Origin of the sequence: Glutamicibacter sp. MCAF14, from assembly GCF_052114325.1 — a bacterium.
GTDB classification, from domain to species: Bacteria; Actinomycetota; Actinomycetes; order Actinomycetales; family Micrococcaceae; genus Glutamicibacter; species Glutamicibacter arilaitensis.
Genome location: NZ_JBFREO010000004.1, coordinates 855,930 through 913,233 on the forward strand (window position 1 = coordinate 855,930; position 57,304 = coordinate 913,233).

The 57,304-nt window shown below is 61.6% G+C and carries 50 protein-coding genes and 1 tRNA gene (2 of these 51 only partly in view); 15 read left to right on the forward strand and 36 right to left on the reverse strand.

All coding sequences use genetic code 11. The annotated features are described in order from the left end of the window. From AB4Y71_RS11605 to AB4Y71_RS11635, 7 genes are all read right to left on the reverse strand, one after another. Positions 1 to 611: the 5' portion of a gluconeogenesis factor YvcK family protein gene (locus AB4Y71_RS11605; RefSeq protein ID WP_102597517.1), read on the reverse strand. 415 nt of this gene lie to the left of the window's left edge; 611 of the gene's 1,026 nt are visible here — the first part of the coding sequence; the start codon lies at positions 609 to 611; the stop codon falls past the left edge of the window. Positions 612 to 616: 5 nt separating this feature from the next. Then, positions 617 to 1,510, reverse strand: coding sequence for an RNase adapter RapZ (gene rapZ, locus AB4Y71_RS11610; RefSeq protein ID WP_013349251.1), 894 nt, complete (start codon positions 1,508 to 1,510; stop codon positions 617 to 619). A 9-nt stretch (positions 1,511 to 1,519) separates the two neighbouring features. Next, complete coding sequence (gene uvrC, locus AB4Y71_RS11615) at positions 1,520 to 3,463, reverse strand: excinuclease ABC subunit UvrC (RefSeq protein ID WP_441720502.1); 1,944 nt, start codon at positions 3,461 to 3,463, stop codon at positions 1,520 to 1,522. Between the two features lie 3 nt (positions 3,464 to 3,466). Then, positions 3,467 to 4,138 (reverse strand): lysophospholipid acyltransferase family protein, encoded by a 672-nt coding sequence (locus AB4Y71_RS11620; protein WP_013349253.1) that lies wholly within the window; start codon positions 4,136 to 4,138, stop codon positions 3,467 to 3,469. Further along, positions 4,139 to 4,843 (reverse strand): HAD hydrolase-like protein, encoded by a 705-nt coding sequence (locus AB4Y71_RS11625; protein WP_223261485.1) that lies wholly within the window; start codon positions 4,841 to 4,843, stop codon positions 4,139 to 4,141. 86 nt (positions 4,844 to 4,929) lie between these two features. Next, entirely contained in the window at positions 4,930 to 7,800 is a 2,871-nt protein-coding gene (gene uvrA / locus AB4Y71_RS11630; protein ID WP_134779987.1) for an excinuclease ABC subunit UvrA, read from the reverse strand. Positions 7,801 to 7,938: 138 nt separating this feature from the next. Continuing rightward, positions 7,939 to 8,316, reverse strand: coding sequence for a GntR family transcriptional regulator (locus AB4Y71_RS11635; RefSeq protein WP_441720504.1), 378 nt, complete (start codon positions 8,314 to 8,316; stop codon positions 7,939 to 7,941). Positions 8,317 to 8,398: 82 nt separating this feature from the next. Here AB4Y71_RS11635 and AB4Y71_RS11640 point away from each other — a divergent pair, with 82 nt between their 5' ends. Further along, complete coding sequence (locus AB4Y71_RS11640) at positions 8,399 to 9,052, forward strand: MBL fold metallo-hydrolase (RefSeq protein WP_441720505.1); 654 nt, start codon at positions 8,399 to 8,401, stop codon at positions 9,050 to 9,052. Positions 9,053 to 9,126: 74 nt separating this feature from the next. Here the strand turns inward: AB4Y71_RS11640 and AB4Y71_RS11645 are convergent, their stop codons facing one another. Beyond that, on the reverse strand, positions 9,127 to 9,918 hold the full coding sequence (locus tag AB4Y71_RS11645) for a methyltransferase domain-containing protein (RefSeq protein ID WP_441720507.1): 792 nt from the start codon (positions 9,916 to 9,918) through the stop codon (positions 9,127 to 9,129). 77 nt (positions 9,919 to 9,995) lie between these two features. Here AB4Y71_RS11645 and AB4Y71_RS11650 point away from each other — a divergent pair, with 77 nt between their 5' ends. The 3 genes from AB4Y71_RS11650 (at position 9,996) to AB4Y71_RS11660 (ending at position 13,249) form a co-directional block, all read left to right on the forward strand. Further along, positions 9,996 to 12,527: a DEAD/DEAH box helicase gene (locus AB4Y71_RS11650; RefSeq protein ID WP_441720508.1), complete on the forward strand. Its 2,532-nt coding sequence runs from the start codon at positions 9,996 to 9,998 to the stop codon at positions 12,525 to 12,527. A gap of 2 nt (positions 12,528 to 12,529) precedes the next feature. Beyond that, on the forward strand, positions 12,530 to 12,985 hold the full coding sequence (locus AB4Y71_RS11655) for an NUDIX domain-containing protein (RefSeq protein ID WP_441720510.1): 456 nt from the start codon (positions 12,530 to 12,532) through the stop codon (positions 12,983 to 12,985). A 72-nt stretch (positions 12,986 to 13,057) separates the two neighbouring features. Next, the gene (locus AB4Y71_RS11660) at positions 13,058 to 13,249 is read left to right on the forward strand and encodes a hypothetical protein (RefSeq protein WP_013349261.1); all 192 of its coding nucleotides are present in this window, start codon (positions 13,058 to 13,060) and stop codon (positions 13,247 to 13,249) included. Between the two features lie 15 nt (positions 13,250 to 13,264). Here the strand turns inward: AB4Y71_RS11660 and AB4Y71_RS11665 are convergent, their stop codons facing one another. Both AB4Y71_RS11665 and AB4Y71_RS11670 read right to left on the reverse strand, forming a co-directional pair. Then, positions 13,265 to 14,215, reverse strand: a complete 951-nt coding sequence (locus tag AB4Y71_RS11665; RefSeq protein ID WP_441720511.1) for a phosphotransferase — start codon at positions 14,213 to 14,215, stop codon at positions 13,265 to 13,267. 51 nt (positions 14,216 to 14,266) lie between these two features. Beyond that, positions 14,267 to 15,019, reverse strand: a complete 753-nt coding sequence (locus AB4Y71_RS11670) for a metal-dependent hydrolase (protein ID WP_134779982.1) — start codon at positions 15,017 to 15,019, stop codon at positions 14,267 to 14,269. Positions 15,020 to 15,081: 62 nt separating this feature from the next. Between AB4Y71_RS11670 and AB4Y71_RS11675 the strand changes: the two genes are divergently transcribed. Together AB4Y71_RS11675 and AB4Y71_RS11680 are read left to right on the forward strand one after the other, a co-directional pair. Beyond that, positions 15,082 to 15,570: a GNAT family N-acetyltransferase gene (locus AB4Y71_RS11675; RefSeq protein ID WP_441720513.1), complete on the forward strand. Its 489-nt coding sequence runs from the start codon at positions 15,082 to 15,084 to the stop codon at positions 15,568 to 15,570. Next, complete coding sequence (locus AB4Y71_RS11680; RefSeq protein ID WP_013349267.1) at positions 15,570 to 16,853, forward strand: alpha/beta fold hydrolase; 1,284 nt, start codon at positions 15,570 to 15,572, stop codon at positions 16,851 to 16,853. Before AB4Y71_RS11675 ends, AB4Y71_RS11680 begins: the two co-directional genes overlap by 1 nt. A gap of 83 nt (positions 16,854 to 16,936) precedes the next feature. Here AB4Y71_RS11680 and AB4Y71_RS11685 read toward each other — a convergent pair whose 3' ends face one another. The 5 genes from AB4Y71_RS11685 to coaE form a co-directional block, all read right to left on the reverse strand. After that, on the reverse strand, positions 16,937 to 17,389 hold the full coding sequence (locus AB4Y71_RS11685; RefSeq protein ID WP_134779979.1) for a MarR family winged helix-turn-helix transcriptional regulator: 453 nt from the start codon (positions 17,387 to 17,389) through the stop codon (positions 16,937 to 16,939). 103 nt (positions 17,390 to 17,492) lie between these two features. Next, positions 17,493 to 18,650 (reverse strand): TerC family protein, encoded by a 1,158-nt coding sequence (locus AB4Y71_RS11690; RefSeq protein ID WP_441720598.1) that lies wholly within the window; start codon positions 18,648 to 18,650, stop codon positions 17,493 to 17,495. 125 nt (positions 18,651 to 18,775) lie between these two features. Beyond that, complete coding sequence (gene uvrB, locus AB4Y71_RS11695) at positions 18,776 to 20,863, reverse strand: excinuclease ABC subunit UvrB (protein WP_013349270.1); 2,088 nt, start codon at positions 20,861 to 20,863, stop codon at positions 18,776 to 18,778. Between the two features lie 73 nt (positions 20,864 to 20,936). Continuing rightward, positions 20,937 to 21,185, reverse strand: coding sequence for a hypothetical protein (locus AB4Y71_RS11700; RefSeq protein ID WP_441720515.1), 249 nt, complete (start codon positions 21,183 to 21,185; stop codon positions 20,937 to 20,939). Positions 21,186 to 21,187: 2 nt separating this feature from the next. Beyond that, a complete protein-coding gene (coaE, locus tag AB4Y71_RS11705; protein ID WP_441720516.1) occupies positions 21,188 to 21,784 on the reverse strand; it encodes a dephospho-CoA kinase in 597 nt (198 codons plus the stop codon). A 25-nt stretch (positions 21,785 to 21,809) separates the two neighbouring features. Between coaE and AB4Y71_RS11710 the strand changes: the two genes are divergently transcribed. From AB4Y71_RS11710 to AB4Y71_RS11720, 3 genes are all read left to right on the forward strand, one after another. Next, positions 21,810 to 22,484 carry a YigZ family protein gene (locus AB4Y71_RS11710; protein ID WP_134779976.1) on the forward strand — a complete coding sequence of 225 codons (675 nt, stop codon included), beginning with the start codon at positions 21,810 to 21,812 and terminating at the stop codon, positions 22,482 to 22,484. Then, the gene (locus AB4Y71_RS11715) at positions 22,481 to 23,692 is read left to right on the forward strand and encodes a class I SAM-dependent methyltransferase (RefSeq protein ID WP_013349274.1); all 1,212 of its coding nucleotides are present in this window, start codon (positions 22,481 to 22,483) and stop codon (positions 23,690 to 23,692) included. The genes AB4Y71_RS11710 and AB4Y71_RS11715 overlap by 4 nt, the downstream gene beginning before the upstream one ends. Before the next feature lie 61 nt (positions 23,693 to 23,753). Next, positions 23,754 to 25,400, forward strand: coding sequence for an HNH endonuclease signature motif containing protein (locus tag AB4Y71_RS11720; protein ID WP_441720517.1), 1,647 nt, complete (start codon positions 23,754 to 23,756; stop codon positions 25,398 to 25,400). Between the two features lie 25 nt (positions 25,401 to 25,425). On the opposite strand, the gene AB4Y71_RS11725 is transcribed toward AB4Y71_RS11720, so the two are convergent. The 5 genes from AB4Y71_RS11725 to polA all read right to left on the reverse strand — a co-directional run bounded on the left by AB4Y71_RS11725 (position 25,426) and on the right by polA (position 33,680). Then, entirely contained in the window at positions 25,426 to 26,670 is a 1,245-nt protein-coding gene (locus AB4Y71_RS11725; RefSeq protein ID WP_441720519.1) for a hypothetical protein, read from the reverse strand. A 312-nt stretch (positions 26,671 to 26,982) separates the two neighbouring features. Beyond that, positions 26,983 to 28,458, reverse strand: a complete 1,476-nt coding sequence (rpsA, locus tag AB4Y71_RS11730) for a 30S ribosomal protein S1 (protein WP_013349277.1) — start codon at positions 28,456 to 28,458, stop codon at positions 26,983 to 26,985. Positions 28,459 to 28,674: 216 nt separating this feature from the next. After that, positions 28,675 to 29,988 (reverse strand): GNAT family N-acetyltransferase, encoded by a 1,314-nt coding sequence (locus tag AB4Y71_RS11735; protein WP_441720521.1) that lies wholly within the window; start codon positions 29,986 to 29,988, stop codon positions 28,675 to 28,677. 68 nt (positions 29,989 to 30,056) lie between these two features. Further along, entirely contained in the window at positions 30,057 to 30,974 is a 918-nt protein-coding gene (locus AB4Y71_RS11740; RefSeq protein WP_441720523.1) for a polysaccharide deacetylase family protein, read from the reverse strand. A gap of 93 nt (positions 30,975 to 31,067) precedes the next feature. Continuing rightward, on the reverse strand, positions 31,068 to 33,680 hold the full coding sequence (gene polA / locus AB4Y71_RS11745; protein WP_441720600.1) for a DNA polymerase I: 2,613 nt from the start codon (positions 33,678 to 33,680) through the stop codon (positions 31,068 to 31,070). A gap of 85 nt (positions 33,681 to 33,765) precedes the next feature. Between polA and AB4Y71_RS11750 the strand changes: the two genes are divergently transcribed. After that, positions 33,766 to 34,251 carry a hotdog fold thioesterase gene (locus AB4Y71_RS11750; RefSeq protein ID WP_441720524.1) on the forward strand — a complete coding sequence of 162 codons (486 nt, stop codon included), beginning with the start codon at positions 33,766 to 33,768 and terminating at the stop codon, positions 34,249 to 34,251. A gap of 93 nt (positions 34,252 to 34,344) precedes the next feature. Here the strand turns inward: AB4Y71_RS11750 and AB4Y71_RS11755 are convergent, their stop codons facing one another. From AB4Y71_RS11755 to AB4Y71_RS11770, 4 genes are all read right to left on the reverse strand, one after another. Then, entirely contained in the window at positions 34,345 to 34,890 is a 546-nt protein-coding gene (locus tag AB4Y71_RS11755) for a dihydrofolate reductase family protein (RefSeq protein ID WP_013349282.1), read from the reverse strand. A gap of 93 nt (positions 34,891 to 34,983) precedes the next feature. After that, entirely contained in the window at positions 34,984 to 35,232 is a 249-nt protein-coding gene (locus tag AB4Y71_RS11760) for a hypothetical protein (protein WP_013349283.1), read from the reverse strand. After that, positions 35,229 to 36,461, reverse strand: coding sequence for an inorganic phosphate transporter (locus tag AB4Y71_RS11765; protein WP_013349284.1), 1,233 nt, complete (start codon positions 36,459 to 36,461; stop codon positions 35,229 to 35,231). Before AB4Y71_RS11765 ends, AB4Y71_RS11760 begins: the two co-directional genes overlap by 4 nt. Positions 36,462 to 36,760: 299 nt before the next feature. Beyond that, positions 36,761 to 37,378: an ANTAR domain-containing response regulator gene (locus AB4Y71_RS11770; RefSeq protein ID WP_134779968.1), complete on the reverse strand. Its 618-nt coding sequence runs from the start codon at positions 37,376 to 37,378 to the stop codon at positions 36,761 to 36,763. A 189-nt stretch (positions 37,379 to 37,567) separates the two neighbouring features. Here AB4Y71_RS11770 and AB4Y71_RS11775 point away from each other — a divergent pair. Further along, positions 37,568 to 37,649, forward strand: a tRNA-Leu gene (locus AB4Y71_RS11775). A gap of 176 nt (positions 37,650 to 37,825) precedes the next feature. Here the strand turns inward: AB4Y71_RS11775 and pyk are convergent. The 11 genes from pyk to hisI all read right to left on the reverse strand — a co-directional run bounded on the left by pyk (position 37,826) and on the right by hisI (position 53,214). Next, positions 37,826 to 39,337: a pyruvate kinase gene (pyk, locus tag AB4Y71_RS11780; protein WP_441720525.1), complete on the reverse strand. Its 1,512-nt coding sequence runs from the start codon at positions 39,335 to 39,337 to the stop codon at positions 37,826 to 37,828. A gap of 86 nt (positions 39,338 to 39,423) precedes the next feature. Continuing rightward, entirely contained in the window at positions 39,424 to 40,893 is a 1,470-nt protein-coding gene (locus AB4Y71_RS11785; RefSeq protein WP_441720527.1) for a glutamate synthase subunit beta, read from the reverse strand. Beyond that, a complete protein-coding gene (gene gltB, locus AB4Y71_RS11790) occupies positions 40,886 to 45,505 on the reverse strand; it encodes a glutamate synthase large subunit (protein WP_441720529.1) in 4,620 nt (1,539 codons plus the stop codon). The genes AB4Y71_RS11785 and gltB overlap by 8 nt, the downstream gene beginning before the upstream one ends. Before the next feature lie 573 nt (positions 45,506 to 46,078). Continuing rightward, positions 46,079 to 47,119 carry a prolipoprotein diacylglyceryl transferase gene (lgt, locus tag AB4Y71_RS11795; protein ID WP_441720531.1) on the reverse strand — a complete coding sequence of 347 codons (1,041 nt, stop codon included), beginning with the start codon at positions 47,117 to 47,119 and terminating at the stop codon, positions 46,079 to 46,081. Beyond that, the gene (gene trpA / locus AB4Y71_RS11800; protein WP_441720533.1) at positions 47,119 to 47,901 is read right to left on the reverse strand and encodes a tryptophan synthase subunit alpha; all 783 of its coding nucleotides are present in this window, start codon (positions 47,899 to 47,901) and stop codon (positions 47,119 to 47,121) included. The genes lgt and trpA overlap by 1 nt, the downstream gene beginning before the upstream one ends. Beyond that, positions 47,902 to 49,233 carry a tryptophan synthase subunit beta gene (gene trpB / locus AB4Y71_RS11805; protein ID WP_013349291.1) on the reverse strand — a complete coding sequence of 444 codons (1,332 nt, stop codon included), beginning with the start codon at positions 49,231 to 49,233 and terminating at the stop codon, positions 47,902 to 47,904. It lies immediately after the preceding gene. A 108-nt stretch (positions 49,234 to 49,341) separates the two neighbouring features. Next, the gene (gene trpC, locus AB4Y71_RS11810) at positions 49,342 to 50,166 is read right to left on the reverse strand and encodes an indole-3-glycerol phosphate synthase TrpC (RefSeq protein WP_441720535.1); all 825 of its coding nucleotides are present in this window, start codon (positions 50,164 to 50,166) and stop codon (positions 49,342 to 49,344) included. Between the two features lies 1 nt (position 50,167). Further along, a complete protein-coding gene (locus tag AB4Y71_RS11815) occupies positions 50,168 to 50,416 on the reverse strand; it encodes an HGxxPAAW family protein (RefSeq protein ID WP_013349293.1) in 249 nt (82 codons plus the stop codon). 157 nt (positions 50,417 to 50,573) lie between these two features. Continuing rightward, positions 50,574 to 51,164, reverse strand: a complete 591-nt coding sequence (locus AB4Y71_RS11820; RefSeq protein ID WP_441720537.1) for a Trp biosynthesis-associated membrane protein — start codon at positions 51,162 to 51,164, stop codon at positions 50,574 to 50,576. Further along, positions 51,161 to 52,732: an anthranilate synthase component I gene (locus AB4Y71_RS11825; RefSeq protein WP_441720539.1), complete on the reverse strand. Its 1,572-nt coding sequence runs from the start codon at positions 52,730 to 52,732 to the stop codon at positions 51,161 to 51,163. The genes AB4Y71_RS11820 and AB4Y71_RS11825 overlap by 4 nt, the downstream gene beginning before the upstream one ends. An 80-nt stretch (positions 52,733 to 52,812) precedes the next feature. Further along, a complete protein-coding gene (gene hisI / locus AB4Y71_RS11830; protein ID WP_441720541.1) occupies positions 52,813 to 53,214 on the reverse strand; it encodes a phosphoribosyl-AMP cyclohydrolase in 402 nt (133 codons plus the stop codon). A gap of 134 nt (positions 53,215 to 53,348) precedes the next feature. On the opposite strand from hisI, the gene AB4Y71_RS11835 reads away from it, so the two are divergent. From AB4Y71_RS11835 to AB4Y71_RS11850, 4 genes are all read left to right on the forward strand, one after another. Beyond that, positions 53,349 to 53,990, forward strand: a complete 642-nt coding sequence (locus AB4Y71_RS11835) for a TIGR03085 family metal-binding protein (protein WP_041648827.1) — start codon at positions 53,349 to 53,351, stop codon at positions 53,988 to 53,990. Between the two features lie 102 nt (positions 53,991 to 54,092). Beyond that, positions 54,093 to 54,722 carry a hypothetical protein gene (locus AB4Y71_RS11840; RefSeq protein WP_441720543.1) on the forward strand — a complete coding sequence of 210 codons (630 nt, stop codon included), beginning with the start codon at positions 54,093 to 54,095 and terminating at the stop codon, positions 54,720 to 54,722. A 285-nt stretch (positions 54,723 to 55,007) separates the two neighbouring features. Next, the gene (locus AB4Y71_RS11845; protein ID WP_441720545.1) at positions 55,008 to 55,652 is read left to right on the forward strand and encodes a DUF6318 family protein; all 645 of its coding nucleotides are present in this window, start codon (positions 55,008 to 55,010) and stop codon (positions 55,650 to 55,652) included. Then, positions 55,649 to 56,560: a hypothetical protein gene (locus AB4Y71_RS11850; protein WP_441720547.1), complete on the forward strand. Its 912-nt coding sequence runs from the start codon at positions 55,649 to 55,651 to the stop codon at positions 56,558 to 56,560. Before AB4Y71_RS11845 ends, AB4Y71_RS11850 begins: the two co-directional genes overlap by 4 nt. A 52-nt stretch (positions 56,561 to 56,612) precedes the next feature. Here AB4Y71_RS11850 and hisF read toward each other — a convergent pair whose 3' ends face one another. After that, positions 56,613 to 57,304 carry the 3' portion of an imidazole glycerol phosphate synthase subunit HisF gene (gene hisF / locus AB4Y71_RS11855; RefSeq protein ID WP_134779958.1) on the reverse strand. 79 nt of this gene lie beyond the right edge of the window, so the window shows 692 of its 771 coding nt (coding positions 80–771); the start codon falls outside the window, past its right edge — the gene reads right to left on this strand; it ends in the stop codon at positions 56,613 to 56,615.

Below are 57,304 nucleotides of genomic sequence, written 5' to 3' on the forward strand. Positions count from 1 at the left end.
CAAGCCGGCGCATCGGCTGGTTCCAGGTAGACCTGGGTGACCAGACCGCCAGAACCGGCACGAGCCAGCTTCGCCTGCCCATCGATCCGGCGGCGGATCAACGTATCGTTCACCGGGTCGGTTTCAAGCACTTCGCCGTGGATAGACAGTGGAGTCGTGCTCATCGGCAACACCTGCCCGCGGGCGCCAAGCAGCGCTCCGGCCCAGCGCAGTCCGGCTACCGGATTATCCAGCAGCTCCCACAGCGCCAGAATCAGAAGGTTGCCGACGGCATGTCCATTGAGCGGTTCTTCAACGTTCTCGGTCGATTCGAAGCGGTATTGCATGACATCGCGCCAGGTACGGCCCCAGTCATTGTCGTCGCATAGCGCCGCCAAGGCCATGCGCAAGTCACCCGGTGGCAGGACATCGAAAGATCCGCGCAGGCGCCCAGAGCTGCCGCCGTCATCAGCCACCGTCACGATAGCTGTCAGGTCGGTGGTCAGCCGTCGCAGCGCAGAGAGCGAAGAGGACAGCCCGTGTCCCCCGCCGAGCGCAACAACTGAGGGGTTGCGATAATCGTCACTTCGAGTCAGCCCCTGAATTGGGATCGGACCTGTAGCAAAGGCCATGGTTCTTATTCACGCCCCAGATCTCGGTGGCTGATGTTGACCCTGACGTTCGGGAACTGTGCCAGTCGTCGTCCCAACTCAATGGTGGTCGCTACCGATCGGTGCTTGCCGCCGGTGCAGCCCACGGCAATGGTTGCGTAGTGCTTATTTTCGCGACGGTAGCCTTCAAAGACCGGCTCCAGTGCCTTGAGGTAGTTCTCGATGAACTCGCTGGTGCCTTCTTGGCTGAGCACATAGTCCGAAACTTCCTTGTCCTTACCGGTCTGCGGGCGCAGTTCCGGGACCCAGTGCGGGTTGGGAATGAAGCGGACATCTGCCACGTAATTGGCATCTGCGGGCAGTCCGTACTTGAATCCGAAGCTCATCACGTTTATGCGCAGGATGATCGGACCTGATTCGCTGAACAGCTCATTGACCGAACGGGCCAGGTCATGGACCGACATGCTGGTGGAGTCCAAGATGATTTCGGCAGCTTCACGCAATTGATCGGTAATTCCGCGTTCGCGCTTGATGCCGTCGACGATTCGGCCATCGCCCTGCAGCGGATGAGGACGGCGCCCCTGCTCGAAACGGCGGATCAGCACCTCGTCGCTGGCATCAAGGTACACCAAGCGGAACTTCACGCCGCTGGCAGTCAGATTTGCCAGCGCATCACGAATCTCCGGGAACATCTCCTTGGAGCGCACGTCCATCACGACGGCCATCTTCGGGATGGAACCCTGCGAACGGCTCATCATCTCCGTCAACGGTCCAAGCATGGCCGGTGGAAGGTTCTCCACTACGTACCAGCCCTGGTCTTCCAGAGCATGCGCGACTGTGGTGCGACCGGCACCTGACATGCCAGTTACGATCACCAGTTCGGACTCAGGGGGCTTTACTGCTTCATACTCAGCGGTCATATCACAAGGCTAGTCGACAATTTCGCCAGTAGTCATATTCACACCCGAAAGTGAAGAATCTTCTAGGGAGTCTTTGATGGAAGTCGCAAGTTTCTCACCGACTCCAGGCACATCCATCAGTTCTTCCACGCTCGCGGCCCGGATCTTCTTCATCGATCCAAAATGCTTGCGCAACGCAGCCTGCTTGGATTTGCCCAGCCCCGGGATTGCGTCCAGGTCCGAGGAAATCATCGACTTGGCACGCTTGGCACGGTGGAACGTGATCGCGAAACGGTGCGCTTCATCGCGCAGACGCTGGACCAAATACAGAGCAGCCGAGGCACGCGGCAAAATCACCGGGAACGGATCATCTGGCAGCCACAGCTCTTCCAGGCGCTTGGCCAGGCCGACCACGGGAATGTCATCGATACCCAAATCGTCCATGGCCTTTTGCGCGGCGGCAACCTGCGGCGGTCCACCGTCAACGATGACCAAGGATGGCGGGTAGGAGAACTTCTTCTTTTCTTGCTCCCCCGACTCCCCGTCCACTTCCCCGGTCGCGAAGCTCGCAGGATCGACCTTTTCCTTCAGGTAGCGGCTGAATCGGCGATAAATCACGTCGTACATGCTGGCGGTATCATCGCGTGCAGCATCTCCGGTGATGGAGAACTTGCGGTACTCGCTCTTCTTGGGCAGCCCGTCTTCAAAGACGACCATGGAAGCAACCACATTGGTCCCCTGGGTATGGGAAGCGTCGTAGCATTCGATGCGCAGCAGCGCTTGTTCAGCACCCAAGGCGTCTTGCAGTTCCTGCATGGCCAGCGAGCGGGTGGTGATGTCTCCTGCACGCTTGGACTTGTGCAGGCGCAGCGCCTGCTCAGCATTCTCTTCCACCGTGGAAGCCAAGGCGGCTTTGTCACCACGTTGTGCTACCCGCAAGGAGACCTTGGAACCACGCAGCTCGGTGAGCCAGGTGGTGACATCTTCGATCTCCTCAGGCAACGCAGGAACCAGGATTTCCTTGGGAATGCGATCGGCATGATCGGCATACACCTGGGTGAGGAGCTGCTCGACAAATTCAGCTTCGGTGGTGTCGGCGACTTTTTCCACGACCCAGCCGCGCTGGGAGCGGATCCGGCCATCGCGCACATGGAAGACCTGAACGGCCGCTTCCAGCTCATCATCGTGGATGCCGAAGATATCCGCTTCGGTCCGGTCATCAAGCACCACGGCGTTGCGTTCAAAGACCTTCTTCAGCGCCGCAATGTCATCGCGATACCGGGCGGCCTTCTCGTATTCGAGCTCTGCCACGGCCTCTTGCATCTTGACGGTGAGCGCCTTGGTGAATTTGGTAGCTTCACCGCTCATGAAGGTGCACAGGTCATCGGCGAGCTGGCGATGGTCTTCTTCGCTGATCCGCCCCACGCAGGGAGCAGAGCATTTGTCGATGTAGCCCAGCAGGCACGGGCGGCCCGAGGCTTCGGCACGCTTGAAGACTCCGGGGGCGCAGCTGCGCACCGGGAACACGCGCAACAGGGTGTCCAGGGTTTCGCGGATGGCCTTGGCTGGATAGAACGGGCCGAAGTACTTCACGCCCTTGCGCTTGTCTCCGCGCATCACCAGTGCCCGCGGGTACTTCTCGTTGAGCGTGATAGCCAGGTACGGGTAGGTCTTGTCGTCGCGGAAGACGATGTTGAAGCGCGGGTTGTATTCCTTGATCCAGGAGTACTCCAGCTGCAGGGCTTCAAGCTCCGAGCCGACCACGGTCCACTCCACGCTGCCGGCGGTGAATACCATCGCCCGGGTTTTGGGCGTGAGCCGGTCAGGGTTGGCGAAGTAGGAGGTCAGGCGGTTACGCAGGACCTTCGCTTTGCCGACATAGATAACCCGGCCGTGCTCGTCGCGGAAACGGTACACGCCCGGTTTCGTGGGGATGTCCGAAGTTTTCGGACGGTAGCTCGCCGGATCAGCCATGGTCTATTTCGCGTCCGGCGGCAACTGGTTATAGGAGTCGACGCGTTCCTGGCCCGACAGCTCGGCGATCGCATCAACGATGCGGTCGGTGGCCTGGCGGCGCTGCGGCAGCGGGTGCTTGCGTCCGAGCTGGTCGAAATACAGCGGCTCTCCGTAGTGGATATGGAATTTGGCCGGGCGGAAGCCCTTGGAACCGGCAGGCTGCAGCTTCTCGGTACCGATCAGGCCCACCGGGACCACTGGGACGCCGGTGGTCAGCGCGAGCCAGCCCACTCCGGTGCGTCCGCGGTACAGCTTGCCGTCGCGCGAACGGGTGCCCTCGGGGTAAATGCCGATGCCGCTGCCGTTTTCAACGATTTCCACCAGCGAGTCAAGGGCTGCCACCGAGGCGGCCTGCTCACCGCGCTGCACCGGAATGGAGCCCACGGATTCGAAGAAGGTCTTCATCATCTTGCCCTTGAGGCCAGGAGTGGTGAAGTACTCGGCTTTGGCAAAGAACGCGACATCGCGCGGGGTCAGCGCCTGGATGATCAGCGAGTCGAAGAAGGACAGGTGGTTGGAGGCGACGATGAAGCCGCCCTCCTTGGGCACGTTCTCCAGCCCGGTGACTTCCGCACGGCACACGCCGTGGATGATGCCCCGAATCGACGAACGGGTCATGGTGTAGATGCTCATCTACTTTGCACCTTCCTGCATGAGGTTCTCGTCGAGGCCTAGTTTGGCCGCCACCTGCGTTCCGAGCAGGAGTACGGCTAGTTCTTTGGTGGTCGCTGCGATTGCGTCGGCTTGCTGCAGCTCTCCGTCTTGGGCGAAGCCCCAGGCAACGCCGATGGATGCCACCGAGTTCGCCCGTGCGGCATCCCAGTCATAGTGGCGGTCCCCCACCACGACGCTGGTTGCCGGATCCAGCTTGCCGTGCTGCAGCGCTTCGGCCACAATGTGCGTTTTGCTAGAGCCCATGGAGCCATGCTCGTCAGCGTTGCCGTGGATCGCATCCAAATGCGCATCCAGGCCCTTCCGGGCAATGAGCTGGCGAGCAATGTTGATCGGCTTGGCAGTGGTCACCGCGACATGGATCCCGGCTTCGCGCAGTGCGTCCAAAAGCGCCACGATGCCCGGATAGATCACCGACTGGCCCATGCCGACTTCGGCGTACCGTGCACGGTAGCCGGCGATAATCGAGTCGATATTCTCGTCGGTAACGCCGTCAAGCGTGCGCAGCCCAATTTGCAGGGGCGGACCCACCAGAGCTTCGACTCGTGCCTCGCCAGGATCGGCCAAACCGTGGGAGGTGACCGCGTGGCGGATACCCGAAGTTATGGCACCGGCAGGGTCCACGAGGGTCCCATCCAGATCGAAAAGCACACTTGTTACCGACATATTCACCTAGCCATCTTCCCATGAAGCGGACGCGGGTTAGCAATCCATAACTGAAATTGCATATGTCGAACATTCTCCGCGAGGCATTACAGGATCTCGGCGAGGAACTTTCCGGTGTGCGAATCGGCCACCTTGGCCACCTTCTCCGGGGTGCCGGTGGCCAAAATCGTGCCACCGCCCGAACCGCCTTCCGGACCCAGGTCGATCACCCAGTCCGCGGACTTGATCACATCGAGGTTGTGCTCAATGGTCAACACGGTGTTGCCCTTGTCCACCAGGCCCTGGAGTACCTTGAGCAGCTTGCGGATGTCCTCGAAGTGCAGGCCGGTGGTCGGCTCATCGAGCACGTAAATGGACCGGCCGTTGGAACGCTTCTGCAGTTCTGCGGCCAGCTTCACACGCTGGGCTTCGCCGCCAGACAGCGTCGTAGCAGGCTGTCCCAGGCGCACATAGCCCAAGCCGACATCCACCAGCGTGCGCAGGTGGCGGGCGATCGGGGTGAAGGCGCTGAAGAATTCGGCACCTTCGGCGATTGGCATGTTCAGCACGTCGGCGATGTTCTTGCCTTTGTAGAGCACCTGCAGGGTTTCGCGGTTGTAGCGTTCCCCATGGCAGACCTCGCACGGCACGTACACGTCGGGCAGGAAGTTCATCTCGATCTTCAGCGTGCCATCGCCCGAGCAGGACTCGCAGCGTCCGCCCTTGACGTTGAAGGAGAAGCGCCCCGGCTGGTAGCCGCGCAGCTTCGCTTCGTTGGTCTCCGCGAAGAGCTTGCGGATGTGGTCGAAAACACCGGTGTAGGTGGCCGGGTTGGAGCGCGGGGTACGGCCAATCGGCGACTGGTCCACGTGCACGACCTTGTCCAGGTGCTCCAGGCCCTGCACGCGGGTGTGGCGTCCGGGCACCTGCTTGGCCCCATTGAGCTTATTGGCCAGCACCTTGTACAGGATGTCGTTGACCAGGGTGGACTTGCCCGATCCGGACACGCCGGTCACCGCGGTCAGTACGCCCAGCGGGAAGTCCACGGAGATGTTCTGCAGGTTGTTCTCGTTCGCGCCGACCACCTTGAGCTTGCGGTCCTTGTCGACCTTGCGGCGCTTGTCCGGAATGTCGATCTGCTTGCGCCCCGAGAGGTAGTCGCCGGTCAGCGACTTGGTGTTCGCTTTCAAGCCTTCCAGCGAGCCGGAGTGCACGACTTCGCCGCCGTGTTCGCCGGCGCCCGGGCCGATGTCCACGATCCAGTCGGCTTCGGCAATGGTGTCTTCGTCGTGCTCCACCACGATCAGGGTGTTGCCCAGCGATCGCAGGTGCAGCAGGGTGTCGATCAGCCGGCGGTTATCGCGCTGGTGCAGGCCGATGGATGGCTCGTCGAGCACGTAGAGCACGCCGACCAGGCCGGAGCCGATCTGGGTGGCCAGGCGGATGCGCTGCGCTTCGCCGCCGGAAAGGGTGCCGGCAGCGCGTTCCAGGGTCAGGTATTCCAGGCCCACGTCGAGCAGGAACTTCATGCGCGCGTCGATTTCCTTGAGCACCTGCGCGGCGATCTTCGCTTCGCGCTCGGTGAGCTGGATGCTGGAAAGGAACTGCGCGGCACTGCGCAAATCCATGGCCGAGACTTCCGCGATGGAGCGTCCGCCGACGAGCACCGACAGCGATGCAGGGTTCAATCGGGCGCCGCCGCAGGTGGGGCATGGGATCTGGCGCATGTACTGCTCGTAGCGGTCGCGGGCATGGTCCGATTCGGTCTCTTCGTGCTTGCGGTGCACGTAGGAGATGACGCCTTCGAAGCCGGTGGAGTACTTGCGTTCGCGGCCGAAACGGTTCTTGTACTGCACGACGACCTTGTGGTCCTTGCCGTTCAGAATGGCTTCACGCGCCGGCGCTGGCAGATCCTGCCAGCGGGTGTCCATGGTGAACCCCAGGTCGTTGCCCAGGCCTTCGATCAGGCGGTTCCAGTATTCCGTGGTGGCCTTGCCCAGCGACCATGGGGCGATCGCGCCCTCGGCCAGGGTGACCTCGGGATCCGGGACGATCAGGTGCTCATCGACTTCCAGCTTGGTGCCGATGCCGGAGCAGGCCGAGCAGGCGCCGAAGGGGTTGTTGAAGGAGAAGGTGCGTGGTTCGATCTCGTCGATGGCCAGCGGGTGCTCATTGGGGCAGGCCAGGTTCTCGGAGAATGCGCGCACCCGCTTCGGGTCATCCTCGTCCAGGTCCACGAAGTCCGCCAGTACGCGGCCTTCGGCGATGCCCAGTGCGGTTTCGATGGAGTCGGTCAGGCGCTGGCGGGCATCCTCCTTGATCGCCAAACGGTCCACGACCACCTCGATGGTGTGCTTGACCTGCTTGGCCAGCTTCGGCGGATCGTTCAGCTGGATGGTGGCGCCATCGACGCGGGCGCGGGCGAAGCCCTTGGAGGAGAGCTCTGCGAACAGGTCCACGAACTCGCCCTTGCGTGAACGCACCACCGGGGCAAGGATCTGGAAGCGGGTCTTTTCGGGCAGCTCCATGAGCTGATCGACGATCTGCTGGGGAGTCTGCTTGGAGATCGGCTCGTTGCAGATGGGGCAATGCGGACGACCAACGCGTGCCCACAGCAGACGCATGTAGTCGTACACTTCGGTGATCGTGCCGACGGTCGAACGCGGGTTGCGGCTGGTCGACTTCTGGTCGATGGACACCGCAGGCGAGAGGCCTTCGATGAAGTCCACGTCGGGCTTGTCCACCTGGCCTAGGAACATGCGGGCGTAGGCAGAGAGCGACTCGACGTAGCGGCGCTGGCCTTCGGCGAAGATCGTGTCGAAGGCAAGCGAAGACTTGCCCGAACCGGACAGGCCGGTAAAAACGATCATTGCGTCACGTGGAAGATCAATGTCCACGTTCTTCAGGTTGTGCTCGCGGGCACCTTTGACGACCAAGCGAGTCAGATCAGTTGTTTTGCTCTCTGATGAAATAGCCACGAAGCCATACTAATCGAAAACTACTTCGAATACGTGTGCGAATGGATGCAACTCACAGATAATTTTCCTTTCGGCTGCCCGCCGCATGCGCGAAGGCCTTTCTTAGCGTGTGCGCCGCCGTTCCATCCGGCGGGATCCCTAGCGCGGCAGCGAGCTGAAAGCCGCGCGCAGGTACTTGACCGCGGTGGCTTCATCTACCGACCAGGTCTGGGCAATGCGGGCCAGATCCGCAGCGGCATCGCTGACTTCCTGCTCGGCACGGTTCTCGGCCGCCTGCACGGTGGTGCCATGCCGTCCGCGGGTCACGACCGCACCTTGCAGCTCAAGTTCCTTATAGACCTTGGCCACGGTGTTGACAGCGAGGTTGAGGTTACCGGCGAGCGCACGGACCGAGGGCAGCTTAGTTCCAGGAGCCAGCTTGCCCTTGGCGATCGCCGCGAGGATCTGCTCGCGGACCTGCTGGTAGGGGGCGATGCCCGAAGTCGGTTCGATCTTGATGAATGCCAGTTCAGTCATCCTGCTGTCCAATCGGTAGATTGCATTCGGTCCTGAACCGAGCCTATCGCGTCAGCAGGGTGCTTCGTCGTACGCTGGGTGCATGAACGAACTATTACTAGATGATGTGGCCATCCGCCGGGTTTCGGTCTCCGACATGGCCAACAACGTGTATTTGGTGACCAATCGGAAGTCCGGAGAGCAGTTGCTGATCGATGCCGCCGATGACATGCCGGCCATTGAGCAGCTCATCGGCTCAGCGCTGGGCGATGCGGTCAATCCCCGTCTCATCGGCATCGCCACCACGCACCAGCATTGGGACCATGTGCGTGCCCTGGCCCAGGCTGTGGCCAAGTACCCGGTTCCCACTTATGCCGGTACGGATGACGTCGCGGGCATCGCCGAGGAATGCTCGGTGCGGATCAGCACTCCGCTGGCCCATGGCGATCAACTGCAGCTCAGGGATGTCGTGATCACCGCGATCCACCTGCGCGGGCACACCCCGGGTTCCATGGCCTACGCGCTGACTGATTCCTCCGGCCAGGAAGTCATCTTCAGCGGCGACAGCCTCTTCCCCGGAGGCGTTGGCAACACATGGAAGGATCCTGAGCGCTTCACTTCGCTGCTGGATGATGTCACCGAACGCATCTTCGAACAGTTCTCCGATGGGGCCAAGGTCCTCCCGGGCCATGGCGATTCCACCACGGTCGGCACCGAGCGTCCGCACCTTGGCGAATGGCGCGAACGCGGCTGGTAGGACCATCTGCCACGGCACTGCCCCTGGCTGGGAGTAATCCTCGGCCAGGGGCAGTGCTGTATGCGGTTCATTGATCAGCCGAGCTTGTGGCCGATCATGAAGATCCGGCGGAAGGGGAAGTTCGTCAGTACGGTGCCATCCTGTGCGGTGAAGGATGGGTAGTGTTCTGCCACCGCCACACGGTAGTCGTTCTCGAACTGCGCGTAGTCCGGGGCGCTGAGTGCAGCGCGGATCGGCAGCAAAGCGGTGCCGCGCACCCAGTTCAGGATCGGGTCTTCACCCACGAGCAGCTGCTGGTAGGTCGACTCCCACACGTTGGCCTGCACCCCGGCCTCCAGGAAGATCCGCTGGTATTCATCGGGCTCCCCCACCACATCGACATGGCGCAGCACTCCAGACAGCTGATCGGCCCACTTGGGACTGTCCGCTACTTGGCGCATCACCGCGTGCGAGGGCGAACCGAAGTTCCCCGGGATCTGGATCGCCACACTCGCACCGACCTTCAGTTCCTTGAGCCAACCGGCGAGCAACTGCCGGTGCCCGGGCACCCACTGCAGCATCGCATTGGAGAAGAGCAAGTCGGTGTCGGCATCCGGATGCCAAGTGGTCGCATCGGCGAGCGCAAAGTTCAGATTCGGCTCCTGAACGCTGGATTGCGCCTTGGCAATCATCTCGGCCGAGGAATCCAGGCCTTCCACCTGCGCATCAGGCCAGCGTTGTGCCAGCAAGCGGGTCATGTTTCCCGGCCCGCAGCCCAGATCAATGATCTTCGACGCATCGATCTGCCCTAGCTGCCCCAGCAAATCCGTGTATGGCCTGCCGCGGTAATCGGAGAATTCAGTGTATTTACTCGGATCCCATTTCATATTCCCGAGCCTAAACCCGAGGCGCAGGCAACAACCAGCTCCCAGTCATAGTTCTCAACCGATAGGCTAGGAACATCATGTTGCTCACCGATTATCTGCCAGCAGACAGCAAGAACGTATCCGACGACGAAATCTATGAGGCTTTCGGCCAGTGGGTCACCACCCGCGGCATCAACCTCTACCCCGCACAGGACGAGGCGTCGATGGCGCTGGCCGGCGGAAACAACGTCATCTTGGCCACCCCTACCGGTTCGGGCAAGTCGTTGGTCGCCATTGCCGCGCACTTCTATGCCATGGCCCGCGACCAGATCAGCTTCTACACCGCGCCCATCAAGGCGCTGGTCTCCGAGAAGTTCTTCGACTTGTGCAAGATCTTCGGCGCGGAGAACGTCGGCATGGTCACCGGCGACTCCTCGGTGAACGCCGATGCACCGATCATCTGCTGCACCGCCGAGATCCTGGCGAACATCGCCCTGCGCGAAGGCTCCAAGGCCGACGTGGGCTGCGTGATCATGGACGAATTCCACTTCTACGCCGACCCGCAGCGCGGCTGGGCCTGGCAGGTGCCGCTGATCGAGCTGCCGCAGGCGCAGTTCCTGCTGATGAGCGCCACCCTGGGCGATGTCACCCGCTTCGAGAAGGAACTTGAAGAGCGCACCGGCACCCCGACCGTCACCGTCGCGCACACCGAGCGCCCCATCCCGCTGCACTTCTACTACTCCATGGAGCCGGTGCAGGAAGCGGTGGAGGAACTGATCAAGACCAAGCAGGTGCCGATCTACATCGTGCATTTCTCCCAACTGGACGCGATCGACCGCGCCACCGGGCTGATGAGCGTGAACGTGGCCACCCGCGAGGAGAAGGAAAAGATCTCCGAAATGATCGGCGGCTTCCGCTTCGCCGCCGGTTTCGGCAAGACGCTGAACCGCCTGGTCCGCCACGGCATCGGCATCCACCACGCCGGCATGCTGCCCAAGTACCGGCGCCTGGTCGAGCAGCTGGCCCAGGCCGGTCTGCTCAAGGTCATCTGCGGCACCGACACCCTGGGCGTGGGCATCAACGTGCCGATCCGCACCGTGGTGATCACCGCGCTGTCCAAGTTCGACGGCACCCGCACCCGCATCGTCAACGCCCGCGAATTCCACCAGATCGCCGGCCGTGCCGGACGTGCCGGCTTTGATACTGCAGGTACCGTGCTGGTCCAGGCACCAGAACATGCCATCGAGAACCACAAGGCCATGGAAAAGGCTTTGAAGAAGCACGGCGAGGGCTCCTCCAAGCTCAAGCAGATCCCGAAGAAGAAGCCGCCGCAGAACTTCGTGACCTGGGGCGAGAAGACCTTCGAGAAGATTGTCGCCGCCGCCCCCGAGACGCTGAAGTCCTCCTTCCAGGTCTCGCACTCGATGCTGCTGAACCTGCTGGAGCGCGAAGACAACGCCTTCGAAGCCGCGATGCGCCTGCTCACCGAGAACCATGAGACTCCAGCCTCCCAGCGCAAGCTGAAGCGGCGTGCCCTGGGCATCCTGCGCGAATTGATCGCCACCGAGGTCGTGGTGCGCCGGGAGAGCCCGGATGAGTACGGCAACTACTATGAGCTGACCGTGCACCTGCAGCAGAACTTCGCATTGAACCAGCCGCTCTCCCCCTTCGCGCTGGCCGCCCTGGATCTGCTGGACCCGGATTCAGCCAGCTACGCGCTGGATGTCGTCTCGGTCATCGAAGCGACCTTGGAAAAGCCACGCCAGGTGCTTTCCGGCCAGGAGAAGAAGGCCCGCGGCGAGGCCATTGCCGCGATGAAGGCCGAAGGCATGGACTACAACGACCGGATGAACGCACTGGATGAAGTCACCTATGCGATGCCGCTGGCCGAGAAGCTGGAAAGCGCGTTCGAACAGTACCGTTCCGGTGCCCCGTGGCTTTCGGACTTCGAGCTGGCCCCGAAGTCCATCGTGCGCGACATGTACGAACGCGCCATGGGCTTCTCGGACTTCGTCCAGTACTACCAGCTGGCCCGCTCCGAAGGCGTGCTGCTGCGCTACCTCACCGACGCCTACAAGGCGCTGCGCCAGACCGTCCCGCAGGACGCATTGCGCGAGGATCTGGAAGACCTGATCGAGTGGCTGGGCGAAATGATCCGCCAAATCGACTCCTCGCTGCTCGATGAGTGGGAAGAGCTTTCGCGCGGCGAGCTGAACGAGGAAACCGAAACCGCGCCGCCTCCGGCACCGGAGAAGCTGACCAGCAATGTGCGGGCCTTCCGCGTGATGGTCCGCAACGAGATGTTCCGCCGCGTGAAGCTCTTCGCTGACGAGCAAGACAAGGCGCTGGGCGAACTCGATGAGCACAACGGATTCGACGCGGATGCCTGGGCCGATGCGATGGATGGCTACTTCGATGAGCACGATGACATCGATGACGGTCCGGTTGGACGCAGCTCCAAGCTGTTCATCGTCAAGGAACTGCCTAACCGCATCTGGGAAGTACGCCAGGTCTTCGCTGATCCTTCCGAGCACCACGACTGGGGTATTTCCGCGACCATCTCGCTGGATGACTCGGACGAGGTAGGCGAACCGGTGGTTACCGTGACCTCCGTGGGCCGTCTGGACTAGGCATGAAGGCGATCAGCTACGTCATCTTGCAACACCGCGATGAGGTTTTGCTGCAGCTGCGCCAAGGAACCGGCTACATGGACGGGTACTGGAGCACTGCGGCCGCCGGGCATGTTGAGCCCGGCGAAGCTGCCCAGGCCGCCGCCGTGCGTGAAGCCGGCGAAGAGCTGGGAATCCACATCGATTCGGCACAGCTTCAGCCGTTGTGCACGGTGCATCGTAACCAGCAAGCTGGCAGCTACGTGGATTTCTTCTTCCGCACCAGCCAGTGGGATGGTGTACCGAGACTTATGGAGCCGGAGCGAGCCGCGCAGCTGCGTTGGTTCCCGCTGGATTCCCTTCCGGATAACCTCGTTGAACAGGAAGATCTGGTACTTTCCAGGCTGGATTCCGACCTGCCGCCGATCCTTTCCATGGGATTCGGCACGGAAACGCCCCATCCCCAACGTCTGGACTAGTCGCACACGATGCCCGCAACATCCTGCCGGAAACCGGTAGCAATGTTGCGGGCATTGTCGTAGGGTGTGGCCATGAATGGATTCAAGCTGCGTCTGCTTGGAGCAGGCATATTGCTGCTGGTCCTGATAGGGCTGCTCAGCGGTTGGTCGGAACTCTTTGCTTCCGGCGCATGGGTCGCGACCGTTCTCCAACTCGGCCTGATATTCCTCGGCCTTGCCCTGATCTACCGCGGGGAAAACGCCGAGATGCCCGGGTCCGGCTAGCAACAGGTCTTAGCATTACCCCAATCGGGCTTCAAGCCACCCAACGCAGGCCGTTGCCTGCTTGGCGTGATAGCTGCGCAGGGTGGGCAGCCCCGGAACATCGGGCCTGCGCGCGGCATCAACATAGTAGGCAGCCAAACCAGCCAGCGCTCCAGTCAGAGCATCGGAGCTCGCCGAGGCGAAGCTCCGGTGGGATGATGCAATGGCGTCCGCATCCAGTGCCGGATCGAAAATCCTGGCCTCAACCAGCACCGTCAACGCGTCATACCACGCGGCTCCACGCGAAGCCCACGGCCAGTCGACCAGAAGCACGCCCCCATCTTCGCCCAGCAAGATGTTGTCCGAGCGCAGATCGGTATGCACCAGCTGGTTTCCGGCCAGCGCCCCAATTCCTTCGATGGCCAGTTCATGGAGTGCTTCCAGGCTTTGCGCCAACCAAGGGTCTGCAGGAATCCATTCATCAGCCATGATCCGAGCAAAACCGCTGGCGTCCTCGCGCAGATCTACTTCGAGGGCAGGAAGCAAGCTGGTGATTCCAGCTGGCTGCTGATCCGCCAGCTGCGCGAGCGTGTCCAGCACTCGGATAAGCTCGTCGGCACCCCAGGGAAGCTGCGGGTTAACCCCTGGCGCTTGGTCGAAAATCAACGCCTCCCAGTCATCCCAGCGAATCCGTCCCAGGAATTTCGGAACCGGCATCGAAGCCGGGAGCATCGCTGCGATCTCCGCCTCTCGCGCATGCAGGGCGGCGCCCGGGCCATTCAGCCCGTGGCTGACAGCTTTGGCGAACACCTTCTGCCCTGCGGCGGTGAGCAGCCGGTCGGCGCTGCCCGCAGAGAACCCGCCGTATTGGCTATGCGCCGTGATGACTTGCGATCCCAGGTGCGATTCAATCAGTTCGCGCAGTTCGGCAGGAAGATCTGGCCAGCTGATGCGCTGGGTGTAGTGGATCACCATGGTTTGGATCATGCCATGGCCTTAGGCCATCTCCCAAAAATGTTCTGGCGTGCCTGCGGGCAGCTAGGCGACGATTAGCGCGATGCCCACATAGGTGGTCAGTCCCGTGGCCAGCAGCCATTCGGAGGTGGAGCCGGTTTCGCCCAGAATCGGCAGCGCCACCCGGCCGTTGGACTTCCAGCAGCCGCCGATGACCGGCATCCGGCGGAACCAGCGCGGGGAGCCGATCTTGATCGGCCACAGCAGATTGCAGCCTCCGATGGTCAGCATGTCGCCCAGCACGTGCACGATCGCACCGACCGAAACGGCCATGAGGAACCAGAGGTTCTGCTCGGGCGCATTCATCCCCACGAAGGTGCCGGCGGCCAGGGCGATAATCCAGCACAAGAGCGGCGGCATGAACTTCATGGTCTTCACCGCGAAGGAGATCAGCAGGATCGCGAACAGCGCCGCCGCCGGATAAACCGTCCCCAGGGCCGCGGTTTGCACATCCCAGCCGTTGGCCAGCCAGGCCAGGAAGATGAAGAAGGCGATGCCGATCAGCGAATGGGTGCCATTGCGGTGCCCGCCGGAAGCCGAACCGATGATCCGGGTGAAGATGCTGGAAATTGGCGGCAGTGAACGGGCGATCGTGGCCGAATGGTGATCGGCGTCGGGCAGCAGGGCGGCACCTGCGCACACGATCGCTCCGGCCAGGGTTTCCCAGCGGTCCATTTGGAAGGTGCCCAGCCCCAGGTTCACCGATCCCACGGTGACCGGAGTCGTTATTGCCAACCATGCGGCTGCGCCGCTCACCGCGTGGTGTCCACCCATCATGCATTCAACCTTAGGTCTGGTCACCGACGTTTTAGCGGTGCGACGGAGGTAAGCTGGAACACATGAGTATTGTGCGTGAAGCTGTTCCGGGCGACTGCCCGCAGATCTTGGAGATGATCCAGGAATTGGCCGACTACGAAAAGGAACCAGATGCGGTGCACAACACCGTAGCTGATCTGCAAGAGCACCTCTTCGGCCCCAATCCCCAGGTATTCGCCCACGTGGCCGAGGATGAATCCGGCGAGCTGAAGGGCATGGCCCTGTGGTTCCTGACCTACTCCACCTGGGAAGGCCGGCACGGCATCCACCTCGAAGACCTCTACGTGCGCGAAGCGCAACGCGGTTCGGGCACCGGAACCGCGTTGCTGCGCACCCTGGCGCAGATCTGCGTCCAGCGCGGCTACAGGCGCCTGGAATGGTCGGTGCTGGATTGGAATGAACCGGCGATCAAGTTCTACGACGCGATCGGCGCCGGTTCCATGGACGGCTGGACCACACGCCGCCTGGACGGCGAAGCACTGCACGCACTTGGCACCCGAGGAGCAAACTAATGCGGCATTACCGCGGTATGGACGTCACCGACCATCGCATCGAGGTCCCGCTGGACCATGCAGACCCGCAGGGCGAGAAGATCTCGGTCTTCGCCCGTGAAGTCAGCACCGATCAGGCCAAGCCCTGGCTCTTGTTCCTGCAGGGCGGCCCGGGCGGTAAATCTCCGCGTCCCGGTTCCCTGTCCGGCTGGCTTGCCGAGGCAACCAAGCACTTCCGCGTGCTGCTGCTGGACCAGCGCGGCACCGGGCTGTCTACCCCGGCCAATCGCAAGACCCTGACGCTGCGCGGCGACTTCGCAGCCCAGGCCCGCTACCTGCAGCATTTCCGTGCCGATTCGATCGTGCGTGATGCCGAAGCGCTGCGCGAGCACCTGGGCATCGAGCAATGGAGCACCCTGGGCCAGAGCTACGGCGGGTTCTGCACCCTGACCTATCTCTCGCTCTTCCCGCAGTCGCTGACCCGCTGCCTGGTCACCGGCGGACTGGCGTCGCTGGATGCCGACGCGAAAACCGTCTACCGGGCTACCTACCAGCGTATGGCCGAACGCAACCGCGAGTACTTCTCCTGGTACCCCGAGGACTTCAAGACCCTGCACAAGATCTACGAGCATGTGCGTGCCAACGAGGACGAACTGCTGCCCAACGGCCAGCGCGTCACCGTGCCGCTGGTGCAGATGCTGGGCATGCACTTGGGCGGGAACACCCGGGTGCACTTGCTGCACCATATTTTCGAGGAAGCCTTCAGCACCACCGCTGGCGGCGAACGCCTCTCGGACACCTTCCTCGAAGCGCTCTACGCCCAGTCATCTTTCGCGTCGAACCCGCTGTACGCACTGATGCACGAGACCATCTATGCCCAGGGCGACGCAACTAATTTTGCGGCCGAACAGGTCTTGGCCGAGTTCGAAAGCTTCACCAGCCACGCTGAAACACCGTTGCTGACCGGCGAGATGATCTACAGCTGGCACTTCTCCGAGGATCCCGCGCTGCGCCCGCTGGAGGATGTGGCGCGCATCCTGGCCGAACACGAAGGCTTCGGCCCGCTCTACGACCTGGAGGTGCTGGCCGCGAACACCGTGCCGGTGGCGGCCGCGGTGTACCACGACGACGTCTACGTGGATCGCGAGTTATCCCTGCGCACCGCCTCGCAGGTCGCCGGGCTGCAGGCCTGGGTGACCGAAGATTACCACCACGACGGCATCGGCGACGAGGGGCCGGCAATCTTCCGCCGCCTGCTGGCGATGACCAACGGCGAGGACCCCGAAGCGGCCGCCGCGCAGTAGCCTGCACGTTTGCATCGTTCAACAGCCAAGGCGCTTGGATCCGGTAGCGGTTCCAAGCGCCTTGGCAGTTAAGTGTCGAACTCTCAGCGGTCTAGTTTCGAGGCAACCTGATCATTCAAGCGCTGCAGCAGCGGCACGGCCTGGGCTAGGATTTCTTGTTCCTTGGCGCTGAAGGAACTGATGTCCCCGGCCAGCGCCATGATCGCACGCTGGCGGTAGGCCTCAACCGCTTCCTTGCCGGCATCGGTGAGCTTCACCAGGCTGGCACGTCCATCATCGGGGTCCGGCTGTCGCTGGAGAAGCTGGTCATTTTCCATGCGGATCACCAGCCCGGTCATCGTAGGCTGGGCAACGCGCTGCTCGATCGCGAGGTCGCCCACGCGCTGCGGGCCCAGCCGATCCAGAACCGAGAGCACACGCCATGCGGTGACCGAGCGGCCTTGCCCGGCGGCCCGTCCCAAGAGCCGTGCCATCGTGCCCGAAGCGATAGCGACACCGGTTGCGATGTCGCTGGCCTGTGATGAAATCTCGTTCATGAAAATCAGCCTAGCAGAATTGCATAGGCACCCTATCAGGGCATGGAAAAACCCGCCGGTCCAGCTGAAGCAGCAGGTCCCGACGGGTTGGTCCGTACGTTATTTAGCGGTCGTCGTGCGAGGCGCGATCAGCGGCCTCAGCGAGTTCAGCAGCCTCGGCGTTAGTCGCGGCACGCTTTCCCCATGGGCTCCACAGGGACATCACGGTAGCGATGACGATCGCGCCCAGGATGACCAGCAGGGACAGTCCCACGGAGATATCCAGCCATGCGTAATCCAGCGGCTGGCCGCCATTGATGAATGGCAGGTTGTTCTCGTGCAATGCGTGGAAGACCAGCTTCACGCCGATGAAGGCCAGGATGAAGCTCAATGCGTGCTTCAGGAAGACCAGACGGTTCATCAGGCCGCCGAGCAGGAAGTACAGCTGGCGCAGGCCCATCAGTGCGAAGATGTTCGCGGTGAAGACGATGAACGCGGACTTGGTCAGGCCGAAGATGGCCGGAATCGAGTCGAAAGCAAACAGCAGGTCGGTCATGCCGATGGTCACGAAGACCAGCACCATAGGGGTGAACAGCTTCTTGCCGTCAACCACGGTACGCAGCTTGGCGCCGTCGAATTCCTTGGAAATCGGCATCTTGGCGGTCAGCTTCTTGACCAGGCCGCTTTCCTCGTCCTCGTCTTCATCCTTGAGCTGGTTCCATGCGGTCCACAGCAGGAAGGCGCCGAAGATGTAGAAGACCCACGACCACTGTTCGATGATCGCCGCGCCCAGCACGATGAAGATCGCACGCAGGATCAGCGCGATGATGATGCCGAACATCAGCACTTCCTGCTGGTACTTACGAGGTACCGAGAAGCGCGCCATGATGATGATGAAGACGAACAGGTTGTCTACCGACAACGCATATTCGGTGATCCAGCCGGCGTAGAATTCCTGGCCGAGCTGCGGTCCTGCCTGCCACCAGACCAAACCGCCAAAGGCGATGGCCAAGCCGATGTAAACGCTGACGAAGATGCCAGCTTCCTTCATGGAAGGAATGTGCGGACGCTTGGTTACGTACAGTAAGTCAGCGGCCAGAACAAGGCACAGTACTACCAGTGCGATGATCTCAAATTGAAGGCTAATTCCAGAAGTGCCCACGGACGAGCGACCTTTCGTTGGAGGGTATACAAAATCGCCGCAAGTCTCTCCGCCGCCAGCCAGGTGCTCGAACTGCTCGATGCCTGTATTGCTGGTCGGCTGCTGCGCCCGGCGAAACATCATTGGTCCGCGTGTTGACGTTCACAGCATTGGGATACTCCCCTACGTCCAGTGAACAAGTGTAGCGCACAGCAACCCCACAGCCTTAGCCGAAGTCCGAAATACGGCGCCGTCCCATCCGTCTGCTAGGCATGCCCGGCGGCCTTCATCTGGCGCAATTCCTTCTTCAATTCGGAGACTTCATCACGGATGCGGGCAGCCAGCTCGAACTGCAATTCGGCTGCCGCAGCATGCATCTGCTCAGTCATTTCCTCGATCTGGGTCAGCAGATCCTCGGCCGGAGCCGCCGCCAGGCCATCCTTGCGCACCGTGGACGAAGCCTTCGTCCGCTTGGCATTTTTCGCCAACCGATTATTATTCAGCAGCTCCTGCGTGTCGGCATCCTCACGTGCCAGCTGGTCGGTGATGTCCGCGATCTTCTTGCGCAGCGGCATCGGGTCAATCCCGTGCTCCTTGTTATGCGCTTCCTGGATCTCGCGGCGGCGATTGGTCTCCTCGATCGCCTGGCCCATCGCGTCGGTGATCTTATCGGCATACATGATCACCTGGCCCGACACGTTACGCGCAGCACGGCCAATGGTCTGGATCAGCGAAGTCGCCGAACGCAAGAAACCCTGCTTGTCGGCATCAAGGATCGCCACCAGGGAAACCTCGGGCAAGTCCAAGCCCTCGCGCAGCAGGTTGATGCCCACCAGCACATCGTAGGAACCCATGCGCAGTTCGCGCAGCAGCTCCACACGGCGGATCGTGTCCACATCCGAGTGCAGGTACTGCACCCGCACCTGGTGCTCGGTGAGGTAGTCGGTCAAATCCTCGGCCATCCGCTTGGTCAAGGTCGTGACCAGCACGCGCTCGTCGCGATCCACGCGGGTGCGGATCTCATCGAGCAGGTCATCGATCTGGCCCTTGGTGGGCTTGACGATGATCTCGGGGTCGATCAGGCCGGTCGGGCGGATGATCTGCTCCACGAATCCGTCGGACTTGCCCAGCTCGTATTTGCCAGGGGTCGCCGAAAGGTAAACGGTCTGCCCGATGCGCTCCAAGAACTCATCCCACTTCAGCGGGCGGTTATCCATCGCCGAAGGCAGGCGGAACCCGTGCTCCACCAGGGTGCGCTTGCGCGACATGTCGCCCTCGTACATGGCACCGATCTGCGGGACGGTCACATGCGACTCGTCGATCACCAGCAGGAAGTCATCCGGGAAGTAGTCGATCAGGCAGTGCGGGGCGCTGCCGGCCTCGCGGCCGTCAATATGCCGCGAGTAGTTCTCGATGCCGTTGCAGAAGCCCATCTGCTCCATCATTTCCAGGTCATAGGTGGTGCGCATGCGCAACCGCTGGGCTTCGACGAGCTTATTCTGCGATTCGAGCTCCTTGAGGCGTACCGCCAGCTCGTCTTCGATCCGCTTGATCGCCTTATGCATCCGCTCGGCGCCGGCCACATAGTGGCTGGCCGGGAAGATGTACATCTCGGTTTCCTCGCGGATCACCTCGCCGGTCACCGGGTGCAGTGTGTGGATCGCTTCCACCTCGTCGCCGAAGAACTCGATGCGCACGGCCTGCTCTTCGTACATCGGGATGATCTCCACGGTATCCCCGCGCACGCGGAAGGTGCCGCGGTGGAAGTCCATGTCATTGCGGGTGTACTGCATGGCCACGAATTGGCGCAGCATCGCGTCGCGGTTCAGTTCTTCGCCGGCGCGCACGGTGACCATCCCGGCCACGTACTCCTCCGGGGTGCCCAGGCCGTAGATGCACGAGACGGTGGCGACCACGATCGTGTCGCGCCGGGTGAGCAGCGAGTTGGTCGCGGAGTGGCGCAGCCGCTCGACCTCCTCGTTGATCGAGGAGTCCTTTTCGATGAAGGTATCGGTCTGCGGCACGTAGGCTTCGGGCTGGTAGTAGTCGTAGTAGGAGACGAAGTACTCCACCGCGTTATTGGGCATCAGCTCGCGGAATTCGTTGGCCAGCTGCGCGGCAAGGGTCTTGTTCTGCACCAGCACCAGGGTGGGGCGCTGCACCTGTTCGACCAGCCAAGCGGTGGTCGCGGACTTGCCGGTACCGGTGGCACCGAGCAGCACGATGTCCTTCTCGCCGGCGTTGATCCGTTCGGTCAGCGCCTTGATGGCCTGCGGCTGATCGCCTGCCGGCTCATACTCGCTGATGACTTCGAAGGGGGCGACCACGCGCTTGATCGGCTGTGCAAGACTCATGGTTCTAGCATAGCGAGCACCACCGACGGCAGGGCGGGGTTCAAGCCAGCTATCAGCTTAAAGCTGCCCGAGGCTACTTGCGCATCCCGTAGCGGATGGCGTTGCGCTTCACGGTGCGCTGGATGCTTGAGCCGAAGAAGCCCACGGTCATGATGGTCGCCGCAACCAGCCCCAGCAGCGCCAGCAGGCCGCTGATGTACACCACCGGCGAATACGGTCCGCCCTCCTGGCCGACAAATTCATCGCGCCCGCCAAAGCCCAGCCACAGCACCAGTGCCAACGCGAAGGCGGCCAGCGTGGTCCACTTGCAAATCTTGTACATTCTTACTCCTGCGTCGGGGCCAATTGCTGGTAGAGGGATTCAACCTGCGCTTCAAGTTCTGCCAAGCTGCCGGAATTATCCAGCAGGTAGTCGGCCACCGCCGCCCGCTGCTCATCGGTAGCCTGCGCGGCAATCCGCGCCTTGGCATCAGCTTCAGTCCACCCACGATCGTAGACCATTCGGCGCATGCGTTCTTCCAGCGGCGCCTGGACAACCACCACGGCATCGAACTTCTCCGCCTGCCCGGACTCGACCAAAAGCGGAATATCCTCCACCACCAGCGCCTGCTTAGGTGCCGCATCACGCAGCTTCTGGGCTTGCGCGCGAACCAGCGGGTGCACGATCGCGTTCAGCTTAGCCCGCTGCGCTTCATCGGAGAAGACGGTCGCGGCCAAAGCCGGCCGATTCAGCGACCCGTCGGGCAGCAGTACATCCTCCCCAAAGGTGTCTTTGATCGCACCGAGCCCGGGCGTGCCAGGTTCAACTACCTGGCGCGCCAGCTTATCGGCATCGATGACTACAGCTCCCAGGGCGGCTAGCTTCGCCGCGACCGCAGATTTTCCAGAGGCCACTGCCCCGGTCAGTCCAACATGCAACATGTTCCCACCCTATAAACTAAAAGGGATGAACACCAACGACTCGGCTGCAACGCGGTACACGACTTTGACCAGCGATTCCATCCACGAGCTGGAAATCAAGCGTTCGCGCTTCATCACCTACCTCTTCCGTGTCGAAACCGAAGCCGCCGCCCGCGCGCATATCGCCGCCCTGCGCAAAACCCACTTCGATGCCCGGCACCACTGCAGCGCGTTCATCCTGGGCCCGGACCGGATCGTGCAGCGCTCGAACGACGACGGCGAACCCTCAGGCACCGCCGGGATCCCGATGCTCGATGCCCTGGCCAAGCGCGAAATGCCCGATGCCAGCGTGCTCTCGGACGTGCTGGCCGTGGTGGTCCGCTACTTCGGCGGCATCAAGCTGGGTGCCGGCGGCCTGGTCCGCGCCTATTCCGATGCGGTCTCCTCGGGACTGGACCACGCACCGCTGCACCTGCGCCAGCGCCTGCGCATCTTCGCATTCACCGCCTCGCACGCCCAAGCTGCCCGCTACGAAAACGAGCTGCGCGCCGCCGGCTACCAGGTCGAACCCACCGAATGGCAGGCGCAGCACGCCATCGTGCGAATCGGCATCCCGGACACCGAGCAGGCCGCACAAGAACTGCACACGCACATCGCCACCCTCACCTCCGGCGCAGCAACACTGAATTCCACCAACACGCAATGGGTTGATTTGATTTGAGTTCCGAAATTTCCCCGAGTTCCGCTGTGGATCCCACCGGTCCCAGCGCCCAGGCCAGCCTGCTGCCAGATCTGTTCGATGGCCTACGCCGCTGGCCCGATGTGGAAGCGGAAAACCTATACGCGGCTGACGCCGCCGACCGGCTGATCCTGGACACCTGCGCCGCGGCCATCCCCGGCCAGCCCGGGACAGCGCCGTGGCCGCAGTCCATCGCCATCATCGGCGATCACTACGGCGCGCTGGCCCTGGGCGCCTTGGCGCTGGGCAGCACGCAGGTGCGGGTGCACACCGATTCGCTAACCGCCCGGCGCGCCATCGAGGCGAACCTGAACCGGCTGCTGCCCCAGGCAGCCGGGCATCTGAGCTTCCATCCGCTGGCCGAGGTCGCCGAGCAGGCCGCCACCATTTTGCTGGCCCTGCCACGCGGGCTGGATGTGCTGGGCGAACAGGTCGCCGCCGTGGCTGCCGTGGCCGGTCCCGGCGCCAAGCTATTTGCCGGTGGCCGGATCAAGCACATGAGCCGGGGCATGAACGAGGTGCTCTCCGCGCACTTCACGCACCTGGACGTGTCGCTGGCCCGGCAAAAATCCCGGGTACTCACCGCAAGCATTCCCCGCGACGAGCAGCCTGACAGCAATTTCCCTGCCACCGCCACCCACCAGGTCCGCAACACCGCATTCACCTTGGTCGCCGGAGCCGGCACCTTCGGCGCGGCGCGTCTGGACCCGGGAACCCGCCTGCTGCTGGAGAACCTGCCCGATCTGTCCACCCACGACACGCTGATGGATTTGGCCTGCGGCAACGGTTCCATCGGCATCTTCGCGGCGCTTCAATACCCGTCGCTGCGCGTGGACGCTTCAGATCATTCGGCTTCCGCGGTTGCCTCCACCCTGGCCGCCGCGCAGCGCAATGACCTGGGCCAGCGCATCACTGCGGTGCAAGATGACGCACTGAGCCGCCTGCCGGCGCAATCGGCCACGCTGATCACGCTGAACCCGCCGTTCCATATCGGCAATACCGTCACCGCCGACATCGCGTTCAAGCTGATCGACGACGCGGCGCGCGTGCTGGCACCCGGCGGCACCTTGCTGTGCGTGTTCAACTCCCATCTGCGCTACCGCAGCGAATTGGCCCGCCGTATCGGCCCCACCACCCAGCTGGCGCGCGACAAGACCTTCACCGTGACCTCCTCGACACGCGCACAATAGCTTTTCCACAGTTCGCACTCCCCCGCTGCCCCGGCTTGCTGGTGCTGGGCATGCTGGGGCCATGAGCACATCCCTCCGTGCGGCGATCACCGCACTCGCCCAGGCACTCAAGGCCGGACCGGTTTCCTCTGCCGAGGACGCCCTGGCCTTGGCCGCGCTGATTCCAGCCCTGCACCAGCACCTGGTCCCGGCAGCTCCAACGGGCGCCCAGGAATTCATGCTCGACCCGCGCTATGCCCTGGCCATGGCCAGCTTCGCAGAATCAGCTGGCCATCAGGCGTTGCGAACCCAGATCTACGCGGCCAATCTGATCGAAGACAGCTCCGCCCACACCCTGACCAGCGATGAGCTGGATGCGGTCCGTGCGGGCACCACCGATTTCAGCACACCGGTCGAACGCAGCGCCGCACGTCCCTGCTTCGCCAATCCCATCGCATTATTGGCCGCGTGGCTCCACACCGGGTTTTTCGAGGCGAAACGCCGCATCCAGGATGCCCACCACGTCATAGGCCAATACGACTACCAGCACCAAAGCTATCCCGCGCAGTACCCGCTGATGGCTCAACGCTTCAACGATCAGACCCGGCCTCCGGGTGAAGTCCTGGCCGCGGCCCGCCGGATGAGTGCGCTGGAGCCAAAACGCGAGGAATTCGCCATTCCCACCACTTCGAGCGTCTTGGCCGAAAATGGCGAACTGCTCGAAGCGGAGGTCTATCGCCAAATGGAGGAACCCGATCCGGGCACCCGACGCAAGCTTGTGTCTAGCTGCTTGAAAGAGGCGAAGAATCGTACGGCAAAGAAACGGCCAGAAGCCGAAGAGGGAATTTTCCGACGAGGCGAACGCGATGGTCTGGTGCACTACGACGTGGCCCTGCGTCCGGTGCGCGCAGAACTGTTCGAATCCAGCATCGCCCAGAGCGATAATCCCCGCTCTGAAGCTGGTCAGGCCGCCCGTGAAGCTTCGGAGGCCAATGAGGAGCACGGCGGTGAATTCGACCAGGTAGGCGGTGCGCACCCGGACTTCGTAACCGACGAAGAGGCCGCGGCAAGCCACGAGCCTGACCGCGCACCGCTTTCGCCGGCCGCCCGCCGGCTCAACGGCATGATGAATCTCATGCAGATCAACGCGCGAAGACTGCGTGAACTGCTCGAAGCCACCCGCAATCGCAGGTCCGCGTCGGAGAATTCTCAGCCACAGCATCAGGAACCGAACATTCCGCTCATCAAGCCCCAAGTGGTCGTGATGATGAGCTTGGATGAGCTCGAAGGGCGGGCCAAAACCCACGGAATCACTTCCCATGGTTTCAAGCTCAACGCCACCGATCTCCGGCAAGCATTGGCCAATGCCCAAATCATCCCGATGGTGCTCGGCGGCAAAGGCGAAATCTTGGACATCGGACGCAGCCAGCGCAAGCATCCCAAATACATGCGCCTCGGCGTCACCGTGCGCGATCGAGGCTGCCTAGTACCCGGGTGCACTATGGACCCCGAACGGTGCAACATCCACCACATCGAATTCTGGTCAGCTGGCGGTGTCACCGCGGTCTACTGGAGTGCGATGCTCTGCGATACGCACCATCACGATGTCCATGCGGGTCTGATCAAGGTGATTCCCGATGGAGGGGTGCCCAAAGTCATCCTGCCCGCCTTCATGGATCCTGCTCAGAAACCAGTGCGCAATAAGTATCATCTGGCCAAGGCCGCCTAAATTTTCGCAGAATCCAGCTCGCAGGTTAGATCAGGAAGGGCCGCCCACCGCGTACGCGTACGACCTGTGCGTTGATCCCTACCGGGCGCAAGTCGATGCGGTCGAGTTCTTCCTTCTCGTTGTTCTCAAAGATATCGGCCGTGATCGAATTGCCCTGAAGCGTCTGAACTGACAGCCGGCGCTTTGCTCTGTTCAATGGCTCGCGAGCAGAAGTCGGCGTGTAGTAGGCGCTTGCCTGCTTCCCGCCACCAAAGAGCCACGCTGCGCGCACGGGCACCGGACGCGAGTCCCATCCGCTCAAGCCTGCAATCACCAGACGCTGGCCGGTTCCTTCCAGTAATTTTCCGTTCATGTTCTCGCCATAGACCCACGGCTGGGCGGCGATGGCTAGGAATTCAGCTTGGTCCAGCTGGTTCACAGCATGAACCCCGTGCACCGGGCACGTCTCTGAGCAGAAAATGAATCGTGGATCCACAAATGCCTTCTTATTCCCGTTCTGGTCTTGATGCCGGCACAAGCAGTTCGCGGTTTCTTCCGTTTCAACAAGGATCGCTTCCCCATAAACTTGCAAGGATATAGGACCAATGCGCGGATCGGCAGGAATTTCCAGTGCGAAGAGCCCCATCGATTTCATGCGCAGCCAACGCAGCAAGCTGATCAAGAAACTTATGCCCAAGAGGACCAGGGCCCCAAGCACGTCAAGCCGGTACCCTGCGTCTAGATCATGCAGTGAATGGACCTCGGTGCTGATCAGTTCCCAGCCAAGGCGCAGTAGCGGATAGAGCAGAGCACCAATGGCCAGACGCCAGAGCGTTGGCGACATTTGTTTCGTGATTCCAAAGTCTGCTTCTTGGTCCGGGGCAAGGGCGATGCCTCCTGTGGCTTCACGCTTCCAGGTTCTGAGTTCGCGTCGAAGTCGCGCATCGAAGAGGCCCAGAACCACGGCGAGAAGAAGGAAATAGGCCAGCGCCAGCGACATGGTCCGTTGCAGCTGCCCAGCAGGATCGAGCAAGAAGTACAGTCCGGTAGCAACGCCCAGGCCCATCCACGGCGCTTGCCGTCCACTGCCAATGATCATGGCTAGGACGGTAGCGAGCATGGAAAAGGAAACGATGTCCCAGAAGCCCTTGTCCAGATACGGGGAATGGAGAATATCGGAACGTGCGAAGAAGACCAAGGCGGCTAGCGGAAGCCAGGTCGCTGCTGCTACCCAGAAATTGGGAATAGTGCGTGGTGCGGCTTTCCACTCTTCGTTGCTGATTTGGCGCATCGGGATCAGTTTCCCGGTCATTGCACCATGTGCAATCCGTATATGCGTACTATCTGCCGCTGCCATATTCCTCTGCCTGCCTTACTGAAACACACTTGGTCGGTGCTCTTTTAGTCTAGCTTCGGAAGGTATTCCGGTCTGTGCTCCTTTTGAGCTATTCCTACCCCACGAAGATCAGCAGAAATAATGACAACCAAGCCATGGCAGTCGCGCTTTTTTCGGTTAAATGAACGAAGGTCCAACCCCTTGGGGTTGGACCTTCGTGAATCAGCTAAAGCTAATCACGATTTCCGCACGAGGCAGAATTCGGAATTAGTTGCCGGTCAGCTTCTCGCGCAGAGCAGCCAGCGCTTCGTCCGAAGCCAGGGTGCCTGCATCGGTGGCTGGAGCCTCCGAGGAGTACGAAGCTGGAGCTGGCTCGGAACCACCGGCAGCAGCAGGCTCTGCTTCTGCGTCGGCAGCGATTGCAGCAACAACCTGCTTCTTGTGTGCTTCCCAACGCTCCTGGGCAGCAGCGTACTGTGCTTCCCATGCAGCGCGCTGGGTGTCGAAGCCCTCGAGCCATTCGTTCGACTCTGGGTCGAAGCCCTCTGGGTACTTGTAGTTGCCGGCCTCGTCGTACTCTGCAGCCATGCCGTAGAGTGCTGGGTCGAACTCGGTGCCCTCTGGGTCGACACCTTCGTTAGCCTGCTTGAGCGACAGCGAAATGCGGCGACGCTCCAGGTCGATGTCGATGACCTTGACGAACAGTTCGTCACCAACGGAGACAACCTGCTCAGCCAGTTCAACGTGGCGAACTGCCAGCTCGGAGATGTGAACCAGGCCTTCGATGCCATCTTCGACGCGTACGAACGCACCGAATGGAACCAGCTTGGTAACCTTGCCCGGTACAACCTGACCCAGTGCGTGGGTGCGGGCGAAGGTCTGCCAAGGATCTTCCTGGGTAGCCTTCAGCGACAGGGAAACGCGCTCGCGGTCCAGATCGACTTCGAGAACCTCTACGGTTACTTCCTGGCCAACCTCGACAACCTCGGATGGGTGGTCGATGTGCTTCCAGGACAGCTCGGAAACGTGTACCAGGCCGTCTACGCCGCCCAGGTCCACGAATGCACCGAAGTTGACGATGGAGGAAACAACGCCCGGACGAACCTGGCCCTTTTCCAGCTTGTTGAGGAAGGTCGAGCGAACCTCGGACTGGGTCTGCTCAAGCCATGCACGGCGGGACAGCACAACGTTGTTGCGGTTCTTGTCCAGCTCGATGATCTTGGCTTCGATTTCCTGGCCGATGTATGGAGCCAGGTCGCGCACACGGCGCATCTCGACGAGCGATGCTGGCAAGAAGCCACGCAGGCCGATGTCCAGGATGAGGCCACCCTTGACAACCTCGATGACGGTACCGGTAACGACGCCGTCCTCTTCCTTGATCTTTTCGATGTCGCCCCAAGCACGCTCGTACTGAGCACGCTTCTTGGACAGGATCAGGCGGCCTTCCTTGTCTTCCTTGGTCAGAACCAAGGCTTCAACGCTGTCGCCAACGGTGACAACTTCACCTGGGTCAACGTCATGCTTGATGGAAAGCTCGCGGGAAGGGATGACACCTTCGGTCTTGTAACCGATGTCGAGCAGAACTTCGTCGTGGTCAACCTTGACAACGGTGCCTTCGACGAGGTCACCATCATTGAAGTACTTGATGGTGGCGTCGACTGCGGCCAAGAAGTCCTCAGCAGATCCAATGTCGTTGATTGCGACGACTGGTGCGCTGTTGTTCTCGTTCGAGGTGATGGTCATGTAGTAGGGACTCCGATGTGGATAGATTTGATCAGTCGAAACCCCGGAAGTCCCGGAATTTCGAGCGGGTAAAACTTATTTGCGGACATGACAAAGCCATGGCACGCTGTACAAGTCTACGCGTCTAGCGCTACGCGGGTCAAAGCGTAACCCGCTAACATCCAAGCCAGCATTTTGTGAACTTCGTCATACAGGCCGGTAAATCATGGCTTGCGATTAGAAACCATGCGGCGTAAATCCTTCTCCGGCTACGTCGAACAACTCCAGCCAACTCCCGCGTGCACCGGTGCTCTCAAGTTCGGCTCTGCCGGTATCCAGTAAGTCTTTCAGCGTCACGGTGCCCAAATACAGACCTGCAAGCTCGCGTTCGGACAAGTCCACCCGGGGAACATCCGCTGGTTCCTGCCCTGATTGCACCAGGCTGACCGTCGCGCGGGAATCCGCCACCTCAAAGAGGTAGGTTCCAGCCACAACGCCCATCCGGTCCCCGACCCCCAGCAGCAGACGGCCATCATGCTGGTAGCCACGGGCCTCAAAGGCCGCGACCACATCAAGCACCCGCAACCAGAGCACATCGTCCACCGAACGCACATGGTAGTCCCGCACGTTCTCAAGTACCCGGCGCAACGGGTCGGCCACAGGACCCTGCCCCTGGACCTCCTGCACCAAGTCATGGTTGCCCAGGTATTCGTAGAGCTTGAGCCGAGCCACGGTGCTGGTTGCCACGAGCCTGTGCACGGTCAGCTTGGCCGTGGGCTCGTCCCATCCATCGAACTTATAAGCCGCAAATCCGGACAGTTCCCCCGTCTCGTCGTAGTAAGCGGCGCACCGCAGGTTCTTGGGCTTCTCTAAGGACTCCCAGCCTTCCCAGCGCCCCAGTGCGAAGCCGTTGTCGTATTCGGTGCTGTCCACGGAGCCGAAGGTTGCTTCCAGCGCGCGTACCGCCAAGCGCGCGTAGTCCGGGGCGAAATCCTGCGGCTCAATTTCCACTACCTCACCCGGCACCGGTACTCGGAACTTCAACCCGTGCGAGCACTTGAGCGTAAACCGCGTTTGATACGTCGCCGGCTCAAAGCCGTAGCGCCCGTAAATCGTGGCTTCCGAAGCGGTCAACGCGGCCAACGCAAAACCTGCCTGGCGGGCATATTCCAGATCGGCGGTGATCTGCCGGGACAAGATCCCGCGCCGCCGGTAGGCCGGTGCCACAGTGACAGCACTGATCTTATGCACCGGGACCGGTTGCGGGCCGCCGGCATTGAGCAGACCGGGGAAAGTTCCATAGGTGTGTACCGGCTGGGATGCATGCCGCGAGTGCGGTGGCGCGGCCAGATCGAACACCATTGAAAAACGCATCTGCTGGGAGTAGGTCAGTTCCTGCAGGGTGGAGAACTTGGCTTCCTCGGGCACGCCCTCGTAGAAGCCGATCCCGGTAGCCCGGTGGAAAAGGTTGATCGCCTCATCGAGTTCCGCGCTGCGTTCAACAGCATGGTACGTGCGGGTTTCCAGATCAAGCTGGCGTGGGTGGCCCATGAAGCTCCTTGGCGGTGAATGAGTCTGTGGTCACAGTCTATGCCCAAGTCCGCACGGCGCAAGAGGAGCTACCAGGCCTCGGAGAGCGTGATGAACTCCAGTCCAGAATCAAGGGCAGCGGCCAAACCGAGGGCTATCCCCTTGGCGGTACCCGACTCGGGTTGGTTGAAATGCCCGATCCCCACGGACCCGGCACTTAGCAGCTGCATCTGCGCTGCGACCGTGGCGGCCGGGAAACTGGCCCCGGCATCCAGATTGACCGTGAAATTCATCGGGATCAATCCCAGCTTGCGGCACATCGCAGCCGAGACTTCATCCATATGCGCGGTGCCCGAGCGGAAGAATCGAGCATCCACCGCGTACTGTCCAGCCAGATACTGCTGGTTGCCCATGACCTCGTCGTAGGCTTCGCCCACCGAACCGGTCCCGTAGATGCCGTAGGCCGATTGCCCCGCAACACTCAGCGGAGCATGGCTGGTACCGTGATTGGCGATTTCAAACAACGGATCGGCTACCAGCTCTTCCATGGCCGCACCGTTGCTTCGGGCCCACCGCTGGTTGATGAATAGGGTCGCGGGGACCTTATGGTCACGCAGGGTGTCGAGCAAGGAATGGTCGATCGCTGACCCGTGCGCTCCCCCGCAGGCATCAAAGGTCAGCGCCGCACTCTTGGTGGTCGTTGGCAGTCCCAGTTCGATCCCCTTGACCTCCAGGCCGAACTCGCCGGGCCGCTGATTCTTGAACTCGCTGAGGATCTGGGCGCGCGTCGGATACTGCCTGGCGCTGCTGGGCGACGCCGAGGGCGCAGGTGCCGGCGGCGTGCTGCTGGCAGCACCAGATGCCGATGGACTCGCAGAGCGCGTGGCCGTTGCCGGCCCGCTGGCACTGCAACCACCTAGCAGCCCTGCGGCTACAGCGCCCAAGCTGGCGGCGCCAGCTTTCAATGCCCAGCGGCGCGAGCGATGCTCCATGTTTTCCTCTTCCATCGAACCTACCTGGTTCATGCCAAAGGGCAGGAACACCTTCAAGTGTCCCTGCCCTTTGGCTTTTGCCGTTATTGTTGCGCGCCGGTCATCGGCCTAGTGCGCGGCGTCGTGCCAGGTCCGGCCAACGCCCGGCTGGACATCCAGCGGTACCAGCAGTTCGGCGGCCTGACCCATTTCGCGGGTCACCATCTCCTGCACTGGTTCCAGTTCACCTTCGGCAATTTCCAAGATGAGTTCGTCATGGACCTGCAACAGCATCCGGGACTTGTACTCGCCGGCTTTCAGCTCTTCGTCGATGCGCAGCATGGCGACTTTCACCAAGTCGGCAGCTGAACCCTGGATTGGGGCGTTCAGCGCGGCACGCTCGGCAATGTCACGCAGGCGACGGTCCGAGCTGTTCAGCTCCGGCAGGTAGCGGCGGCGGCCGAAGATGGTTTCGGTGTAGCCGTCCTTGCGGGCCTGGTCGACAACCGAACGCAGGTAGGTGCGCACGGCGCCGAAGCGGTCGAAGTAGTCCTTCATCAGCTTGCGGGCTTCATCCACGCCGATCTTCAGCTGCTTGGACAGTCCGAAGCTGCTCAAGCCGTAGGCCAGGCCGTAGCTCATCGCCTTGACCTTGGAGCGCATCTCGGAGGTGACCTCTTCCGGTTCGACGTTGAACACGCGCGAACCGACATAGCGGTGCAGGTCTTCGCCGTTCTGGTAGGCCTCGATCAGGCCCTCGTCCTCGGAGAGGTGCGCCATGATGCGCATTTCGATCTGCGAGTAGTCCACGGTCAGCAGGCTCTGGTAGCCTTCCCCGACCATGAACACGTCGCGGATGCGCCGGCCTTCTTCCGAACGCACCGGAATGTTCTGCAGGTTCGGGTTCAGGCTGGACAGGCGTCCGGTCGCGGCCACGGTCTGCGCATAGGTAGTGTGGATGCGGCCGTCCTCATGGGTGGCCTTGAGCAGGCCGTCCACGGTCTGGCGCAGCTTGATCGCGTCGCGGTAGGCCATCAATGCGACCAGGAACGGGTGTCCGGTCTTGACCAGCAGGTCGGACAGCGACTCGGCATCGGTGGTGAAACCGGTCTTGATCTTCTTGGTGCGCGGCAGATCCAGCTCTTCGAACAAGACCACCTGCAGCTGCTTGGGACTGGAGAGATTGACCTCATGGCCGATCGCGGCGTACGCGTCGTTGGTTGCCTGGTCCACCTGTTCGGTGAAGTGGGCGCGCAGCTCATTGAGGCGGTCCACGTCCACTGCCACCCCGGCGCGTTCCATTTCGAAGAGCACCGGAATCAGCGGCAGCTCCATCTCGGCGGCAAGCTTGTCCGCGTGCTTTTCAGCCAGCTTGGTGGCCAGGAAGGCGGAGAGGTCGTGGATGGCCTGGGCCTGGGCCAAGGCAGGCTCAGCCAGGTCCGCGGTCAGCCCCAGATCCAGCTCGCCCTTCTTCGCCTGATGCACCGGCACGGCATACTTCAGGTGATACTGCACCACGTCGACCAGATCATGGCTGCGTCGATCCGGCTGGATCAGGTAGGCGCTGATCAGCGTGTCATCGTGGATCCCGGCCAGCTTCAATCCGCGGTCGGCCAGCAAATGCATGGTGGCCTTGGCGTCGTGGAAGATCTTCGGTGCCGCGGCATCAGCCAAGAACTGCGCAAGGACGTTTTCGGCAGCCTCATCCAGTCCCGAGAGGTCCAGCCAGGCAGCCTGCGCCCCGCGGAACAGGGCAAGGCCCACCGCTTGGCCATCGACGACGGCCGGCTGGATCGCGATCGGCGCGCCCTTTCCGGCTTCAAGGAAGTCGCGCAGCGCCTTGGCGTCCTCGGTCACCACGCGGGTGAATTCGGCAACTTCTGGAGCGACTTCTTCTTCCTGGGCGGCAAACAGATCGAATAGGCGCTTGCGCAGGGTGTTGAATTCCAGCGCGTCGAACAGGTTCTCGATCTCTTCGCGGTTCGGCGCTTGAAGTTCCATCTGCTCCAAGGTGACCGGAAGTTCCAGGTCGTGCTTGAGCTGGTTCAGTCGGCGGTTGCACGTCACGTTGTCCACGTGTTCGCGCAGGGCCTCGCCGACCTTGCCCTTGATGTTCTCTGCGTTCTCCAAGATGCCAGCCAGATCCCCGTACAGGTTGATCCACTTGGCGGCGGTCTTCGGTCCGACTCCGGGCACGCCTGGCAGGTTATCGGCGGTTTCCCCGACCAGTGCGGCCAGGTCCGAGTAGCGTTCTGGGCGTACGAAGTACTTGGCTTCCACCGCGTCGGCGTCCATCGGCGGAATATCGCTGATGCCCTTCTTCGGGTACAAGACCAGGGTCTTGTCGGTAATCAGCTGGAAGGCATCGCGGTCGCCGGAAACCACCAGCACATTGAAGCCGGCTTCTTCGCCCTGGGTGGCCAAGGTGGCCAGAATGTCGTCGGCTTCAAAGCTTTCCAGGGTGATCGAAGGGATGTTCATCGCCTTCATGACTTCCTGGATCAGATCAATCTGCCCGTAGAACTCTTCGGGGGTCTTATTGCGCCCGCCCTTGTACTCGGTGTATTCCAGCGAGCGGAAGGTCGGGGTGTCCAAGTCGAAGGCCACCGCGACGTGGGTGGGCTTCTGCTGGCGGATCATGGTCAGCAGCATCGACACGAAGCCGTGCACGGCATTGGTGTGCTGTCCGGTGCTTGTTGCGAAGTTCTCCGCTGGCAGCGCGTAGAACGCGCGGAAGGCCATGGAGTGTCCATCAATAATCAGCAGTCTCTTGTCCGACGCAGGCGTCGGTTTGGTAGTTTCGCTCACACCTGAAAGCCTAGTTGCCATGAGCGATAATTTCACTTCTCAACCCACGCAATCTTCGGCACATCCATTTGCCGAGCAGCTTTCGCACCACGGGATCCCCGAAACCATGTGGCCATACCTGCATCTGAATGGCGTGGGCGAACTCGTGGAGAAACTGGAAATCATTTTCACCGAGTTCGATCCGCAGCGCGTGACGGCCACCATGCCGGTGGCTGGCAACACCCAGGTCTACGGAATCCTGCATGGCGGTGCGTCGGCCGCGCTGGCTGAAACCCTCGGTTCGATGGCCGCAGCCTTGCATGGGGCTGGCCGAGCCAACCCGGTGGGCGTGGATTTGAACATCACCCACCACAAGGCTGGCCGCTCCGGCTTGGTTACCGCGGAGTGCACGCCGATCCATTTGGGCCGCAGCAGCACCTGCCATGAGATCGTGATCAGCAACGAGCAGGGACAGCGTGTTGCTACCTCTCGAATCACCAACATGCTGCTGCCGGTCGAAAAATAAGCACCGCAGCCCAGCGCCGCACCGGAACAGCCTGACTGATCCGGTGCGGCGCTGGACTGTTTAACGATGATTCGTGCAGGTATCTTGCGTGCCTCAGCCGATCGCGTAGCGCGCGAGGAAGATGTCGGTTCCGAGCTGCTCGATCTCCAATGCGGCCAGCTGCGTGCTGATGCCGCGGCCAAAGAGGCTCGCGCCTTCGCCCAGCACCTCGGGAACGGTCACCAATAGCACCTCGTCGAGTGCTTCGGCTTCAACGAACGCGCCGGCCAAGTCTGCCCCGCCCACGACCCACACGTCGCCAGCGCCTGCGCTCTGGGCAATGTCCCGGCTCCAGAACCCCACTTCCCCGCGGATGAAGGTCAGGTCCGCTCCGGGCAGGGTCGGCAATTCGTGGTGGGTGAAGACCCATACCGGCTTGTCGCCGAAGACCCAGGGAATGCTTCCTTCGGTGACATCACGCACGATGTTCTCGTAGGTTTTCCCGCCGATCACTACCGCACCGATCGTTTCGAAGAACTTCTGGAAGTGCTCTTCCACTGCCGGCGCCGTGGCATAGGGCTTGAACCATTGGACACTCCCGTTGCGATCGGCGATAAAACCATCGATGGAGGCACCCACGTAGTACTTGAAGCTAGTCATGGCTCCAGTCTAGGGGTGCCTCCATCGAAGGCAATATGAAGTTGTTGCCGAACCCGGATTCGTGTCGGGCTCGCCAGGGGTTTTGCCCAGTGCCTAGTGCCCTGAGCTGACTCCCAGAATGGCTTCGCTCAGCTGTGGCACGATCAGCACCACGCCGAAGGCGACGATCAAGCCGCACACCACGAAGCATGCGTAGGCGCCGGTCTTGCTCAAGGACTCATTGCTGCCGTCATCCTTGGCTACTGCCAGCAGGCGCACGCCGAAGGAGTAAGCGGAGACGATCGCGATAGCCGCAATCCAGGTGATGACGGCGACGATCAGAAAGGCTGTCCAGTCAATCATGAATTATCAGCTTCTTTCTGCGCAGCGGCGGCCTTAGCCAGCTTGGCTTCAGCCTTGGCCTTGGCGCGGCGTTCCTTCTTGGTCAAGATGTTCACCGCAGCACCGGAGTTGTCGATATCGGAGATGTTCGACTCGTGGTCATGTGGCTGCTTGCGCGAAATGAACCAGATAGCCAGCATGGCGCCGACACCGGCGACAGCGACAATTACAATGCCAATGTTCCCCAGGTGGGTGATGGCTGCGGCGATGCCGCCGATAACCGCTGCTGCTGGCAGGGTGAACAACCAGCCCAGTGCAATGCGCCCTGCGGTGCCCCAGCGGACCTCGCCGCCCTTACGTCCCATGCCCGAACCGATCACGGAACCGGAAGCAACCTGGGTGGTCGACAATGCGAAGCCCAGGTGCGAGGAAGTCAGGATCGCCGATGCGGTGGACATCTCAGCTGCGAAGCCCTGTGCAGGCTTCACGTCGGTCAGGCCCGAACCCATGGTGGCGATGATGCGCCAGCCACCGGTGTAGGTACCCAGTGCGATCGCGAAGGCACAGGTTGCAACAACCCAGAAATGAACACCCGAGTCTGAATCCTGCAGGCCCGAAGCAACCAGGGTCAGGGTGATGATACCCATGGTCTTCTGCGCATCGTTGGTGCCGTGGGACAACGCTACCAGCGAGGAGGAGAAGATCTGGCCGTAGCGGAATCCGCCGCGCTTAGGCGCCGCGCCATTCTCACGCTTGGTAATTGCGTAGGCCAGCTTGGTGCACAGGTACGCGGAAATGCCGGCAATCAGCGGAGCGCAAATAGCCGGAAGCAGTACCTTGGACAGCAGGACGCCGTAGTTCACCGAGGCGAAACCTGCGCCCACGATTGCAGCGCCAACCAGGCCGCCGAACAGTGCGTGCGAGGAGCTCGATGGCAGGCCCAGCAACCAGGTGAACAGGTTCCAGATCACTGCACCCATCAGGCCGGCGAAAATCATCGCTGGCCCGATCGCTACACCCGAGGTCGGGTCTTCATTGATGATGCCGCCTGAAATGGTCTTCGCTACCTCGGTTGAGAGGAAAGCGCCGACAAGGTTCAGAATTGCGGCGAGGGCAACTGCCTTTTTAGGGGAAATTGCTCCGGTTGCGATTGGTGTGGCCATCGCATTGGCCGTGTCATGGAAACCATTGGTGAAGTCGAAAAACAACGCCAAGGCAATGACCAGGACGACGATAAGCGTCAAATCCATTGAATACCAGCCTGAGGGTCGAACGGCAAGGAAAAGTAAACGGGCCGTGAATAAGAATCCTGCGGATGAAAATGGTGTGCAGGACTTCGTTCTTAGCGCAATTTCCATCTTAGGCGTACGGCGCAGTACGTCAATCCAGGATTGCAACCCCATCCGAGCCAATCTAGCGTGAACAATTGGTTGCGCACAGGTTAACTGGTGTTCAACCGAGGCGAAGCCGGGTTGCGGGCATAAAAAATGTGCGCCAAACCATATATGGCTTGGCGCACATTCAGACGCGCGGGTGGCGCGCGCAGGACCTACTTGACTTGGTCGACGACAGTCTCGGCGACCTGGCGCATGCTCAGGCGGCGATCCATGGAGGTTTTCTGGATCCAGCGGAACGCTTCTGGCTCGGTCAAGCCCATCTTGGTGATCAGCAGCGACTTGGCGCGATCAACGAGCTTGCGGGTTTCGAACTGCTCAGCCAGATTGCTGACCTCTTCTTCCAGGGCACGCAGCTCGTCATTGCGGGAGATCGCAATTTCAATGGCTGGAGTCAGGTCTGCCGGGGTGAAGGGCTTGACCACGTACGCCATGGCGCCGGCTTCGCGAGCACGCTCCACCAGCTCCTTCTGGCTGAAGGCGGTCAGCAGCACAACCGGTGCGATCCGTTCCTTGACGATGGCTTCCGCGGCGGTGATGCCATCCATGACCGGCATCTTCACGTCCATGAGCACCAAGTCCGGCTTCAGTTCACGGGCTTTTTCCAGCGCGCTTTGGCCGTTGTCGGCTTCGGCGACGACGTCGTAGCCTTCGGAGCGCAGGATTTCGACGATGTCCAGGCGGATCAGGGTTTCATCCTCGGCAACGAGAACTCGGCGCGGAGTGGACTGCACCTCGGATGGGATGCGGGTGATTTCAGGTAGTTCGCTCATTGGCGCCTTCCTCCATGGTCAGAATTCCTGCCTGCTGTCAGGGCAGTCTCTTGATGGTTTCAGTTCAGCGAAGCCACATTGCCTCGGTTTCACATCTAAGCCTACTGGCATGTACTCTTGTTGAGGCGAAGACGCGAGGTTCTCGATTAGGAAATCTGAAAAACCTCTAGTAAAGTAGTCAAAGTGCCAGCCCAAGTGGCGGAATCGGTAGACGCGCCGCACTCAAAATGCGGTATCGAAAGATGTGTGGGTTCGAGTCCCACCTTGGGCACAAGCCAAGAAGGTCGTTGGATCGGAATTTTCCGGTTCAGCGGCCTTTTTTGCATGCCCTTCCAACCACAATGTGTTCGAGTTCACAAAGTGAATTCGCCAGGTGCTTAAAGCCAAAATCCGCACTGTTCCAAGATTTTGGAACAGCGCGGATTTTCAACCCGGGCTAGTGCGAAGCTACAGGTTCTTTGGCGTGGAAACGTTCTCCGGTGCCCATGGACCAACCGTTTCACGGGCAGGCATTGGCTTGCCGTCGACCAGCTGGCCGGCGTCGGCGAGGTCGCCCACCTTGTGCACGCGCAGCGAGTTGGTGGATCCTGCCTGTCCCGGAGGGGAACCGGCAGCGATGCAAACCAGGTCGTTGAGGTCAGCCAGTCCCTCGGAGAGCAAAGCTTCGTCCACCTGGGCAGTCATCTTGTCGGTGTGATCGGCGTAGGCCACCAAGCGTGCCTGCACACCCCACATCAGGGTCATGATGTTGTAGGTCTGCTGCAGCGGGGTGAAGGCCAGAACCGGCTTCTTCGGGCGCAGACGCGAGAGGCGCCGTGCCGAGTCACCGGACTGGGTGAAGGCGACGATGTACTTCGCATCGAGCTGATCGGCGATTTCCACTGCGGCGCGAGTGATCGCACCGCCGCGGGTCTTCGGCTTGGAGCCCAGGCGTGGAATGCGATCCAGTCCGTGCTCTTCGGTCGAAGAGATGATCCGCGACATGGTCTCCACGGTTTCCACCGGGTACTCGCCTACCGAGGTCTCCCCCGAGAGCATGACCGCGTCGGCACCGTCAAGCACCGCGTTGGCGCAGTCCGATGCCTCGGCACGGGTCGGGGTTGGCGATTCGATCATCGATTCAAGCACCTGGGTGGCGACGATGACCGGCTTCGCCCAGCGGCGAGCCAGCTCGACCGCACGCTTCTGCACCAGTGGAACTTCTTCCAATGGCAACTCGACGCCCAAGTCGCCTCGGGCGACCATGATCGCGTCGAAGGCGTTGACGATTTCTTCCAGTGCCGCCACGGCCTGCGGCTTCTCGATCTTGGCGATGACCGGCACACGGCGGCCTTCTTCATCCATGATCTCGTGGACACGCTGGATGTCTTCGGCGTTGCGCACGAAGGACAGGGCGACCATGTCGATGCCGGCACGGATGGCCCAGCGCAGGTCGTCCTCATCCTTTTCGCTCAGCGCAGGCACGTTCACGGCCACGCCAGGCAGGTTGATGCCCTTGTTGTTGGACACTTCGCCGCCCACGACGACCTCGGAGCGCACGGTCTTCTCGTCGACCGCAATGGCCTTGAGCTTGACCTTGCCGTCGTTGATCAGCAGGAAGTCCCCTGGCTGCACGTCGGTAGGAAGTCCCTTGAAGGTGGTGGAGCACAGGTTGCGAGCGCCTTCGATGTCATCGATGGTAATGGTGAATTCTTCACCGGCTTCCAGGATGTACTTGGCGTTGTCCTTGAAGCGTCCCAGACGGATCTTCGGACCCTGCAGGTCGGCGAAGATGCCGACCGCGCGGCCGATATCAGCGGCCGCAGTGCGCACATTCGCCAGGGATTGTGCGTGCATGGAGTGGTCTCCATGGCTCATGTTCAAACGGGCTACGTCTACGCCCGCTTTCAGTACCGCTACAGTGTTTTCATAACTAGCCAGGGCGGGGCCCCAGGTTGCCACAATCTTTGCGCGTCTCATTCCGTCAGCCAAATGCCTTTCATGTTCACATAGGCAAAATGCGGCCCACCCGGTATTCGGGTGTGCCGCATTCAAGCCTATGTCACTCAAATGATGCTAATGGCCCTATCAGTAGGAGCAACTGGTGCAGGAAGGGTAGTCGAGCCCATGAGGAACTTGTCGACCGAGGCCGCGCATGCGCGCCCCTCGGCGATAGCCCACACGATCAGCGACTGTCCCCGACCGGCGTCTCCGGCGACGAAAACCGATTCAGTGTTCGTCATGTAGTAGCCATCTCGGGCGACGTTGCCCCGGTTGTCGAATTCGATACTGACCTGTTCGTCCAGTCCGGATACTTCCGGACCAGTGAACCCGAGGGCAAGCAAAACCAGATCCGCTTTGATTACGCGTTCGGTGCCAAGCTTCGGGAGGCGCTTGCCAGCAACAAATTCTGTCTTAGCAACTGTAACACCGATCACCTTGTTTTGCTCGATTCCCTCGCCGTTGATGAAGTTCACCGTCGAGGCCAGGTAGGTGCGTTCGCCGCCTTCCTCATGGGAGGACTGCACCTCGAAAAGCACCGGCATCATCGGCCACGGCTGATCTTCACGGCGTTCGGTGCCCGGCTGCTTGCCGATGGCCAGCGTGGTCACGCTGGCAGCACCCTGGCGCAGGGCGGTGCCGATGCAGTCGGAACCGGTATCTCCGCCGCCCAGCACAACCACGTGCTTGCCGGCCGCATTGATGCGCGGAACCTCGTGCTGGCCTGCGACCACGCGGTTGTTCTCGGTGAGGAACTCCATCGCATGGTGCACCCCGTCCAGCTGGTTGCCCGGCACTGGAAGTTCGCGCGGCATGGTGGCACCGGTAGCGACAATGACCGCGTCGTAGTCGCGGCGCAGCTGCTTCCAGGAGATGTCCTTGCCGATCTCGATGCCGGTGCGGAAGATGGTGCCTTCGGCTTCCATCTGCGCCAGGCGACGGTCGATGACCTGCTTTTCCAGCTTGAAGTCCGGGATGCCGAAGCGCAGCAGGCCGCCGATGGCCTCGTCGCGTTCGTACACGGCCACGGTGTGTCCGGCACGAGTCAGCTGCTGGGCCGCGGCGAGACCGGCCGGACCGGAACCGACGATCGCCACGCGGTGCTCGGTGTGGCGGGCGGGAGGCTGCGGCACGAAATCGCCGGCATCCATCAGGTGCTCGGCCAGTTCAGCCTCAACCTGCTTGATGGTCACCGCAGGCTGGTTGATCCCCAGCACGCAGGAGGACTCGCACGGAGCCGGGCACAGCTTGCCGGTGAGTTCCGGGAAGTTGTTGGTGCTCAGCAGCCGGGCAGCCGCGTCGTCCATCCGGCCCTTGTAGGCCAGATCGTTGAACTCCGGGATCAGGTTGCCCAGCGGGCAGCCCGAATGGCAGAACGGGACGCCACAATCCATGCAGCGGCCGGCCTGTTCCTTCAAGGTGCCGGCCTTTTGGCGTTCGACGACCTCTTTGTAGTCCATCAGGCGCACCGGAACCGGGCGCTTAGGCTGGGTGACGCGTTCGGTCACCTTCAGGAATCCGCGTGGATCAGCCACGGGTCACCTCCAAAATCTTGTTCCATACCTGCGGGGAATCCGGGTTCTGCCCGTTGGCTTCAGCCTCGCTGCGCAGCTGCTGCACGGCAGCGAAGTCGCGCGGGGTGATGCTGGTCAACCGGGTGCGGGTGGCATCCCAGTCCAGCAGCAGGCGTGCTGCCAGCGGAGAAGCGGTCAGGGCCAGGTGCTCGTCGAGCAGCGCGCGGATGGTTTGCGCTTGCGCATCGGTGATCGGGTTGACCAGCAGGTCGCCCTGCGCGGCGGCCAGCGGATTGAGCTTGGCTTCATCGAAGTCCAGCACCCAGGCGGTGCCGCCAGAGAAGCCAGCACCGAAGTTGCGGCCGGTGGCGCCCAGGATCAGCACCTGTCCCCCGGTCATGTATTCGCAGCCGTGCTCGCCAATGCCTTCGGTGACGATCGTGGCGCCGGAATTGCGCACCGCGAAGCGTTCGCCCACGCAGCCGTTGATGAACATCGCGCCGCTGGTCGCGCCGTAGCCGACCACGTTGCCGGCGATGACCTGCTCTTCAGGCTTGGACAGGGTGCTCTTGGGCGGGTGGATCGCAATCCGTCCGCCGGACAGGCCCTTGCCGACGTAGTCGTTCGCGTCTCCCGAGAGCTTGAGCGTGATGCCTTCTGGGAGGAACGCGCCCAGCGACTGGCCGGCGCGTCCCGAAAGGTTCACCTTGATGGTGTCCTGCGCCAGAGTCTGCACCCCGAAGGTCTTGGTCACGTGGTGGCCCAGCAGCGTGCCGGTGGAACGGTCGGTGTTCACGATGTCCGCGTCGATGCTCACCGGAAGCCGGTCCGAAAGCGCCGGTCCGGCAGCTGCCAGCAGCCACTGGTCCAGGTGGGCCTCGAGCCCGTGGTCCTGGCCGATGCGGCGGCGGCGCGCAGCCAGCTCGGTATCCGGCACGTGAGTTATAGCCTCCAGCGCCAGCCCGGAAACCTTGTCGTGCGCGGCGAACTGCGCTGAGTCGGTTTCCAGCAGTTCGACCTTGCCGATCACCTCATCGAGGGTGCGTGCTCCCAATTCGGCGAGCAGTTCGCGCACTTCCTGGGCGATGAACTCGAAGAAGTTCACCACGAACTCGGCCTTGCCGGTGAAGCGTTCGCGCAACGCAGGGTTCTGCGTGGCCACGCCCACCGGACAGGTGTCCAGGTGGCATACGCGCATCATGATGCAGCCCGAGACCACCAGCGGCGCGGTGGCAAAACCGAACTCCTCGGCGCCCAGCAGGGCACCGATCAGCACGTCGCGGCCGGTCTTGAGCTGGCCATCGACCTGCACGGTGACGCGGTCGCGCAATCCGTTGAGGATCAGCGTCTGCTGGGCTTCGGCCAGGCCGATTTCCCACGGGGTTCCGGCATGCTTCAGCGAATTCACCGGTGAGGCACCGGTACCGCCGTCGTGCCCGGAAATCAGCACCACGTCAGCCTTGGCCTTGGCCACGCCGGCGGCAACGGTGCCGATGCCGGATTCGGAAACCAGCTTCACATGCACGCGGGCGGACGGGTTGGCGCACTTCGCGTCGTGGATCAGCTGGGCCAGGTCCTCGATCGAGTAGATGTCGTGATGCGGCGGCGGGGAGATCAGCCCGACACCCGGGGTGGAGTGGCGGGTTTTGGCGATCCATGGGTAGAGCTTGGCGCTCATCAGCTGACCGCCCTCGCCTGGCTTGGCGCCCTGGGCCATCTTGATCTGGATGTCGTCCGCGTTAGTCAGGTAGAGGCTGGTCACGCCGAAGCGGCCCGAAGCGATCTGCTTGACCGCGCTGCGGCGCACCGGATCGAGCAGGCGCTCGGGATCCTCGCCGCCTTCGCCGGTATTCGACTTTCCGCCCAGCTGGTTCATCGCGATGGCCAGGGTTTCGTGGGCTTCGGCAGAGATGGAGCCGTAGCTCATCGCACCAGTGGCGAAGCGCTTCACGATTTCGGAGACCGGTTCAACCTGATCGATGTCGATCGGGGTGATGCCCTCGGTCTTGAACTTCAGCAGCCCGCGCAGGGTCTTGAGCTGTGCGGCCTGGTCGTCCACGGCCTTGGTGTATTCCTTGAACACGTCGTAGCGGCGGGTTCGGGTGGAGTGCTGCAGGCGGAAGACCGTTTCCGGGTTGAACAGGTGCGGCGGGCCTTCGCGGCGCCACTGGTATTCGCCGCCGGTTTCCAATTCGGCTGGCTGTGCGCCGCCGTCGATCTCCGGGTAGGCCCGGGCGTGGCGTGCGGCGGCCTCGGCGGCCACCACATCCAGTTCGATGCCCGAGAGCTTGGTGGCGGTGCCGGTGAAGTACTGGTCGACCACGCGTTGGGACAGGCCCACGGCTTCGAAGGTCTGCGCGCCGCAGTAGCTGGAGACCGTGGAGATGCCCATTTTGGACATGATCTTCAGTACGCCCTTGCCCAGGGCCTTGATCAAGTTCTTGCTGGCCTGCTGCCCGTCAACGCCGGGCACCTGTCCCTCTTCAGCCATCTGCTCGACCGATTCCAGGGCGAGGTAGGGGTTGATGGCGCTGGCGCCGTAGCCGATGAGCAGTGCGATGTGGTGCACTTCGCGGGCATCGCCGGATTCGATGATCAGCGAGACGCGGGTGCGGTTCGAGCTCTTGAGCAGGTGGTGGTGCACAGCGGAAGTCAGCAGCAGCGACGGGATCGGTGCCCATGCGGCGGAGGAATCGCGGTCGGAGAGCACGATGTAGCGCACGCCGCGGTTCACTGCCGCTGAGACCTTCTCGCAGATTTCCTGCAGCCGGGCGCGCAGCTCGGACTCGCCGCCGTTCGGGCGGTAGAGCCCGCGGACCTTCAACGAGTACTTGGCGCCGTCTTCGTCGCGCAGGTTCACGATCTTGGCCAGCTGGTCGTTGGTCAGTACCGGGTAGTCCAGCGCGATCTGGGTCTGCGGCACGCGCTGAAGCGAGAGCAGGTTGCCGTCGGGTCCGATCGCGGTGCCCAGGGAGGTGACCAGCTCTTCGCGGATCGCATCCAGTGGCGGATTAGTGACCTGGGCGAAGGACTGGGTGAAGTAGTCGAACAGCAGCCGCGCCCGGTCTGCAAGGGCGGCGATCGGGGTGTCGGTGCCCATGGCGGCCAGCGGCTCGGCGCCGGTGGCGGCCATCGGAGCCAGCAGCATGCGCAGCTCTTCGGTGGTGTAGCCGAAGGTCAGCTGGCGCAGGGCCACGGAGGCCGAGTTGTGGCGCACGTGCTCCAGATCCGGGAAGTCATCCAGGGTCTTCAAATTCTGCGCGACCCACTGGGCCCACGGCTCGGAGGCGGCAACTTCGGCCTTGATCTCGGCATCCTCGACGATGCGCTGGCCTTCAAGGTCCACGGCGAACATCTTGCCCGGAGCCACGCGGCCCTTTTGCACGATGTGCTCTTCATCGACGTCGATCACGCCGACTTCGCTGGCCAGCACCACCAGGTCGTCGTCGGTGACCCACCAGCGGGCCGGGCGCAGGCCATTGCGGTCCAGTACGGCGCCGGCCATTTTTCCATCGGTGAAGCAGACGGCAGCAGGACCGTCCCATGGCTCGATGAGCATGGACTGGTACTGGTAGAAGGCGCGCAGATCCGCGTCCATCAGCTCGTCGTTCTCCCACGGCTGCGGGATCATCATCATGATGCTCTGGGCGACGTTGCGCCCGGAGAGCATGAGCATTTCGGCGACCTCGTCGAAGGAGGCCGAGTCCGAGGCGCCGGGGGTGCAGATCGGGAACAGTTCCTCGGGCACCTCGCCCAGCAGCGGGGACTCCAGGGTGGACTGGCGGGCGCGCATCCAGTTCCGGTTGCCCTTGACCGTATTGATTTCGCCGTTGTGGGCGATGGTGCGGAAGGGCTGGGCCAGCGGCCAGGACGGGAAGGTGTTGGTGGAGAAGCGCGAGTGCACGATGGCGCAGCGGCTGGAGAAGCTGGTGTCGGACAGGTCCGGGTAGAACGGCTCGAGCTGCGCGGTGGAGACCATGCCCTTGTAGACGATGGACTGGCTGGAGAAGGAGGCGAAGTACACGCCCATCTTGTTGTGCGCGCGGCGGCGGATGCGCCAGGCGGCAGCGTCCAGCTCGCCGCTGGACTTGGTTCCGGTGCCCGGTGCGGCAGCGACGAAGAACTGGGTGATGTACGGCATGACCTTGCGGGCCGAGGCGCCGAGCACGTCGGCGTCAACCGGTACCTCGCGCCAGCCGAGCACGCTCAGGTCTTCTTCGGCGGCCAGTGTTTCCAGCTCTTGGACGGCAAAGGCACGTTCGCCGGCGTCGGCCGGGAGGAAGCCCATGCCTACGGCGTAGGAGCCGGCGGCGGGAAGTTCGAAAGTGGTGGCGCTGCGCAGGAATGCGTCAGGCAGGTGCAGCAGGATGCCGGCGCCGTCGCCGGTGCCTTCATCGGCACCGATTGCGCCGCGGTGTTCCAGTCGGCGCAGCGCGGTCAGCGCGTGGGCGACGATCTCGTGGCTGGCTTGGTTCTTCAAGGACGCGATCATCGCCAGACCGCAGGCATCCTTTTCAGCAGCAGGGTCGTACAGGCCTTGCGCCGCAGGCATCGCGGAAAAACGGGTGTAGGGCGAGGGGACTTCCTCGCCAAAACCTGGCGAGGCGTTCATCTGGACTCCGGTCATGCTCATGAGCGTGCCTTTCTGTGGTTCATGCAGGATAGGCGCGCGGGGACCGTCGGTAAAGGGTTAGCTTTTCGCAAGGGCTCCGTGCCGCCTGGATGTTTCATCTAGCTGAAACTTTTCGACGGTGCTAAGCGGGGTTTGCTTGCGCATCGAGGTTTCGGGGACGAACATTTCCCACCTCGTTGTGGTGCTGCACCGGCGGGCCGATCTAGGGGTCGATGGCCCGGTTTGGTGCGTGGCTCACACGTTACGCCGGTTTTGTTTCTCCCAGACGCGTGCTTATGTTTCCGAAATGTTAAAAACTTTTGGTCCCGGTGACGCCCAAAAAGCATGTTTTTCCGGTGGCCGAACTCAAAAACCGGATTTTCAGCCGGTTTTGCGTCCCTGCCCATATTTCGGGCATGTTGCACAACGGTCGGGAAATTCGCCCAAATTTTGCCGTATTTTTCGCCATACTGGGCCACAGGCACGTCATCAAAGCAGCTGCGGGTGCCACGAAGCATTGGTTAAAACACCGGTGGCCGGCAAGCTTGGGTGCTTGCCGGCCACCTTGATGGTGCGGAAAATGCGAGTTGCTGGCTAGTTTCCTTCAGCGTCCGGTTCAGACGTGGATCGTGCCTGGGTCTTCTCCGAGGCGTTGGAAGCTGGTGCTTCGCCCACCTTGCTTGCCTTGCCAGCTTCGGTTGCTTCGGTTGCTTCAGCAGCCGCGGCCAGCACGGCTGGTTCCTTGCCAGGCAGGTAGAACGGATCTGCCTGCTGCCCCCGCAACTTGCCCAGCACGAAGACCAGGGCGATGACGCCAGCGATTACGATACCGATCGCCAACCACTGGTGCACACGCAGTGCCAGCGGGCCGATGGCAATGATTTCGGCCGGGTCCAGCCGCAGCGACTCGGTGAAGGTACGGCCGATGCCGTACCAAATCATGTAGCAGCAGAACAGCGCACCGCGGCGCAGCTTGAACTTCTTATCCAACCCGATGAGCACGATGGCGCCAAGAATATTCCACAGCGACTCGTACAAGAAGGTCGGGTGGAAAAGCGTATCGGCGGGCAGCCCGGCCGGGAAGTTGTAGCTGGACGGGTCGATCTCCAAGCCCCACGGCAAGGTGGTCGGCGCACCGAAGAGTTCCTGGTTGAACCAGTTGCCCCAGCGTCCGGCAGCCTGAGCCAGCAGCAGACCTGGTACGGCCGCATCCACGAACGCCGAGAGCCGGATGCCGGATTTGCGGCAGCCGATCCACGCGCCCAAGGCACCGAGCGACACCGCGCCCATGATGCCCAGCCCGCCCAGCCAGATCTGCGGGATCTCAGCCAGATGGGCTTGCTGCTCGCCGATCCCGAAGTAGTACATCGGGTCGGTGATCAGCACGTGGTAGAGCCGGCCGCCGATGATGCCGAAGGGAATCGTCCAGATGGCGATGTCCCAGAGCATATCGGAGTTGCCCCCGCGCGCGGTCAGCCGCTTGTTGGTCAGCCACAGCGCGATCAGGATGCCAGCCAAGATGCACAGCGCGTACGCGTGGATGGTCAGCGGGCCGATCGAAATCTTGGAGAACTCCGGTGGCGGCGAAGGGATGGAGACGGGCAGGGCCAGCGCCAGCTGTGCAGCCAGGGCCATCAGGCGCGTCCGCTCAGTTCAGCGGCCAGTGCGCCCACTGCCTCCACTCCCCCGTCACGCAGGGCGGCCACCAGTGCGGTGCCCACGATCACTCCGTCAGCGTAGGCGCCGATTTCCTCGACGTGCTCGCGGCGCGAAACGCCCAAGCCTACGCAGGCGTTTTCGGCGCCGGCGTTGTGCGCTGCATCCACCACGGCCTGGGCGGCGGAAGATACCTCGGTGCGGGCACCGGTCACGCCCATCAGCGACACGCAGTAGACGAATCCGGAAGAAGCGTCCACGGTGCGCTGGACGCGGTCTTCGGTCGAGGATGGCGCGATCAGGAAGACGCGTTCCAGGCCGTACTTTTCGCTGGCTGCCAGCCATTCGCCGGCTTCATCCGGGACCAGGTCCGGGGTGATCAGCCCGGCGCCGCCGGCTTCAGCGAAGCGGCGGGAGAACTCGTCCACGCCCAGGCGCAGTACCGGGTTCCAGTAGGTCATGACCATCACTGCGGCGTTAGTGCGTTCGGTAATGCCGCGCACGATCTCGAAGATCTGCGGGACCTTGAAGCCGTTGGCCAGTGCCTGCACGGTGGCTTCCTGGATGACTGCGCCGTCCATGACCGGGTCGGAGTACGGAATGCCGATCTCGATGACATCCACCCCGTTTTCGGCCAGGGCCACGGCGGCGTCAATGCTGGTTTGGACGTCGGGGAAGCCGGCGGGCAGGTAGCCGATCAGGGCCGGACGGCCCTCGGCGCGGGCTGCGGCGATCTTCTCGGCGCTGGTCACGCGGGTCATCTACTTCTCCTTCGAATTCTGCGAGCCGGAGTGCTGCGCGGTCGCGGCGGCGATTTCGGCTTCCGCGTCCTTTTCGTCAATCATGTTGAACCAGGCCGCTGCGGTGCCTACGTCCTTGTCGCCGCGGCCCGAGAGGTTCGCGATGATGATGGTCTCTTCGGGCACGGCGCCTTCGGCGATCTTGCGCTGGGCAATGCGGATGGTGCCTGCCAGGGCGTGCGCGGATTCGATCGCCGGCAGGATGCCCTCGGTGCGGCATAGCGCCTTGAAGGCGTCCATGGCTTCGGTGTCGGTGACCGGTTCGTAGGCTACGCGGCCGATGTCTGCCAGGTAGGCGTGCTCCGGGCCGACGCCCGGGTAGTCCAGGCCTGCGGAGATGGAGTGCGATTCGACAGTCTGGCCGTCTTCGTCCTGCATCAGGTAGGACTTCGCGCCGTGCAGCACGCCCGGGCGGCCCAGGGTGATGGTTGCGGCGTGGCGGTCGGTGTCTACGCCGTCGCCGCCAGCTTCGAAGCCGTAAATTTCCACGTCCTTGTCATCCAGGAAGCCGTGGAAGATGCCGATGGCGTTCGAGCCGCCGCCGATGCAGGCGGTGACCGCGTCTGGCAGGCGGCCGGCCTGGGCCAGGATCTGCTCGCGGGCCTCGTCGCCGATGACCTCGTGGAAGTAGCGGACCATGGCTGGGAATGGTGCGCCGCCGGCGGCGGTGCCCAGCAGGTAGTGGGTGTTGTCCACGTTCGCGACCCAGTCGCGCAAGGCTTCGTTGATCGCGTCCTTCAGCGTCTGCGAGCCAACGGTCACCGGGATGACGGTGGCGCCGAGCAGGCGCATCCGGGCAACGTTCAGCGCCTGGCGGCGAGTGTCTTCGGCGCCCATGTAGACCACGCACTCCAAGCCCATCAGGGCCGCGGCGGTAGCCGAGGCGACGCCGTGCTGGCCCGCTCCGGTTTCGGCGATGATGCGGGTTTTGCCCATGCGCTTGGCCAGCAATGCCTGGCCGAGCACGTTGTTGATCTTGTGGCTGCCGGTGTGGTTCAGATCTTCGCGCTTGAGGAAGATGCGCACCCCGCCGCAGTACTGCTCGGAGAAGCGCTTGGCTTCGGTGAGCAGGGAGGGACGGCCCGAGTAGTTCTTGTTCAGGTCCTTGACCTGGGCGATGAACTCGGGATCGTTCTTGGCCGCTTCGAAGGTCTCGTTCAGCTCGTCCATGGCGGCCATGAGGGATTCGGGCATCCATCGTCCACCGTAGGCACCAAAGTACGGGCCGCTTGCGTGCCTCAACGACTGTGCATCGATCGACTGGCCGGTCTCGGAATTGTCCGAAGTGCTCATCGATTCCCTCTTTTCTTCTACGAAGCTTGATTCGTGGTAAGTCTCATGCCCCGCCGGAAACTCCTGCGGGGCACGAAAAGCTGTTGTAGGTCCTTCACCGCCGCGCGGCTAGCGCTGCGGTTTGGCCTCGGTACCAGCGGTGATGAACGCGGCGACCGTAGCGCGCGGATCGGCATGCTTCACCAGCGCCTCGCCAACCAGGATGGCATCGGCACCGGCCGCACCGTATTGGGCGACCTGGTCGATGGATTCCACACCGGACTCGGCGACGATGACTGCCTGGGCAGGCAGCAGCGGGGCGAGCTTGCCGAAGGTGGCCGGATCGACATCCAGAGTCTTCAGATTGCGCACGTTCACGCCGATGAGCTTCGCCCCGGCCTTGACGGCACGGGCGATTTCTTCCTCGGTGTGGGTCTCCACCAGGGCGTTCATTCCCAGCTGGTGGGTCAATTCTAGGAAAGATGCCAGCAAATCATCATTTAGCGCCGCAACAATGAGCAACACGAGGTCAGCACCGTGGGCGCGGGCCTCGTAGATCTGGTACTCATCGACGGTGAAATCCTTGCGCAGCACCGGGATCTGCACCGCGGCGCGCACGGCATCCAGATCCTCCAGCGAACCGCCGAAGCGGCGTGCTTCGGTCAGCACCGAGATCACCGAGGCGCCACCGGCCTGGTATTCGGCGGCCAGCACCGCAGGCTCCGGGATGTCAGCCAGTGCGCCCTTGGATGGGGACTTGCGCTTGACCTCGGAGATCACCCGCAGTGTGGTGTCGCGGGCTGCTTGGTCCGCGTGGCCGCCCAAAGCGGCGAATGCGTCCAGTGCCGGGGCGGCTTGGGCTGCTGCCGCCTTGATCGCTTCCAGGCTGGTGATTGCGCGACGGGCGCCCAGGTCTTCCCGGACGCCCGCGATGATGTCATCAAGAACAGTCAATTTAGTGCGATGCTCCGCTGCGGTGCCCGCCGACGCCAAAACCGGCTGCCTTCAGGATCCAGCCCAGAACCAAGCCCAGAAGCACGATGCCGCAGCCAACCCAGACGATGGACCAGGCGAAGTAGGCGAATGCGATGCCGGCCACGACAGTACCGACGATCATCGTCAGCACGCAGGCCCAAGCTGCGATGGAGTTACCGTGGCCAATCTCTTCGGTGTATACCGGATCGATCTCGGTGTTCTGCGACATGTTTCGATGTCTCCTCATGTTGTGATGCTGCGTCGTTGCAGGGCGTTGCTGCCCGTGACGTTGGTCTTCAGGTTCCATTCTGCCACTTGAGCGCGAGAACCTCCTATTTCAGGAGCGTTCGTTTCGTGCTGGTGGCGCGAATCACCTTGGGCGCGGGCTATTTTTCGCCCGAGGTCGGGTCCTCCCCGGCCGAAAGCTGCTCCCAATTCGCGATGTTGCGCGAGGAAGCATCCTTGGGTTCTACCGCGGTTTTCGCGGCCTGACGGTCGTACTTGCTGGCCTTGGTCGGCCAGCGTGAGGCGAAGATGAACACCAGCACGGCCTGCAGAGCGATCAGCACACCGGCCAGCACGGCCAGTGCCGGCCACACGGTCAGCGTGTATTCGCCGGCGTTCTGGGCCAGGCCCGTCGCTTCGGCGACGACCGTGGAGGCGGCGGCTTGCGGATCCTTCAGCGCGCCGATTCCGGCGACGATGACCGTGGCACCGGCCAGCAGGCAGATGGCTGCGATGATGTAGCGGGCGAGCTTCCCGGCGATCAGCAGCGCCAGCGAACCGGCCAGCACCACCACGCAGACCGCGGTGACCGAAGCGGCGGCGGTCGCCCCGTCGATCACGATCTGCGGGATCTGCACTGAGCTGGAGACCACGTCTACGGTGATCCAGGTGCGCGTTGCCGACCAGAGGCCGATCAAGGCGCCGATCATGCCGAAGAAGGCAAGGTTCCGGGCGCTGGTCAATTTCTTCACTTGCTGACACCTGATTCGGGGTTGGTGGTGTTGGCGGCCTGCATCGACTGCGCAGCCCACACGGCGCGCAGCGGGGCAGCTGCCTTGTTCACGGTTTCCAGCGCTTCGTCGGCGAACTTCGAGTCGTTGACGATGCCGCCGCCGGCCTGCACGTACGCCCGGCCGCCTTTGAGCAGCGCGGAGCGGATGGCGATGGCCATGTCCATGTCGCCGGCGAAGTCCAGGTAGCCGACCACGCCGCCGTAGATGCCGCGGCGGTACGGTTCGTACTCATCGAGCAGCTGCAGCGCGCGCGGCTTCGGGGCCCCGGAAAGCGTGCCGGCCGGGAAGGTCGCGGCGAGCACATCGTAGGCGTCCACGTCTTGACGGGTCTTACCAACCACGTTGGAGACCAGGTGCATGATGTGGCTGAAGCGCTCGACCTCCATGAACTGGGTGACTTCCACGGTGCCGGCCTGGCATACCTTGGACAGGTCGTTGCGCGAGAGGTCCACCAGCATCAGGTGCTCGGCGCGTTCCTTCGCATCGTTGACCAGCGACTTCTCATGCAGCTGGTCATCTTCGTAGTTCGCACCGCGTGGGCGGGAACCGGCGATCGGGTGGGTGACCACGTGCGCGTCGTTGACGGTGACCAGCGCTTCAGGCGAAGAACCGACGATCTCGAAGGTCTCGCCGTCCTCGTTCTCGAAATTGAACAGGTACATGTACGGGCTCGGGTTGGTCGCGCGCAGCACGCGGTAGACATCCAGCGCGTCGGCCTTCGTTTCCAGTTCGAAGCGACGCGAAACCACGATCTGGAAGACTTCGCCGTCCACGATCGCGGTCTTGGACTTGGCCAGCGCCGCCAGGTATTCGTTCTCATCCCAGGAGTGGGTGACCGCGTCCATCAGGGTTCCGCGGTCAACATCGGTGCCGGTGAGCACCGCGGCTGCCGAATCCACCGGCACGGCCAGCTGGTCGAGCATCGCCTGCAGGCGGGTGACCGCACTGTCATAGGCCTGATCCATGTTCTCGTCGCTGCCGTTGAAGTTGATGGCATTGGCGATCAGCGTGACGGTGCCTTCGGCGGCGTCGTGCGCGGCCATGTCTGCCACGAGGTTCATGCTCAGCTCGGGCAGGTTCAGGTCATCGGCCGGCGGGTCGGGCAGCTTCTCCCAGTGCCGTACGCATTCCCAGCCAATGAAGCCGACCATGCCGCCGGTCAGCGGAGGCATTCCGGGTACCGGTTCGGTGTGCAGCGCGCGCACGGTGTCGCGCAGCACCTCTACGCTCACCCCGCCGGTGGGCAGCCCCTCGGGCACCTGGCCCTGCCAGTAGGCCTCTCCTGCGCGGGTGCTCAAGGTCGCCGGCGAATTCACGCCGACGAACGAGTAGCGGCTCCATACGCCGCCCGGGGCAGCCGATTCCATCAGGAAGGTGCCGGGCCGGCCCTGCGCCAAGGTGCGGTACAAGCCGATGGGCGTGAGCGAGTCGGCCAGCACCGTGATGGTCACCGGGATCACGCGGCGGTTCGTGGCCATGGCGCGGAAGGACTCGCGGGATGGGGAAATCTTGCCAAGAGTTTTCATCAGTGTTCTTCTTCTACGTGTTCTTCGCGCGGGTTGTGCGGCGCGCAGCCAGGCACAGCAAATGTGGTGCCTGGGAAGTTTTACTCGGGTCGGTTGCCGATCACTGCCGGCAGCTGCCGGTCGGTGAAGCAGGACTCGGTGCCGGTGTGGCACGCAGCGCCTACCTGGTCAACCTGGATCAGCAGTGCATCGCCATCGCAATCGAGGGCCACGGACTTCACGAACTGGAAATGGCCGGAGGTGTCGCCCTTACGCCAATAATCTTGGCGGGAGCGCGAGAAGTAGGTGACTCGGCCATTAGTCAGGGTGCGGTGCAGGGCTTCGTCGTCCATCCAGCCGAGCATCAGAACCTTCCCGGAGTCGTACTGCTGCGCGATGGCGGCGAACAGCCCATTGTCATCTCGCTTGAGGCGCTGGGCAATTGCCGGGTCGAGGCTGAGGGATTCAAGGCTCGGATTCGAGCCGTTGTTAGAAGTAGACATCCCCTTTAGCATACTGGTTTCCCGCGGGATCCAGAGCCCTGTGACGTACCGCTCGTCGACGAGCCGCGCTCTCTTGGCGACACCTGGTGCACCTTGCACAATTACTTACTTGGAGCGTGCTAGTTTCAGAAGTGATGCACTTAGTTCAGGCTTCCAGACTTGCGTTGGCCGAGACCCTGCTTGCGGCAGGACCTACCGCCGACACCCTTTGCGACGGTTGGCAGACTCGCCATCTCGCCGCTCACCTTGTGTTGCGCGAAAGTTCGGTGCTTGGTGCGGGCGTTATTTTCAAGCCTCTGTCCAAGAAGCTTGACGCGAAACTCAACCAGATGGTCATCAAGGCGCAGACCCCGGAGGGCTATGCCGCACTGGTCCGCATGTTCCGTTCTGGACCTCCTGCTCTCTCGCCGTTTGCGATCGAGAAGATCAACCAGTCCGCGAACCTTGCTGAATTCTTCATTCATACCGAAGATGTGCGCCGAGCCCGCGGGCAGTGGGCTCCACGCGTGCTGGATACCGAGTACACCGAGCTGCTCTGGCAGTCGCTGATTCGCATGACTCGCGTACTGTTCCGGCATGCGCCGATCGGCATCATCTTGACTCGTCCGGATGGTCAACGCCATGTTGCCAAGAAGGCTCCGAACGCGGTGTCGATTACCGGACCGGTTACCGAGCTGATGATGTACTCCTTCGGCCGCATCGACCAAAGCCTCGTCTTGTTTGAAGGCGGAGAAACGGCATTGGAAATCGTCAAGGGCTTCAAACCAGGAATGTAGCGCTCCGGGCGTTATCCACAATTTCGAGCAAAGCGTCCGCATCGGTTCTGCACCGACCTAGGATTTCGAGCAATCGACATCTCCCAGGTCTGGAGCTTGAACATGAATTTGCGAAAACTGCTTGCCCATTGCCCGTGCATCGCGATCGCATTAGTGCCGGTATTAGTTTTGGCTGCTTTGATTGCAGCCCTTGCCATTTCGTTAGCCCCCACTGAATCCGCTCCGATTGCTTCTGAGCCGAGCGTGCCCAGTTCCACGGAGCTAATGGATCCAACCGATCCTGATGCACCAGAGCTGGCCGATATTGGGTATGAAAAATCTCAGGACGGGGTACGTGACGTTGCCACGTTTTTCTTCGACCTGCTCGACTATGAAACCATCAACAGCGTCTCTGCCAATTTCGACCCGATCGTCGCAGGTCCGTGCAAGGCCGAAGAATGCTGGAAAGCCTTCCACGAACAAGAAGATTTGACGACTTCCCCTGATGATATTCAAATCGGCGGCTATCACTACTTGTACACGAACTACATCGTCCAATTTGATAGCAACAAGGCTTATCTCGTTGGCGAACTATTACTAAGTAAGCGCTCTGTACTCACCCCCACTCAAGGGATCATCGAGGTGGAAGAAGAGCTGGACGAAATCACCATGGACTTTGAATACACCGTCAACGGCTGGAAGATCACGGGCCTCACGCTCGAGGACGCTGCTAAAGATGCTTCCTTGAGCTGACCATAGTCTCCCTCCCCCAATCAAAAACTCTGCGAATCCTGCGGCGCTGAAGCAAATGGACCATAAGCGAGCCCCAGAAGTACCGAAAACAGAGAATTGCTTAGGCCGTCTTCTAGCACTCCGACTGCAGTCCCGCCCCGCATTAGATGCGCGAATAGACAACGTGAGTGCCGGTCTTCTATGTGATGACTTATCCACAGATTCTTTAAAACCTCTCCACTTTCTCGGCGCACAGGAATAGGATGGCGCACAACTTGGCATTCCCGATGATCATGGAGAGTTCACATGAACGCTCGGAAAATTAAGATTGCCGCGTCTTTCGCGGCTGCCGCCCTCGTGCTTTCGGGGTGCAATGCAGGAAACGCTGAAACTCCAACGCAGCACCCTTCCAAGGAAACATCGGCTTCGCCCACCAAAGTCCCGCAGTCACCGACGACGACACCAAGCAATACGAACGAGTACAAACCTGCTTCGGCGGCGGGACCAGCGGAAAATGTTCCCGTCCCAAAGATGCCCGCGGAGGCCCAAGAAAAAACAGAGAAAGGTGCCACCGCATTCGCAGGGTACTACTTCGAGCTTATTAACTATGCGGTTCAATCCAATGACGCAGAAGCGTTGAAGAAGGTGACTTCCAGAGAATGTGAAGTCTGCGGTAGATCACTCATTGATCCGGCTGGCCGTGCTCAATTAAGCGGGAAATGGCAAGTTGGAGGGGAACACAGTTATGAAGTCTTCGACAGCTATAAATCTTCAAAGGACAAAGCCATCGTTTCGGTGCGTTTCGAAGTCGCCGCAGCAGAATTTTACATAAAACCCAACGAACTTGAATCGAGCAAGAAAAAGCGACCATTGAAAGTAGCCGCTTTAGGCATGGAGTACGACTCGGGTTGGAAGGTATACATAATTGACATCGAGAAGCCTTCTAAATGAATTTTCGAACAGTTCTAAGCGGAATACTTATTTATTCGTTCTTCGCCTCAACCGGAGGCTATGCATCACCGATAATCACTTGGTCAACAGCAAAATGCCAAGAACTTGATCAGACGGAGCTTACGGATACTGACGCTGAACATAGTTATTCAGAGTGCAAACCACCAAAGTCGAATAATTTTGATGAGTGGCACACTCCTCCAAAGAATCGAGAAAAGGAAAGCAGCGACAACGAACCGATCGTTCAATTGAAGTTTCGAGATTTCTACGAGTGTCATACCGGTGACCAAGAATTGAACGGATGCGATAGCAATCCCGATAGGCCTCCCTGTCCGGATGGGTCATTCCCGATTACTCGTCAGGTTCTAACACTAGACGGTGATTTCATTCGACAGTTCTCAATTTGCCCTGGCGACCCAATGCCGAAAGATATACCAAAAGAATCAATAATAGAAGAACCTCGAATTACGCTCGAGGCCTTCCGATCATTCCCAATCGAAGGTTCGACAGTCCGGAGCAACCCGGTCGGATTCTCACTGAGACATGGTTTTTCACATTTCTGGGCATCTAAAAATACTCAAGTATTTAGCTCAAATTTATCAGGCTCCAAGATACAAATTAGAGCAATACCAATCCAGTGGAACTGGAACTACGGCGACGAGACAACTAGAATTCTTGATTTCGCTGGGGAACCCATGCCTCACCATACATTGAGAGACGAAACTTCGACCAGCCATTCTTATAGCGATACAGGCACTTTTCAAGTCGAAGTGACCACGCTTTATCGTGGCGAGTTCAGCGTCGACGGAGGTGCATGGCAAGCTATCCCTGGCCAAGCAGCTGTACCGAGTGAACCAATCGAGATCGATGTCTGGCGAACCAAAAAGGAACTCATTGCCAACGAATAAAAAGGAACAGCAAAAGCTCGACACCTGAGTGTCGAGCCTTCGCCATGTAGTACTAGCGAACTGGGTAACCAGCTTCTCGGATTGCCTGCTTAACCTTAGCGATCATGTCCTTTGGACCGAAGTGGAAAATCGATGCGGCCAAAACTGCATCAGCTCCTGCTTCGATTGCTGGCGGGAAGTCTTCAGGTTTCCCTGCACCACCCGAAGCGATCAATGGAACTGAAACTTCGGCACGAACCGCACGGATCATCTCCAGATCAAAACCATCCTTGGTGCCGTCAGCATCAATCGAGTTCAGCAGGATCTCCCCCACGCCTCGTTCAGCAGCTTCCTTGGCCCAAGCCACGGCGCACATACCAGTTCCGGTGCGTCCACCATGAGTAGTGACCTCGTAACCTGAGGCGATCGAAGGATCACTCGTGCGACGGGCATCGAGCGACAACACGAGAACCTGGGAGCCGAATCGCTGGGTAATCTCATTGATTACCTCCGGGCGATTCACTGCCGCGGTATTGATCGAGGCCTTATCTGCGCCGTTGCGCAGCAAGCGATCAACATCCTCAGCAGCTCGGACTCCGCCACCAACGGTTAGCGGGATGAAAACTTCCTCAGCGGTCTGGCGGACCACTTCATAGGTAGTTTCACGATCCGAGCTGGATGCGGTGACATCCAGGAAGGTCAGTTCGTCGGCGCCAGCGTCGTTGTAGCGACGTGCCAGCTCCACTGGGTCCCCGGCATCGCGAA

Coding starts and splice junctions, on each gene's coding strand:
- rapZ (WP_013349251.1), bottom strand. CDS start 1,510: ATGACCGCTGAGTATGAAGCAGTAAAGCCCCCTGAGTCCGAACTGGTG.
- uvrC (WP_441720502.1), bottom strand. CDS start 3,463: ATGGCTGATCCGGCGAGCTACCGTCCGAAAACTTCGGACATCCCCACG.
- AB4Y71_RS11620 (WP_013349253.1), bottom strand. CDS start 4,138: ATGAGCATCTACACCATGACCCGTTCGTCGATTCGGGGCATCATCCAC.
- AB4Y71_RS11625 (WP_223261485.1), bottom strand. CDS start 4,843: ATGTCGGTAACAAGTGTGCTTTTCGATCTGGATGGGACCCTCGTGGAC.
- AB4Y71_RS11635 (WP_441720504.1), bottom strand. CDS start 8,316: ATGACTGAACTGGCATTCATCAAGATCGAACCGACTTCGGGCATCGCC.
- AB4Y71_RS11640 (WP_441720505.1), top strand. CDS start 8,399: ATGAACGAACTATTACTAGATGATGTGGCCATCCGCCGGGTTTCGGTC.
- AB4Y71_RS11645 (WP_441720507.1), bottom strand. CDS start 9,918: ATGAAATGGGATCCGAGTAAATACACTGAATTCTCCGATTACCGCGGC.
- AB4Y71_RS11650 (WP_441720508.1), top strand. CDS start 9,996: ATGTTGCTCACCGATTATCTGCCAGCAGACAGCAAGAACGTATCCGAC.
- AB4Y71_RS11655 (WP_441720510.1), top strand. CDS start 12,530: ATGAAGGCGATCAGCTACGTCATCTTGCAACACCGCGATGAGGTTTTG.
- AB4Y71_RS11660 (WP_013349261.1), top strand. CDS start 13,058: ATGAATGGATTCAAGCTGCGTCTGCTTGGAGCAGGCATATTGCTGCTG.
- AB4Y71_RS11665 (WP_441720511.1), bottom strand. CDS start 14,215: ATGATCCAAACCATGGTGATCCACTACACCCAGCGCATCAGCTGGCCA.
- AB4Y71_RS11670 (WP_134779982.1), bottom strand. CDS start 15,019: ATGATGGGTGGACACCACGCGGTGAGCGGCGCAGCCGCATGGTTGGCA.
- AB4Y71_RS11675 (WP_441720513.1), top strand. CDS start 15,082: ATGAGTATTGTGCGTGAAGCTGTTCCGGGCGACTGCCCGCAGATCTTG.
- AB4Y71_RS11680 (WP_013349267.1), top strand. CDS start 15,570: ATGCGGCATTACCGCGGTATGGACGTCACCGACCATCGCATCGAGGTC.
- AB4Y71_RS11685 (WP_134779979.1), bottom strand. CDS start 17,389: ATGAACGAGATTTCATCACAGGCCAGCGACATCGCAACCGGTGTCGCT.
- AB4Y71_RS11690 (WP_441720598.1), bottom strand. CDS start 18,650: ATGTTTCGCCGGGCGCAGCAGCCGACCAGCAATACAGGCATCGAGCAG.
- uvrB (WP_013349270.1), bottom strand. CDS start 20,863: ATGAGTCTTGCACAGCCGATCAAGCGCGTGGTCGCCCCCTTCGAAGTC.
- AB4Y71_RS11700 (WP_441720515.1), bottom strand. CDS start 21,185: ATGTACAAGATTTGCAAGTGGACCACGCTGGCCGCCTTCGCGTTGGCA.
- coaE (WP_441720516.1), bottom strand. CDS start 21,784: ATGTTGCATGTTGGACTGACCGGGGCAGTGGCCTCTGGAAAATCTGCG.
- AB4Y71_RS11710 (WP_134779976.1), top strand. CDS start 21,810: ATGAACACCAACGACTCGGCTGCAACGCGGTACACGACTTTGACCAGC.
- AB4Y71_RS11720 (WP_441720517.1), top strand. CDS start 23,754: ATGAGCACATCCCTCCGTGCGGCGATCACCGCACTCGCCCAGGCACTC.
- AB4Y71_RS11725 (WP_441720519.1), bottom strand. CDS start 26,670: ATGCGCCAAATCAGCAACGAAGAGTGGAAAGCCGCACCACGCACTATT.
- rpsA (WP_013349277.1), bottom strand. CDS start 28,458: ATGACCATCACCTCGAACGAGAACAACAGCGCACCAGTCGTCGCAATC.
- AB4Y71_RS11735 (WP_441720521.1), bottom strand. CDS start 29,988: ATGGGCCACCCACGCCAGCTTGATCTGGAAACCCGCACGTACCATGCT.
- AB4Y71_RS11740 (WP_441720523.1), bottom strand. CDS start 30,974: ATGGAAGAGGAAAACATGGAGCATCGCTCGCGCCGCTGGGCATTGAAA.
- polA (WP_441720600.1), bottom strand. CDS start 33,680: ATGGCCTTCCGCGCGTTCTACGCGCTGCCAGCGGAGAACTTCGCAACA.
- AB4Y71_RS11750 (WP_441720524.1), top strand. CDS start 33,766: ATGAGCGATAATTTCACTTCTCAACCCACGCAATCTTCGGCACATCCA.
- AB4Y71_RS11755 (WP_013349282.1), bottom strand. CDS start 34,890: ATGACTAGCTTCAAGTACTACGTGGGTGCCTCCATCGATGGTTTTATC.
- AB4Y71_RS11760 (WP_013349283.1), bottom strand. CDS start 35,232: ATGATTGACTGGACAGCCTTTCTGATCGTCGCCGTCATCACCTGGATT.
- AB4Y71_RS11765 (WP_013349284.1), bottom strand. CDS start 36,461: ATGGATTTGACGCTTATCGTCGTCCTGGTCATTGCCTTGGCGTTGTTT.
- AB4Y71_RS11770 (WP_134779968.1), bottom strand. CDS start 37,378: ATGAGCGAACTACCTGAAATCACCCGCATCCCATCCGAGGTGCAGTCC.
- pyk (WP_441720525.1), bottom strand. CDS start 39,337: ATGAGACGCGCAAAGATTGTGGCAACCTGGGGCCCCGCCCTGGCTAGT.
- gltB (WP_441720529.1), bottom strand. CDS start 45,505: ATGAGCATGACCGGAGTCCAGATGAACGCCTCGCCAGGTTTTGGCGAG.
- lgt (WP_441720531.1), bottom strand. CDS start 47,119: ATGGCCCTGGCTGCACAGCTGGCGCTGGCCCTGCCCGTCTCCATCCCT.
- trpA (WP_441720533.1), bottom strand. CDS start 47,901: ATGACCCGCGTGACCAGCGCCGAGAAGATCGCCGCAGCCCGCGCCGAG.
- trpB (WP_013349291.1), bottom strand. CDS start 49,233: ATGAGCACTTCGGACAATTCCGAGACCGGCCAGTCGATCGATGCACAG.
- AB4Y71_RS11815 (WP_013349293.1), bottom strand. CDS start 50,416: ATGTCGCAGAACACCGAGATCGATCCGGTATACACCGAAGAGATTGGC.
- AB4Y71_RS11825 (WP_441720539.1), bottom strand. CDS start 52,732: ATGAAAACTCTTGGCAAGATTTCCCCATCCCGCGAGTCCTTCCGCGCC.
- hisI (WP_441720541.1), bottom strand. CDS start 53,214: ATGTCTACTTCTAACAACGGCTCGAATCCGAGCCTTGAATCCCTCAGC.
- AB4Y71_RS11835 (WP_041648827.1), top strand. CDS start 53,349: ATGCACTTAGTTCAGGCTTCCAGACTTGCGTTGGCCGAGACCCTGCTT.
- AB4Y71_RS11840 (WP_441720543.1), top strand. CDS start 54,093: ATGAATTTGCGAAAACTGCTTGCCCATTGCCCGTGCATCGCGATCGCA.
- AB4Y71_RS11845 (WP_441720545.1), top strand. CDS start 55,008: ATGAACGCTCGGAAAATTAAGATTGCCGCGTCTTTCGCGGCTGCCGCC.
- AB4Y71_RS11850 (WP_441720547.1), top strand. CDS start 55,649: ATGAATTTTCGAACAGTTCTAAGCGGAATACTTATTTATTCGTTCTTC.